34 protein-coding genes, 1 tRNA gene and 1 pseudogene (1 of these 36 running past the window's edge) are annotated in these 57,671 nt (G+C 33.2%); 11 read left to right on the top strand and 25 right to left on the bottom strand.

From position 1 onward, the window contains the following. Nucleotides 1–964, bottom strand: the 5' portion of a protein-coding gene (locus ABD935_RS01575; RefSeq protein WP_345189770.1) for a LacI family DNA-binding transcriptional regulator. Its footprint begins 74 nt before the window's first position; only the first 964 of its 1,038 coding nucleotides appear in the window; it begins with the start codon at nt 962–964; the stop codon falls past the left edge of the window. Between the two features lie 111 nt (nt 965–1,075). Between ABD935_RS01575 and kduI the strand changes: the two genes are divergently transcribed. From kduI to ABD935_RS01550, 5 genes are all read left to right on the top strand, one after another. Beyond that, a complete protein-coding gene (gene kduI / locus ABD935_RS01570; protein WP_345189768.1) occupies nt 1,076–1,918 on the top strand; it encodes a 5-dehydro-4-deoxy-D-glucuronate isomerase in 843 nt (280 codons plus the stop codon). A gap of 16 nt (nt 1,919–1,934) precedes the next feature. Then, nucleotides 1,935–2,729 (top strand): gluconate 5-dehydrogenase, encoded by a 795-nt coding sequence (locus ABD935_RS01565; protein WP_345189767.1) that lies wholly within the window; start codon nt 1,935–1,937, stop codon nt 2,727–2,729. Between the two features lie 7 nt (nt 2,730–2,736). Beyond that, the gene (locus tag ABD935_RS01560; protein ID WP_345189765.1) at nt 2,737–3,921 is read left to right on the top strand and encodes a DUF4861 family protein; all 1,185 of its coding nucleotides are present in this window, start codon (nt 2,737–2,739) and stop codon (nt 3,919–3,921) included. Between the two features lie 618 nt (nt 3,922–4,539). Then, a complete protein-coding gene (locus tag ABD935_RS01555) occupies nt 4,540–6,903 on the top strand; it encodes an agarase (RefSeq protein ID WP_345189764.1) in 2,364 nt (787 codons plus the stop codon). A gap of 5 nt (nt 6,904–6,908) precedes the next feature. Beyond that, nucleotides 6,909–8,750, top strand: a complete 1,842-nt coding sequence (locus tag ABD935_RS01550; protein ID WP_345189763.1) for an alkaline phosphatase D family protein — start codon at nt 6,909–6,911, stop codon at nt 8,748–8,750. Between the two features lie 317 nt (nt 8,751–9,067). Here ABD935_RS01550 and ABD935_RS01545 read toward each other — a convergent pair whose 3' ends face one another. The 3 genes from ABD935_RS01545 to ABD935_RS01535 are packed head-to-tail and all read right to left on the bottom strand — an operon-like array spanning nt 9,068 to nt 11,824. After that, nucleotides 9,068–9,718 carry a bifunctional 4-hydroxy-2-oxoglutarate aldolase/2-dehydro-3-deoxy-phosphogluconate aldolase gene (locus tag ABD935_RS01545; RefSeq protein WP_345189762.1) on the bottom strand — a complete coding sequence of 217 codons (651 nt, stop codon included), beginning with the start codon at nt 9,716–9,718 and terminating at the stop codon, nt 9,068–9,070. Beyond that, nucleotides 9,708–10,652 (bottom strand): 2-dehydro-3-deoxygalactonokinase, encoded by a 945-nt coding sequence (locus ABD935_RS01540; RefSeq protein ID WP_345189761.1) that lies wholly within the window; start codon nt 10,650–10,652, stop codon nt 9,708–9,710. The genes ABD935_RS01545 and ABD935_RS01540 overlap by 11 nt, the downstream gene beginning before the upstream one ends. Nucleotides 10,653–10,663: 11 nt before the next feature. Further along, nucleotides 10,664–11,824: a mandelate racemase/muconate lactonizing enzyme family protein gene (locus ABD935_RS01535; RefSeq protein ID WP_345189759.1), complete on the bottom strand. Its 1,161-nt coding sequence runs from the start codon at nt 11,822–11,824 to the stop codon at nt 10,664–10,666. Nucleotides 11,825–11,984: 160 nt separating this feature from the next. On the opposite strand from ABD935_RS01535, the gene ABD935_RS01530 reads away from it, so the two are divergent. Further along, the gene (locus ABD935_RS01530) at nt 11,985–13,259 is read left to right on the top strand and encodes an MFS transporter (RefSeq protein WP_345189758.1); all 1,275 of its coding nucleotides are present in this window, start codon (nt 11,985–11,987) and stop codon (nt 13,257–13,259) included. A 9-nt stretch (nt 13,260–13,268) separates the two neighbouring features. Beyond that, nucleotides 13,269–14,279 (top strand): SMP-30/gluconolactonase/LRE family protein, encoded by a 1,011-nt coding sequence (locus ABD935_RS01525; RefSeq protein WP_345189756.1) that lies wholly within the window; start codon nt 13,269–13,271, stop codon nt 14,277–14,279. 107 nt (nt 14,280–14,386) lie between these two features. On the opposite strand, the gene ABD935_RS01520 is transcribed toward ABD935_RS01525, so the two are convergent. The 20 genes and pseudogenes from ABD935_RS01520 to ABD935_RS01430 all read right to left on the bottom strand — a co-directional run bounded on the left by ABD935_RS01520 (nt 14,387) and on the right by ABD935_RS01430 (nt 48,507). After that, nucleotides 14,387–15,619, bottom strand: a complete 1,233-nt coding sequence (locus tag ABD935_RS01520; protein WP_345189755.1) for a T9SS type A sorting domain-containing protein — start codon at nt 15,617–15,619, stop codon at nt 14,387–14,389. A gap of 215 nt (nt 15,620–15,834) precedes the next feature. After that, the gene (locus ABD935_RS01515) at nt 15,835–17,127 is read right to left on the bottom strand and encodes an Ig-like domain-containing protein (protein ID WP_345189754.1); all 1,293 of its coding nucleotides are present in this window, start codon (nt 17,125–17,127) and stop codon (nt 15,835–15,837) included. 23 nt (nt 17,128–17,150) lie between these two features. Continuing rightward, nucleotides 17,151–19,280, bottom strand: a complete 2,130-nt coding sequence (locus tag ABD935_RS01510; protein WP_345189753.1) for a beta-galactosidase — start codon at nt 19,278–19,280, stop codon at nt 17,151–17,153. Nucleotides 19,281–19,307: 27 nt separating this feature from the next. After that, a complete protein-coding gene (locus ABD935_RS01505; RefSeq protein ID WP_345189752.1) occupies nt 19,308–20,867 on the bottom strand; it encodes a sugar porter family MFS transporter in 1,560 nt (519 codons plus the stop codon). A 33-nt stretch (nt 20,868–20,900) separates the two neighbouring features. Then, entirely contained in the window at nt 20,901–22,016 is a 1,116-nt protein-coding gene (locus ABD935_RS01500; protein ID WP_345189779.1) for a glycoside hydrolase family 117 protein, read from the bottom strand. A 165-nt stretch (nt 22,017–22,181) separates the two neighbouring features. Then, complete coding sequence (locus tag ABD935_RS01495) at nt 22,182–23,192, bottom strand: L-rhamnose/proton symporter RhaT (RefSeq protein WP_345189751.1); 1,011 nt, start codon at nt 23,190–23,192, stop codon at nt 22,182–22,184. A gap of 29 nt (nt 23,193–23,221) precedes the next feature. Next, nucleotides 23,222–24,268, bottom strand: coding sequence for an aldose epimerase family protein (locus tag ABD935_RS01490; RefSeq protein WP_345189750.1), 1,047 nt, complete (start codon nt 24,266–24,268; stop codon nt 23,222–23,224). 22 nt (nt 24,269–24,290) lie between these two features. Beyond that, complete coding sequence (locus tag ABD935_RS01485; protein WP_345189749.1) at nt 24,291–25,385, bottom strand: mandelate racemase/muconate lactonizing enzyme family protein; 1,095 nt, start codon at nt 25,383–25,385, stop codon at nt 24,291–24,293. A 3-nt stretch (nt 25,386–25,388) separates the two neighbouring features. Further along, the gene (gene aldA, locus ABD935_RS01480) at nt 25,389–26,843 is read right to left on the bottom strand and encodes an aldehyde dehydrogenase (protein ID WP_345189748.1); all 1,455 of its coding nucleotides are present in this window, start codon (nt 26,841–26,843) and stop codon (nt 25,389–25,391) included. Between the two features lie 112 nt (nt 26,844–26,955). After that, nucleotides 26,956–27,720, bottom strand: coding sequence for an SDR family NAD(P)-dependent oxidoreductase (locus ABD935_RS01475; RefSeq protein WP_345189778.1), 765 nt, complete (start codon nt 27,718–27,720; stop codon nt 26,956–26,958). 32 nt (nt 27,721–27,752) lie between these two features. Further along, a complete protein-coding gene (locus ABD935_RS01470; protein ID WP_345189747.1) occupies nt 27,753–28,769 on the bottom strand; it encodes a zinc-dependent alcohol dehydrogenase in 1,017 nt (338 codons plus the stop codon). Between the two features lie 295 nt (nt 28,770–29,064). Next, a complete protein-coding gene (locus tag ABD935_RS01465) occupies nt 29,065–30,693 on the bottom strand; it encodes a tetratricopeptide repeat protein (protein WP_345189745.1) in 1,629 nt (542 codons plus the stop codon). A 77-nt stretch (nt 30,694–30,770) separates the two neighbouring features. Next, the gene (locus tag ABD935_RS01460) at nt 30,771–34,154 is read right to left on the bottom strand and encodes a VCBS repeat-containing protein (protein WP_345189744.1); all 3,384 of its coding nucleotides are present in this window, start codon (nt 34,152–34,154) and stop codon (nt 30,771–30,773) included. A gap of 8 nt (nt 34,155–34,162) precedes the next feature. After that, nucleotides 34,163–37,468, bottom strand: coding sequence for a VCBS repeat-containing protein (locus ABD935_RS01455; protein WP_345189743.1), 3,306 nt, complete (start codon nt 37,466–37,468; stop codon nt 34,163–34,165). Between the two features lie 119 nt (nt 37,469–37,587). After that, the gene (locus ABD935_RS01450; RefSeq protein ID WP_345189742.1) at nt 37,588–39,072 is read right to left on the bottom strand and encodes a RagB/SusD family nutrient uptake outer membrane protein; all 1,485 of its coding nucleotides are present in this window, start codon (nt 39,070–39,072) and stop codon (nt 37,588–37,590) included. A gap of 18 nt (nt 39,073–39,090) precedes the next feature. Further along, entirely contained in the window at nt 39,091–42,129 is a 3,039-nt protein-coding gene (locus tag ABD935_RS01445) for a SusC/RagA family TonB-linked outer membrane protein (protein ID WP_345189740.1), read from the bottom strand. A 317-nt stretch (nt 42,130–42,446) separates the two neighbouring features. Next, nucleotides 42,447–42,821, bottom strand: a pseudogene (locus ABD935_RS16570) (transposase); the annotation flags it as partial. Between the two features lie 225 nt (nt 42,822–43,046). After that, complete coding sequence (locus tag ABD935_RS01440) at nt 43,047–44,711, bottom strand: tetratricopeptide repeat protein (protein WP_345189739.1); 1,665 nt, start codon at nt 44,709–44,711, stop codon at nt 43,047–43,049. Nucleotides 44,712–45,162: 451 nt separating this feature from the next. Next, nucleotides 45,163–45,900, bottom strand: coding sequence for a hypothetical protein (locus ABD935_RS01435; protein WP_345189737.1), 738 nt, complete (start codon nt 45,898–45,900; stop codon nt 45,163–45,165). A gap of 99 nt (nt 45,901–45,999) precedes the next feature. Beyond that, a complete protein-coding gene (locus ABD935_RS01430) occupies nt 46,000–48,507 on the bottom strand; it encodes a T9SS type A sorting domain-containing protein (RefSeq protein ID WP_345189736.1) in 2,508 nt (835 codons plus the stop codon). 480 nt (nt 48,508–48,987) lie between these two features. Here ABD935_RS01430 and ABD935_RS01425 point away from each other — a divergent pair, with 480 nt between their 5' ends. The 3 genes from ABD935_RS01425 to ABD935_RS01415 are packed head-to-tail and all read left to right on the top strand — an operon-like array spanning nt 48,988 to nt 55,414. After that, nucleotides 48,988–52,074 carry a SusC/RagA family TonB-linked outer membrane protein gene (locus ABD935_RS01425; protein WP_345189735.1) on the top strand — a complete coding sequence of 1,029 codons (3,087 nt, stop codon included), beginning with the start codon at nt 48,988–48,990 and terminating at the stop codon, nt 52,072–52,074. A gap of 17 nt (nt 52,075–52,091) precedes the next feature. Continuing rightward, nucleotides 52,092–53,813, top strand: a complete 1,722-nt coding sequence (locus tag ABD935_RS01420) for a RagB/SusD family nutrient uptake outer membrane protein (protein ID WP_345189734.1) — start codon at nt 52,092–52,094, stop codon at nt 53,811–53,813. Between the two features lie 11 nt (nt 53,814–53,824). After that, on the top strand, nt 53,825–55,414 hold the full coding sequence (locus ABD935_RS01415; RefSeq protein ID WP_345189733.1) for a hypothetical protein: 1,590 nt from the start codon (nt 53,825–53,827) through the stop codon (nt 55,412–55,414). A 689-nt stretch (nt 55,415–56,103) separates the two neighbouring features. Here ABD935_RS01415 and ABD935_RS01410 read toward each other — a convergent pair. Then, nucleotides 56,104–56,177 (bottom strand) — tRNA-Arg (locus tag ABD935_RS01410). A 178-nt stretch (nt 56,178–56,355) separates the two neighbouring features. On the opposite strand from ABD935_RS01410, the gene ABD935_RS01405 reads away from it, so the two are divergent. Further along, a complete protein-coding gene (locus ABD935_RS01405) occupies nt 56,356–57,360 on the top strand; it encodes a c-type heme family protein (protein ID WP_345189731.1) in 1,005 nt (334 codons plus the stop codon). Nucleotides 57,361–57,671: the final 311 nt, after the last annotated feature.

Genomic DNA, 57,671 nt, shown 5'->3' with positions numbered 1-57,671 from the left:
ATTTTTTAATCCCATTTTGGTTTTTTATATATTTCAATAACAAATCTGTTGCTGTTTTTCCCATTTCAAATCCTGGCTGGTCAATAGTTGTTAATGCAGGGTTAATGACTGTTGAAATTGGCTCGTTACTAAAACCAACAATAGCAACATCTTCAGGGATTTTAACATTATTATTTGTTAAATATTTTATAGCGCCTATTGCCGCAACATCATTCGCAGAAAAGATACCGTCAAAATCTAAATTATCAGTTACTATTTTTTTTACGTTTTCAATACCATCCTGCTCCATTAATCTGGAACTTATTACATATTCTTCCCTAAAAGGTAGGTTGTTTTCACTTAGAGCTGCTTTGTAACCTTCAAGTCTTTTTTTATATATCCCTAATGCTTGTGGCCCAGAAAAATGAACAATATTTTTACATCCACTAACAATTAAATGCTGTGTTGCGTCAAAACCACCTTTAAAATCATCAATAAGGACATTGTTGGTGTCAGGGATATTACAGTGTCTATCAAAGAAAACCAAGGGAACACCTCCGTTTTTCAAAGCTTCCATATGACTGTAATCCATCGTTTCCATTGATATGGAGATCAATACACCATCTACTCTATTTGCCATCAAGGTTTCAATTATTTTTTTTTCCCTTTCAAGTTGTTCCAAAGATTGACAAATTATAACATTATAACCAGCTTGATAAGCGGTTTCCTCAACACCCTGGATTACTGAAGAAAAGAAATGACGTGATATTCTTGGCACAACAACACCTATAGTATTGGTAATGTTCTTACGTAAGTTTGACGCTAAAAGATTGCGCTGATACCCCATTTCTTGAGCTTTATGGAGGATTCTATCTTTCGTTTTCTTTTTTACCCTCGGACTATCATTTAACGCTCTTGATATCGTAGAACTGTCTATACTTAAAGCTTTTGCTATGTCATGTATGGTAACTTTGTTTATTTCCATTAAATATGATTCTTTCCTTTTGGATATTCAGCAAATATAACAAAAAAATACAATCGATTGTATTTTAACATAAATTGTATATCTTTGTCAAAAATTAATACTATTTTTTTTATGAAAACACATTATACAACAAGATACGCAGCATCTCCAAAAGATGTTAAATCTTATGATACAACAGCGCTAAGAGACGAGTTTTTAATTGACAATTTAATGGAAACTGATAAAATAAACCTTGTGTATTCACATTATGACAGGTTTATAATAGGAAGCGCAGTACCCACTGAAGCACCTTTAAAACTAGATGCCATTGATGCATTAAAGGCTGAATATTTTTTAGAAAGAAGAGAATTAGGAATTATAAATGTTGGAGAAACAGGAACTGTAACAGTAGATGGTACGGATTATGAATTAGAACATAAAGAAGCATTATATGTAGGTCAAGGCAATAAAGAGGTAACCTTTTCCAGTAAATCTTCTAACAATCCTGCATTGTTTTATTTAAACTCTACCCCAGCCCATAAAGCATTTCCTATTAAAAAAATAGGTAAAAATGATGTTGAAGTCGTTGAATTAGGGGCTCCTGAAACTGCAAATGCAAGAACACTAAGAAAATATATAGTTAATAGCGTTGTAGATGTTTGTCAATTACAAATGGGAATGACTACCATAAAAACAGGAAGCTCATGGAATACCATGCCAGCACACGTGCATGACAGACGTATGGAAATCTACTTTTATTTTGAAGTGCCTTCTGATCAAGCAGTTTGTCATTTTATGGGTCAGCCTCAAGAAACAAGACATATTTGGATGGGTAACAACCAAGCCGTTATTTCACCACCATGGTCTATTCATTCTGGCTCAGGAACTAGCAGTTACTCTTTTGTTTGGGGTATGGCGGGTGAAAACCTAGACTACGGCGATATGGATCATTGTAAAATAAACGAATTAAAATAAATACTAATAAAAAAACATGTCAATTAAATTATTTGATTTAACAGGAAAAGTAGCACTGATAACTGGATCCACCCATGGTCTAGGAATGGCTATGGCTAAAGGAATTGGAAATGCAGGGGCTAAAATTATTGTAAATGGAAACTCATCTCAAGAAAAGTTAGATAACGCAGTAAAAGCATATAAAAAAGAAGGTATTGATGCTTATGGCTATCTATTTAATGTAGCAGATGAACACGCAGTAAAAACAAATATCGCAAAAATAGAGCAAGAAATTGGTCCGATTGATATATTAGTTAATAATGCAGGTATCATTAAAAGGACGCCTTTAGTTGACATGGAAGTTGCAGACTTTGAAGCTGTAATAGATATAGATTTAGTAGCACCATTTATTGTTTCAAAACACGTTGTAAAAGGCATGATTGAAAGGCAAAGTGGAAAAATAATAAATATTTGCTCTATGATGAGCGAGCTAGGCAGGAACTCTGTTGGTGCATATGCTGCTGCCAAAGGTGGATTAAAAATGCTAACCCAAAGTATGGCAACAGAATGGGCTAAGTTCAATATTCAGACTAATGGTATTGGGCCAGGGTATTTTGCAACTAGCCAAACGGCTCCTATTAGAATAGACGGGCATCCGTTTAACGAATTCATTATGGGACGAACTCCCGCTGGGCGTTGGGGAGACCCAGAAGACTTACAAGGTGCCGCAATATTTTTAAGTTCTAAAGCAAGTGATTTTGTTAACGGACATGTGGTTTATGTAGATGGCGGTATTCTTGCAACTATCGGTAAACCAGCAAACGAAAATTAAACTCATTATGAAACAACTTAAACGACTTAGTAAATCTATTCTGTTTTTTTTAACTATAGTTTTATTTTTTTCTTGTTCTGAAAAGGATAAAGTCACAATCATAAGCGTTAAAAACCCGCTTAATGTTGAAAGATCATTTGAAACCGTAGAATTAACAAAAAGTCTTTTAAAAGTTGAAGACCTTTCTACTATCGGCATACGTAATACGGAAACCAAAAAGTTGGAACTAACACAAACCGTAGATAATGACGGTGATGGTGTTTTGGATATTATTTTATTTCAGCCACAAATAAAAGCGAATTCAGAGGTTACTTTTAAAATAGTTACCGTTACTGAAGCAGAAAAACCTACTGCGCCAGAGTTATGCTATTCTCGTTTTGTACCAGAGCGTACCGATGATTATACTTGGGAAAATAATAAAGTAGCTTTTCGTGTTTACGGACCAACAGCACAAAAAATGATTGAAGATAATGTACGTGGTGGTACACTATCCAGCGGTGTTGATGCTTGGTTAAAAAGAGTTGAATATCCAGTAATTAATAAATGGTACAAAGAAACCACTGAAGGTACAGGAAGCTACCATAAAGATACAGGTGAAGGCTTAGATGATTTTCACGTAGGCGTAAGTCGTGGTGTTGGTGGTATTGCTGCAAAAGTAGATACAACGTATTACTACTCTAAAAACTATACTAAATGGCGCACCATAACTACAGGACCTTTAAGAACTAGTTTTTATTTAGAATATGAAAATTGGGATGCTGCAGGAAATACCATTAAGGAATCAAGAGTAATTAGTTTAGATTTGGGTCAGAATTTTTCAAAATTTAATATCTCGTTGGAAGGAGTTAAAAATATTTCAGCTGGGTTAACTTTACATGAAAAAGATGGAAAAGTTTTTGGTAACAAAGAAAAAGGATGGGTTAGCTATTGGCAACCTCATGCAGATTCAGAATTAGGAACTGCCATTATAGCCTCTAAAGATTATTTTGTTGATTTTGAAACGTATGACAGTAAGGGAAAGGACTTAAGTAATGCCTATGCACATCTTAATGTTACAAACAATCAAGTAGTGTATTACGCAGGTTTTGGTTGGAAAAAAAGTGGACAATTCAACACCAAACAAGACTGGGAAAATCATTTAAATGCATTTTCTGAGCGTATAAACAATCCTTTGGAAATTAGTTTGAAATAATTAGTGTTTATGATAAAATAGAATACAAAAAGCAAAATGGTCGTGTTTGAACAAATAGAATAAATTCTATTTTATCTTCAATCATTTTACTGTCATGTAATATATATAAAAAACAAAAAGCGGAGAATTGATTTAATAATCAATTCTCCGCTTTAGTAAACCACATAGACCTCACTTCAAATCTTATAATAAATCTTTTCAAAGATTTAAACACTAAATTATATTAAGATCTAAAAAAAAACATCAAAATATTTAGATTAAAAAAACTTTCCTTAGAGTTCTTTAAAGTTGATTCAATAGCCCAACAAATAAAATCAATTTCAGAAATATCATTATTGAATAAATTGACACAAATACTTCATAGCGTTCTAACCAGTAATCACCAAATCTATCGGCACAATTTCGCTCAAAAAAACATAATGCTCAACGTACAAAAACTAGACACACTAGAAAGGGCCTTAAATAAAATAATGGTTTGATTAAAAAGGTCTTGTTTGTACTTGACAAAAACTAAACAAGACAAAAAAACAATAATATAGAGAAGTGTAAATCCATTATTATTCATTTAATTGTATCTGATTTTCAACTAAAAACATCCAAAACATAAAACAAATAATTATGGTTTCTAATAGACATTACTTCTTATACAATAATAAAACCACATTGATAATTCTTATATTTTTTGCTTTTATTATTCTGTCTTGTAAAAATTCAGAAGACAAAAGACAAGAAACTTCAAAACTTTGGGACTATAATTCAGAATTAATTATTGATGATTTTGAAGCTGATTCAATCAATGCTGATATTGTAAATATTAATTCTGAAATTGAACATGAAACTTCAGAATATAATCAAGGTAAAAAATCTTTAAAAGTTCATTTTAAAAAAGATGAAAAGATTTCTGGAATTGAAATTGAACCTTCTACTCCGTGGTCTTTAGATCCTGATAAGAAATACTGTTTGGTATTTGATGCTAAGGCCATGAATAACCAATCGGCTTTTTTAACAGCTGAAATTTACAATGGTGAAGGCAAAAAAACCAGACGTATTGTTAGTGTACGCCCAAACACTTTCAAATCATACTATTTTGAAATTACTACACAAGAAGAAGATGTTAACAGCGGATTAAGAGACACGCCACCAGCATGGGAAACAGATGCAATTCACATGAAAATTAGCGGATTGCTTTACCTAATGGATTTTAGTCAAGTAAGCAAAATTAGTATTTCTAGAGCACAAGGTTTAAAGGATAAAACAGTATTAATCGATAATATTCGTATTGTAGAAAGTCCTGATCGTGATCCCAATTTCCTAAAAGGCATTGCAGATAAATTTGGTCAAAATGCTAAAAGAGACTTCCCTATCAAAATTCATTCAGATGAAGAGCTAAAGTCTAAAGCAGATGAGGAATTAAAATCATTAGCTGAATATACCCTAATGCTAGACAGATGCGAATATGGAGGATGGAAAGATGGTCCAAAATTAAAAGCTACAGGTTTTTTTAGAAAAGAAAAAGTAGATGGCAAATGGGGCTTAGTTTGTCCAGATGGGCATTTATACTTTTCAATTGGTCTTGCCAATGTGCGTATGGCAAATTCTACCACATATACAGGTATTGATTACACAGACGAAGCTATAAAACACAGAGACCCTGAAGATATAACCCCTGAAGATTCAAAAGGGATTATTGATGTGCCATTGGAAATAATGAAAACAGGTCATGTAGTAAATAAACTTAGAAATGATATGTTTTTAGAATTACCAAGTTTAGATGACCCTTTGGCAAACCACTACAGTTATAGAAAAGAATCCCATTTTGGACCTATTGAGCATGGACAAACATTTAGTTTTTATAGAGCTAATCTAGAGCGTAGATATGGTGAACAATCTAAAAATTCATTTTTTAAAAAATGGCTCGAGGTCACTGAAAACAGAATGCGCAACTGGGGATTCACCTCTTTTGGAAACTGGATAGATCCAGCATTTTATCATAGAAATAATCTCCCATATTTTGCCAACGGATGGATTATCGGAGATTTTCAAACCGTATACTCAGGTTCAGATTATTGGGGGCCAATGCCAGATCCTTTTGATCCTGAATTTGAAAAACGTGCTAAAAAATCTATAGATGCAGTTTCTGAAGAAGTAAAAAATAACCCATGGTGCATTGGAGTGTTTGTAGATAATGAAAGAAGTTGGGGTAATGAAAGTTCAATCAAATCCCATTACGGTTTGGTTTTAGATGGCTTATCTAAAGGGAAAGACAGCTATTTAAAGCAGCAATTCATGAAAATTCTAAAATCTAAACATAAAACCATAGCAAATTTAAATAAAGCTTGGAAAACTGATATTATTAGTTGGAAAGCACTAGAAAGTGGAGTGGATTATAAAAACCTAAAAGATTACAATGAAGGAATGGTAGTAGATTTCTCTACAATGTTGGAATCTTTTGCAACAAAATATTTCCAAGTTATTCATGATGCTTTAGAGAAAAAAATGCCTAATTACATGTACATGGGATGTCGTTTTGCTGTTTGGGGCATTACCAAAGAAGTGCGTAAATCCGCAGCTAAATTCGTAGATGTATTCAGTTATAATTATTACAAAGAAGGTATTGGTACAAAGTATTGGAAATTTTTAGAAGAAGTTGATATGCCAACACTTATAGGTGAATATCATATTGGGGCTCCAGATTCAGGACTGTTCCACTCAGGCTTGGTACACGCTGCAAACCAAGAAGACAGAGCCAATATGTGGGCAGATTACGCCCATTCAACAATAGACAATCCCTATCTGGTTGGTGCCCATTGGTTTCAATATTTAGATTCTCCTTTAACAGGAAGAGCTCATGATGGTGAAAATTACAATGTTGGCTTTGTTTCTAACACCGATATTCCCTACCCTCCAATGGTAAAAAAGGCGAAAGAAGTGAATTCAAATTTATATAACAGAAGATTTAATAACACCTCACAAAACAAATAATAACAATGAAAGTTTTAAAAAACATAATAGCATTAACCTTATTTTTTTTAAATTCTATTTGTATTGCGCAAGATCAAAGTATCATACGGTTACCTGATAATATTGAGCCAGAAGACCGTATTGCATTTGCAATGTATACAGTGCATGAGAATACGTTAAAATTAACAGCTCAATTTCATCCCATTAAAAATTTCACTCCTTTTGAAGCTTCATTAGAAATAGAAGAAAATGGGAAATGGGTAACAAAAGCTGAAGCAGATATTATTTATCCAGGGTATACGGCGCCTTTTAGAATTGAAAATTGGGACGATACCAAAGAGCAAAAATATCGTGTTGCTTATAATAATGAAGCGTATTACGAAGGTATTATCAAAAAAAATCCAATTGATAAAGATGAATTTGTTTTAGCTGCATTTACATGTAATTCTATGTACCCAGAACATGGAGGCGATTTACCAAAGGATGATATCGTAAAAAATATCCTAAAATTAAACCCTGACTTAATATTCTTTTCTGGAGACCAAGTATATGAGCATAGTGAGCATTATTTAGCTTGGTTAAAATTTGGTAGAGAATTTTCTGAAATTTTTAGAAATACGCCTGTTGTAATAACACCAGATGATCATGATATTGGGCAAGGAAATTATTGGGGAGAAAATGGAAAAAAAGCAGATTCTAGAAGAGGAATTTCTGGAGGCTATTATATGCCTTTAGAATATATTAAAGAAGTAGAAAGAGCACAAACTAGTCACCTTCCAGACCCTTATGACGCTACTCCTATTGAACGTGGCCTCGGAGTTTATTACACAGATTTAAAATGGGGAGGCATTAGTTTTGCTATTTTAGAAGATAGAAAATTTAAAACTGGCTTAACTAAACTTGCAAAAGCGCATCCAGATGTTTTTCCAGATGGGCCTTATGAGGCAATTTTCAATCCAAAAGTAGATACAAGGCGATTTGACATGGAAGAATCTAAATTGCTTGGAGACAGACAATTAAAATTTCTAGAAGAATGGACTACGGATTGGGAAAATGCAGAAATAAAAACGGTATTATCTCAAACAGCCTTGGCTATGGTAGATAATTATACAGGTAAGTATGATAAAGAACTTTATGCTGATTTTGACTCAAATGGATGGCCACAAGCAGGAAGAAACAGAGCTTTAAAAGTTATAAGAAAAAGTTTTTCACCTACTATTACTGGAGATACACATTTAGGGGCAGTTAGTATAATGGGAGTTGATAAATGGGGAGATGCTGGATATAATTTTACAACTCCAGCAATTGCAAATTATTGGTTACGTTGGTGGCAACCAAAAGCACCTGGTAAAAACAGAGATAAAAATTCACCAACCTACACAGGAGAATTCTTAGATGGTTTTCATAACAAAATAACTGTTAAAGCAGTTGCAAACCCAACATTACCAGAAATTAAAGAAGGTGGCTATTTATCTACTAGAGCTGCAGGTTTTGGAGTTATTCGCTATAATAAACCAAATAGAAAAATTACATTCGAAGCATGGGCAAGAAATGTAGACATTCACAGTCCAAACTCTAAACAATATCCTGGTTGGCCAATAACAATATCACAAGAAGATAATTTTACGATTGAAGGTGGTTTTCAATTACCAACTTTAAAAATATCTAAAGCAAATCAAGTGGTTACTGTAAGAGATAAATTCACTAAAGAAGTTATTTCATCTATCAGAATTAAAGGAAATACTTATCAACCAAAAGTAATTCACAATGGAAATTATCTTATTGAAATTGGTGAAGGAGCTCAAAAAACAGCTTTGGAATCCAATTCTAAAAAAAGAAACAAACAAACTATTGAAGTAAAAATATAAGTGGATGAAAAAGGTTTGGTCTTAATTTAAATTTCTACTAATTCCTCTTCAATGATACCGAAAATATTCTATAAATCCTGGTAAATTGACTTAGAAGAAACAATAAATCATATTCGTTCTAATTTTAAATAGCATGAAACACATTAGATTAGAAATTGAAAACAGAGCCGGCTACATTATTATCAACAAGCCTAAGGCTAATAGCTATAATTTAGAATTCATGCAAGACGAATATAAATATTGATCTCAAAACTACTGGTATAAAAGCCAGTAGTTTTAAATATTTGTGTTGCACTTATTACTTGAACTTAGAAGTTTTACAATTCGATAAATTCATCTATTTCATTTTTTATTTTAATAAGGTCAGATTTTATACGTTCAAAATCATGATTAAGGATATACCTTTTGTTTAATAAATTCCCTCCCATTCCTACACCAATAGCCCCAGCTTGAAAAAATGTTTTTATATTTTCTAAAGTAACACCGCCAGTTGGAATTAATTTAATATTATTTAGAGGAGCAAGAATATCTTTAATATATCCTGGTCCTAATTGTGTAGCAGGAAAAACTTTTACAGCATCAGCCCCTAATGACCACGCTTTATAAATTTCTGTTGGTGTAAATGCTCCTGGAAAAATTGGGGTTTTAGAACTAACTGCTTGTTTTATTACGTCTTCATTTACAATAGGAGTTACAATAAATTGAGCCCCACAATTTACTGCATTGGTATAGTCTTCTATAGTGCATACTGTTCCAGCTCCAACATTAAGTTCAGGAAATTCTGTGCGTAATGCTTCAATTAAATCTAAAACACCATCTGTGTTCATTGTAATTTCTAATGTATAAAAACCTACTGAAATATATGTTTCAACCACTTTCAGAAGTGTTGCTTTTTCAGACATACCCCTTATGATTCCCACTACTGGAGCTTTACAGAATTTTTCGTTGGAAAATATTTTAGAATTCATGAAGTTTTAATAGTTTTAATTGCCCTTTTGTAAGAGCTTGATTATATGTGTTTTGATCAAAAACAATTAATTGATTTTCTTTAAGAAGTAATTTTAAAGCTAACTCATAAAGATGATTTATTTCTGATGGTGCAGCCAAATAAACCGTTTTAAAAGCGGTCTTTAAATTGGAAATTTCATCTCCAAAAACTAATCCACTTAAAAAATAATAGTTGTAAGCTTTAGTTGTTTTTTTCATTAAGTCATTAACACGTAAAGAAAATAAACTATTTGTTAAATTACCAGAAAACCCAATTTTGGCACCTTTTCTAAAAGCTTCTTTGTTTTTTTCATTCCATTCCGTTAATTCAACATTTCCTGATAAAATACTTTTTTTAGAAAGCAACTCAAATAATTCTCCCGTGAGAAAGGTTTTAATTTTCGTAAACTTTCCATTAGTAAAAGTTATATGTTTACTATGAGTTCCTGGCAAAATCAATACACCATCATCATTAAGGCTTTCAACTAAACCCAAAGCTTGTACTTCTTCTCCTCTCATTACATCATCAATACCTTTAACTCCAGAAACAAGTAAGGCATTTTGATATTTCTTAAAAGAAAACTTCTCAACTACAAGCGTATTGCCATTATTTGAAATAGGTAAATCGGCATATTTCAAGGCTAACATTCCTATGTTTGAAGACGCCATACCAGAAATAACAATGGAATGATTTCTATTTTTATCTGAAAGCTTTAAAAGCTCCTTTTCTAAATAATTTATAAAAAACTGAAACTGATTTAGTTCTTTCTGCTTTATAAAATCGTCATAAACTTGTTTTACTCCGTTATTGGTTTTTATTTCTTCTTTAATTTGAAAAGTTTGCCTATTTACCAAACGTAATCTAAAGTTTGATGTCCCCCAATCTATACTTATAAAAAAGTCTGTCTTTGCCATTCTGAACAATTCTACCAATTGTTAAAAGACCCATCATTCCTTTTCAATCTGGGAACTTCTAAAATCTCAAATCTTTGCTGCATTGCTAATTCCTCATTAAACTCAACTCCCAAACCTGGAGTGTCCAACACCTTATATTTTGTACCTTCTAATTGAGGCTGAACTGGATAAAATTCTTTATCATTAGTTCCCATTTGTTCTGCATGTGTATTTACTTCTTCTAAACATGCAAAATTTGGGCAAGCTGCTGCTAAATGTATAGATGCTGCCGTACAAATTGGCCCTAATGGATTGTGAGGCATTAAATCTATATAATGTGCTTCTGCAATTGCAGCCACTTTTTTAGACTCTGTCAATCCGCCTACATTACAAACATCTACTCTTGCGTATTGCGTGATATTTTTTTCTAAAAAAGGTAAAAACTGCCATTTACTTGCAAATTCTTCACCAATTGCAAAAGGAATATTCACCATCTTTCTCAATGTTTCATAAGCTTCAGGAGATTCGTCCCTTATAGGTTCTTCAATAAAATCTAACGTTCCTACTGGTATTTTTTGAAGAAAATTTACCGTTTCAGGAATAGACAATCGTGTATGATAATCTAATCCAATCAATACATTTTTACCTGTTTCTTTCCTCAATTCAATTAACCAATCAGAAAGTTGATTTATGGATATTCTCGGTTCAAAAAGCGAGGTATCTTTCTGTGCCTCATATTCTGCTGGGGCTAATCTCAAAACTTCCCAACCATTATTTAAAAGAATTCTAGCTTTTGAGATCAGGTCATCAAATGTAGAGAATCGTAAAGAAGCAAAACAACCAACAAAGTCTCGTTGTTTCCCTCCCAAAAGTTCATATACGGGAACACCTAAATCTTTTCCTTTAATATCGTACAAGGCAATATCAATGGCTGAAATTGCGGCTGTTAAAACACGGCCACCTTCAAAATACTGCCCCCTATACATTTCTTGCCAAAGCGCTCCAATTCTTCTTGGGTCTTTTCCTATTAGAAAGCCTTTAAAATGCTCGATAGCACCGACTACAGCTAGCTCGCGAGTAGATAATCCAGAAGCACCATACCCATAAATACCTTTGTTCGTTTCTACTTTCACGACTAATTGCACGCCACCCCCTATTCTAATTGGATAAGTTTTTATGTTTGTAATTTTCATATAGTTTTAGATAAGACTCTAAAATTAGGAAAAAGGTTCTTAAACACTTGAAATTTAAAAAATTTCTAACTTGACAAAAACTCAACAACATCGTTTTTAGACAATTTTCAATCTATAAGCATTCATTAAGAATGTATATTGTGAATTCAATTATTAACATATGGCTAAACCAACTCGTAAACGTTACAGTATTCTTTTTCTAGTATTTGTAACCGTAGTAATTAATTATCTGGACAGAAGTAATATTTCTATTGCTGCTTTTGCAATGAGAGATGAATTAGGATTGTCTACAGTACAAATGGGTATTATTTTTTCTGCTTTTGCATGGACTTATTCAATACTTCAAATTCCTGGAGGAATCATGGTGGATAAAGTAAAGGCTCGAATATTGTATCCTGTCATTTTAGTTTTTTGGTCTATTGCCACTTTAATACAAGGGTTTATCAGTTCACTTTCAGCCTTTATTGGTTTAAGGGCTGCTATTGGCTTATTTGAAACCCCTTCATACCCATTAAACAACAAAATTGTTACAAGCTGGTTTCCTGAAAAGGAAAGAGCGAGTGCCATTGCTGTATATACCTCGGGACAATTTATTGGTTTAGCGTTTTTAACTCCTGTTTTAGTGTTAATTCAAGATGCATTAGGTTGGCGAGGTTTATTTATTGTTTCTGGGGCAATTGGAATTGTTTGGGCATTTATTTGGTACATATTTTACAGAGACCCTAAGAAACACAAAAAAGTAAATCAAGAAGAGTTAACATATATAAAAGAAGGTGGAGGTTTAGTAGAAGATCATTCTGAAGAAAAAGAACAGCAACAATTTACATTTGATGATTTAAAACATGCTTTTAAATACCGAAAATTATGGGGCGTTTATATTGGCCAATTTTGTACTGGTTCGTTATTCGTTTTCTTTTTAACGTGGTTCCCAACCTATTTAGTTGAATTTAGAGGATTGGATTTCATTAAATCTGGTTTTTTAGCTTCTCTCCCATTTTTGGCAGCATTTGTAGGTGTTTTGCTGTCTGGCTTTACATCAGATTTTTTAGTTAGAAAGGGTTACACTAATGAAATCTCTAGAAAAACCCCCGTATTAATCGGAATGATTCTATCTATGTCAATAATTGGTGCAAATTATACAGATAGCACATTCTTAATCATATTATTTCTATCTATTGCTTTTCTTGGAAATGGTTTATCATCAATAACTTGGGTATTTATATCACTTTTAGCACCTAAGCGGTTAATTGGCTTAATAGGAGGAACTTTTAATTTTATTGGTGGTTTATCTGCGGTAATTACTCCAGTTGTTATTGGCTTTTTGGTGGAAGATGGGGATTTTGAGCCCGCATTGTTTTATATTGGCGCTGTTACATTTATAGGATTTTGTAGCTATTTATTTTTGATAGGGAAAGTAGAACGTATAGAAATATAATAATATAAAATGAAGATTTTTTTAAAACTTTTAGTGATTGTTGCTCTTGTTCTTGGTTGTAAAGAAAAATCAACTAATAAGAAAAAAAATGATGAAATCAAAACATACAAAACTATTGGGTATCTTGAAAAATTGGATGATAATTTTGACGAATACGTTCCTCCATCAGCAAAAATAGAAGTAATTGCGGGGGGGTTTACCTGGACAGAAGGTCCTGTTTGGATTCCTAAAGTACAATGTTTATTATTCTCTGATGTACCTCAAAATATCAACTATAAATGGACAGAGAAAGAAGGTGTTTCAGAGTTTTTAAACCCTAGTGGATATACTGGTGCAACTAAAAAACGGCAAGGTTCTAATGGCATGTTCTTAGACCATCAAGAAAATCTGATTTTATGCCAAACAGGAGATAGAGTGGTTGCGCGTTATACTGGAAGTTATTCAAACCCTGTTTCAAAATTTGAAGTCATTGCAAATCAATTTGAAGGCAAACGATTTAATGCACCAAATGATTTAACCATTGACAAAAAAGGGAACATCTATTTTACTGACCCTAATTTTGGAATAGAAGAAGGCGCAAAGGAAATTCCGTATCAAGGTGTCTATAAAATCGATACTAAAGGTCAAGTGAAATTATTAACAAAAAAGTGGAAAACCCCAAATGGCATTGGTTTATCTCCAGATGAAAAAACATTATATATTGCAAATTCTGAGCCCGCTATGTTTGTTTCTTATGCTGTTTCAGAAGAAGGAATATTAACAAACGAAAAACTCATTTTAGATATGAAGGATATTTTGAAAAAAAGCATTTCTAAACAAAAACCAGATGGGATGGCCATTAAAAAAGACGGAACTGTTTTTTTAACAGGTCCAGACGGTATTTTTGTTTTTGATAAAAATGGTATCCATTTAGGAACCATTAAAACAAATAAATTAACCTCTAATTGTGCTTTTAATGAAGATGAATCTGTGTTATATGTTTCTTGCCATCAGTTAATTTTAAGAATAAAATTAAAATAAGAGAAATTAACACAAATAAACCTTAGCGCTAAGCTTATTCATAATTTAATATTCTTATAATTATTGCAGTTTAACTACTGAAAACGATGTAAATTTTACGACTATATTTAGTTTTTAACTAATTTTTTATGAGATGACATTCCGTTTTCAGAAGAAATTTTTAAAATATAAACACCTTTTCCTAACTTTTCAATATTAAAAGTTACCGATGCATCATTATAGTTTTCGGAAACCACTAGCTGTCCTTTTATATCATAACATTGAACATGCTTTATAAGATCATTGGAGTCTATTTTAACCATACTACTTGAAGGGTTAGGATACAATTCTACATTTAACCTTTTATTAAAATTTTTAACTGATAAGCTACTGTTTGGTTTGTAAGTTCTAATCCAATCAATTGTAAAAGTATGATTATTTGTATTTGCTAACTCTGTATCTGTAGGAATAACAGATTTTCCATTAGCTGTTCTCCACCCTTGTTCTTCAACAGAAAAAATAATATCCATAGCTTTGTTTAAGCCCGTTCTAGTATCATTATTTGTATCCCCAGGGTTTACCGCATTTGTAAAGAACAAAGGATCTATTTGAGCTTTCCCTTCTCTTTTAGTTACCTGCACCCCATCTATAAAATAATATAAATGCCATGGGTCTTTCCAATAAACACCATAGGTATGAAACGCATCTTTCCAAAGAATGTTTCCAGCTCCATCATTTCTTGTAATCCAAGTAGGGTTTGGTGCTGGGTTTCCGTTTCCAGACCCTAGTTCATTGGGTTGCCAATCTTGGAAAGGATTTCTTATAAAAACATGGTGACTCACATGCATCCGTTGAGCCCACCATGTAATATCTTCATTGGCACTACCTGAGAAATTTGCCCCATAGCCTTCCATAAAATCTATTTCTTGAGTATCATCAGGACTTAATAACCATGCGCCATTAGCTAAAACAGAGTTCATTATTTTAACTCTAGCTTCAATATAAACAGGATACTGAACGGTTTGATTTGAATGGATAATACCCGTATAAACTTTATTCGTTTGATATCTTGAAGCTGTCAATTTTAATTCTCCGCCGTCAACAGAAGAATGTGTTCTAGACCATTGTGTTGATCCAGGTCCATTCCACCCGTTATGGTACCAATCATCCCATTTATTCATAAAAGTACTGCCTTTACTGGCAGCAGGAGCACTATAATTAAAATCATCTGAGACATCTGTTTGTAATATCCAAGTGTCACTGCCTTCAAGTGTTGCAGGAACTGGAATACCAGACCAATCTTGACCTATTGCGTTTGATGCTGCAAATAAGCTAAATAATAAAATGTATAAATTTCTCATTCAATTCTTTTTTTTAGTTTTTTACTAAGTTACACTTTTATGAGAGAAACAGGTTGGTTTTTGAACTCCATAAAAACTTGACATTAACAAATCTTAACGTTTCCCCTACTCAAAACCTCTTGCTATTGGGTTTTTCATCAGCTTCTATTATACCTTCATTTCCACCTAACGCTAGGTTATATTATATCCTAATAAGCTTTTGCTAAAATAATTTACTATTTATCCTCTAGTTTCCATGTTCTAACCCAATCAATTTTCATAGTATTAATCGCATCATCATTCAAATCCGTTTTAGGAGGAAGTCCGCCTAACCAAGTTGCTTGATTTGTCCATAAATCAAAGATTATTTCTAAATCTCTTGTGAATTCTCTGTTGTAAGTTTGTCCATTTTCATGCTTACCAACCACAACCCTTCCAGCAGGCTCACCATCGAGATAAAACTGAATGTTTTTAGAATCTTTCCACCATACACCATAGGTATGATAATCTTCATTCCAACCAACATTTCTTAAAGGATTTACAGCAGATAAATTTGATCTTAAGAAATTACCTTTGTTTCGTATAGTTTTAGGTATTTCATTTTCATCAGCTTGAAAATATTGCGAATTCATTTGGTCTGGAAATTTATCTGCTTCACAATTAGCACATGAAGGTTTTGAATTATTTTCTATAATGTCAATTTCATCTCTATTATTTATATCTCCGTTATTCAACCAATAGGTATTATATGCAGAAATATGAGCCGTTTTTATTCTAGCCTCTGTGTACATCGGGTATTTGGTTTCTGCAATTGAATGAATTCTAGCTGTTTGAAACCATCTTGCCTCTGGATTGCTTTCATTTAGCGTTGCTTTTATCCAAAGTTTACCATCTGTAACCCCTGAATTTTGATTTGAATTGGACATAAAAACGGGAACACCGTAGTTCCAAGTTGACTTGAACCATTTGGTATTATCCCAGTTATCAAATTCATCAGACATAGATTCAAATTTAGTCCATTTTTTATCTTCTGGAGTTGTATCTTCTATGGATGTAAAGGAAGGAAAGTTTGGGTCTATATTATTGAAATCGTCCGCTGTTAGACCAACTTCATTTACAGTAATATTCACTGTTGCTGAATCTGTATCACCATCTACATCTGTTATTTTATAGGTAAAACTGTCTGCACCAAAAAAGTCTGGGTTGGGTATATACTCAAATATTCCATCACTTATTTCACTTACAGCACCATTATTAGCATTAGAGACCATACTGTAATTGTCGGTATCACCACCATCGTCTCCCAAGTCATCGTTTGTGGCAACATCTATTTGATTTGCATTTCCCGAAACACTATTTTCATTTACACTTAACGTATCATCAACAGCTACAGGTGTATCGTTTGTGTCTTGAGGTATATCATTATCATTAGGGCTTGATGAACAGTCAAAGTTTGTAAATAGTATTAGTATAGTAAATAGAAGTGCGAATAAATTTCGTTTTAGACTATCATTTTTTTTCTTAAACATATTTTTCATTTTTTTTTTGTTATTTACTTCTTAGAAGAATTATTAACCCTATAATCATACATAGAATAAGTTGTTTCCTTAACTTTATTGATTAATTCTTCATAGGGGTTATCACAGATATCGATAAAACCAACATTGTAGTTTTCCCCATCAAAACGGCCTGTATTTGGCTCGTCTAAATACTGAAACCAATGCGCTCCAACAATATTTGGATGGCGTAATGCACCTTGAATGTAGTCTTGGTACATTTGCCCTCTTTCAGCTTGATTTTTTGCGATTTTAACACCAGGATGTAAACTTCCTCTATCCAAAGACCCAAAGTGAAATTCTCCAATCATAACTGGTTTATCAACGCCTTCTGGCAATGAAAATTTCTCAACACTATATTCGTATTTATTGAAACTCATAATATCTAAATACTGACTTGCTGCAGTTAGTACAACATCATTATTTGCCCAGGCAAAGCGACATCCTAAATAGTTTTGATGAGGTGCTACGGCTTTAAGTTCTTCATTTATAATTCTAAAATAAGTGCCTGCAATTTTTTCATAAAATGCTAATAAATCTTCTTTAGCATTTTCTTCATTAGGAGTTTTAGTAGAGACCAATACGTCTTCCCATGAAGCATGATTTGTTTCCCACTTCTTGTTAAGGCTTTCTATTTCCTTGTATTTTGCCTTTAAATTGTTTACAAATTCAATTTTTGCAGGTTGTGTAGCTGGACTGTTTAAAGTGCCAATAGAAAGAGAACCTAGTAATCCCCAAGACAACTCGTTATCTACAAAATAGCCGATGCACCAAGGGTCGTTTGCGCCTTCTTTTTGAGTCATTACAGAATTGCGAACTGCATCTCTGAAGCGTGGATCAAAAACATCATGAAATTTGCCCCAAAACCCTTCAGACCCTTCAATTTTTGGAGTGTTGTTTATCCATATTGAACCTACATAAGGTGTTCTATGCTGCCGTGTTGCACCGAAATCTGACACAAATCCAATGGTGTTCATTCCCCAATCTTTGATACGTAAATGTGCCATGTCTTGGAACGTTTCTAACCAATCTTCCCCGTATTTTCTGTACAGATTACTTTGATAAAAATTATACGAATCGTAAGGTAATTTATCTTTATAAAAACCGTGTGAAGCATGTGTTCCTTTTCCATAAAAATCTCCTAAAACATCATCTTTTTTCGGTAGAAATTTAAAGTAATTTTCTCTATGTGAAATTCCAGTAAAAACGGCATCTGAAGCTACACAATTTAATCCGGCTGTCCAGAATAAATAGCCTTCTGGATCAACCATCCACCATTTACCATCTTTTTTCTCAGTTCTAAAAAACCCTGTTGCTTCTAGTTTAGGACCTGCTGCCCATCCACCATATTTACCAATACCTGGAGCACCTTTCCTGGATTTCAGATGAGCTAACTCATTTGTTGCAGCCTGTTTCAATTCTTCTTCAGAATGCATTTTATTTTTCCAGTCGTCATGAATGTATTGACCAAATTCATCTATAAAAGGGAAAAAATTATCTGGACTTCGCTCTTCATATTTACCAACTGCTCTTACATTATCTATTGTAAAATTGTTTGGTTGTGTTGCGTATCTAGAACAAAACGTAAGTTCTGTTACTTTAGTTAAATCTGCTTTAATTTTCCCTGGGACGCCTCTTAGCCCATTAACTTCTATTTGTGGTTGATGAATCCAAGGTGTCCAAGCTAAGTTAATCGTAATTGTTTTACTTTCTCCTGGGATAAGATCTACATAATCTGAGCAATACCATCGTAATAAACCATCTGGATCGTTACCAACAAAAAGTTCTACTTGCATGTCTTCATCTCCAACGTTAGAAACATCTGCTTTAACTTGATAAAATGTTGATAAATCCCAAGGTTGATTTTCTGGACTTAACAGTTTTACACCAGTTTCTCTAATTGTGAATCCGTTATTTATCTTAATATAATTGTTGTTTTCAGACTTAATTAATTCGAAGGTTGCATCTTGTGGTTTTACAAAATCTGTTTGAGAAGCTTCTTCAAAATCGAATAAAACCAACTTGTGTTCTTGCCCTTCTTTACAGCTAAAAAGAAAGACTAAAGCTAGTACAAAAAAAGATAGTTTTTCTATTTGAAATAAACTTATATCGTGCTTTCTGTTCATTTTTTTTATATAAAATTGTCTCCTTAATTATTTTACAAGTAGATCTTCAAGTTGCTCTAGGGATTTTCCTTTAGTTTCAGGTACTTTAATCCATATTAAAACCAAACCAATAACAGCGAAAACACCAAACAGCATAAAGGTCATGGTGTTTCCTATTTGTGATAATTGCCATGGAAATAATAACTGAACTAAAAAAGCAACTGCTAGATTTATTAATCCAACAAATGAAATGGCAATACCTCTAATTTTATTAGGGAATAATTCTGAAAACAATACCCACATTACCGGACCAATAGACATAGCAAACGCACCAACGAAACCTATAATTCCTATAAGGATTAAAAGTGTGTTCATTTTAGCAGATGCTGTAACCAATGTGGCCTCATGAATACTTGCAGCTTGCTCTCCTAGTGTGGAAACTAGAGCAGCTTTAAAATCAAGATCGTTCTCAAATACACGATCTTGAAGTTGAACAATTTTTGCTTTATCAATCTCTGCAGGTAAATTTGCTATAGCACTATCACTTAAAGTATAAGTGGCTTCGTTAAAGCCATAACTTAACAAGAACAGCGATATTGCTATCCCTATCATCCCAATTATCAATAACGGTCTTCTACCAAATTTATCTATAGTTAATATGGCAACCACGGTGAATCCTAAATTAGTTACACCAACTAGAGCAGCCTGAATAAATGAAGCATCTGTTCCTATTCCTGTCTGTTCAAATATCATTGGTGCATAAAATAATACGGCATTAATCCCTACGATTTGCTGAAAAACACCAACGATTATCCCAATAACAATTACCTTTCTCATGTTTTTCTTAAACAAATCACTAAGCTTAGATTTTTCTTTGTTTTTATCCTCTGCAATACTTTGCTCTACTTCATTCAATTGTGACTTTGCTTCGCTATCTGAAACTACTTTTTTCATGACAACAAGTGCTTCTTCTTTTCTGTTTTGAGTCATCAACCATCTTGGGCTTCTAGGAACTATAAATAACCCAAAATAATATAGAATTGCTGGTAAAGCTTCAAGCCCTAGCATCCAGCGCCAATTCCATTTACCAAATCCTAAAGATTTTGTCCACTCCGCATCAGAATTTCCCCATTTAAGAATAAGATAATTAGTAAAAAACGCTATGGAAATACCAATTACAATGTTTAATTGATTGAAGGACACTAATTGCCCTCGTTTCTCTGGTGGTGCCACTTCAGCAATATACATAGGCGCAATTATTAATGCTGCTCCAACTGCTAAACCTCCAATCATTCTAAATATAATCAAAACAACAAATGTACCTGCCAATGCAGAACCTATTGCAGAAATGGTGAATAAAATGGCTGCGTATTTTAATAACTTTCTTCTTCCATGTTTATCACTCATTGGACCCGCAATCATCATTCCTAATGCCGCCGTAAGCGTGATGGAACTTACTGCCCAACCTAATTCGATTTTGGTAAGATTAAATTCAGGTTCTATAAATTTTACAACTCCAGAAATAACCGAAGCGTCAAAACCTAATAAAAATCCTCCTAATGCTACAATAGCTGCAATACGGATAACGTAAAGTTGTTTTTTTGACATAATTAATGTGGTGGTTTTAGTTTAGTTTAATTTTTATTCTTCTCCGCGCTCTCCTTTGGCGGTATGATGTACCATTTTCCAAGTTGTAAATCTTCGTATATATTGATAATCATCATTCATGTATTCGTGCGTTAATCCCCAACGTAAAATATGTGTTGGATGTTTGTCTGGATCAGCATATCTATTTAAGCCAATAGCATGTGGAGCTCCCTTAACAACACTTTTAATCTCAAAATTAATTCCGTCTGGAGACCATTGAAGCGTGTTTTTTTCTGGTCCATCCGTAGTAATTAGTGATGATATACCACCTTTATATGGCCAAACACAAATTTCATGACCGCTATTTGAAATGGGGTTGTATTCCGATTTTATATAAGGGCCTTTGGGGTTATCTGCAATGGCAACTCCATGTCTGATTTGTCTTCCACCAAAGGTGATAGCTTCTCCCATTTGTTCCCCTTTATAGTACAAATAAAATTTATTTTTATAAGGTATAATGCATGGATCGTGAACTTTATGACTATCAAAATCACCTTTCTTTTCAACCGCAAACCTACTTTGAGTTTCGCCTTTCCAAACACCATTATCAGCAGGTTTTAAAATAGGTTCTTCACTTTTAGTCCAAGGACCATAAGGAGAGTCAGACCACGCTAATGCAATTTCTTCCTTAACTCTTACAGTGTATGGAGATTTTACAGTCTGATAGCACAAGTAAAATTTACCATCGTGTTGCATTATTTCTGGAGTAAAGACAGATCTATCATCATAACTTCCTTTTTCACCTCTTTTTACAGCTAATCCTTCTTCCTTCCATGTAATTCCATCGTAAGAAGTAGCATACCAGAGATCACATCTGTCCCAAGGAAAAACTTTATCTTCTTCTATATTTCCGGCAAACCCATCAGTTGGACCAACAGATCTTGTATACCAAACAAAATATTTTCCATCAACTTTTATAATAGCACTTGGGTCTCGGCGCACAACGCCTTCTTCGTAAGCTAAATCTCCCTTTAAATCTTCTACTTGATATTCAAAAAACCAATCATTGCTCAAATCTGTAGGCCATTTTAAGGCTCTTTTACTTGCTGCACTTAATTTGTCTTTATTGGTAATTCCTAGAAAATCTTGTTGTTCGTTTGTAATTTCCATTTTATGTTTTTTTATTTCTTCTTTTTTAGTTTCTCTATTGGAGGAGGTGCAACCTAAAACTATGCAGGTTAACAGTATATAGGCAAGTTTATTCATGTTTTTTAATGTCTATATTATTAATTATGGTGTTAGTCAATTGCTTTAAGGAACCCATGTATTCAATTATTATAGGCTATTACTATACGAAACAATAAGAATTCCTAAAACCATGCACCCTAGTCCGAAGTACAAGAAACCTTTAGCCTTTCCAGATGCTTTAATCCATTCTTTAGTTATAATACCACTCAATATAGCAGTAACAACACAGGATGTGTTAAATATAGCATAGCCAATTGTGTTACCGCTTTCACCTAATTTAAAAGCAGCAAATGCAAATAGGGCAGAAGCGGCGTAATGAAAAACAGCCATTATTAAAATTAATACGAAGTTTTTGCTAAATGCGGGTGTTTTAAACCCTGCCCATGCTTTTTTCTTAGAGAGTTCCCATAAAAAATAGGCCGTCATAACAATACCACCACTTAAGAAAATAGGAAACATCACAGCAATTGCGGTTACCCATTCAGCATTACCTTGAGCCTGAGATGCTTCATGTAAATAAGGTCTTCCAGCTGCATTAGCATAACTAAATCCAGTAGCAAGTAAACCGCCAATTATTGCAATTAAGATTCCCGTAACCATGGAGCCTTTTCCGTCTTTTTTATCGTCTAAATTGGCTTCATCTTTTTCTCTTAGTAAACCTGCTTTCCCATTGGCAAAAACCCCAATTAAAACTACAGCTAAACCAATTAATATGGTTGTTAAAATATTAGAAGCTGGCAAATCCTCTTCTAGATAGGGTAATAAAGATCCAACTAAGATTATGGTACCAATAAACAATGAGAATCCCAAAGACAAACCTATATGGTTAATAGCTTTGCTCCACATCATAACTCCAATTCCCCAAAGGAAACTTGTTAAGCCCATTTTTATCCAAATCTCTGAAGGCATATTACCAAATATTTCACCAAATCCATTTATTAAAGTGGTGGAGGCAATAATTGGAACAATAAACATGGTCAACAAAAAGAATAAACTCCAAGTGTTTTCATATTTAAAATCTTTCGTGAATTTTTCGGGAAGTGCATAGAGCCCTAACATTAACCCAGCAAAAATTGCTAGCAATACTCCTTCAATCATAGTGTTTTAGTTTTAGTTTGCTATTAATGTTACCAGTCAAATTTAAACTGTGTAGTACTTTTAAAAGTTTCTCCTGCCTTGGTTATTGACTTAGGAGAATTTTCAATATTTGGCCCATTTGGGTAGCGATGCGTTTCACAGCAAAACCCTCTATACTTGCCATACTGTTCTCCATTTTCACGTTTAATGGCATCTGAAGTATATTTTCCAGTATACAATAACATGCATGGTTCAGTAGTTTTAACGGTTAAAGATCGTCCTGAATCTGGACAGGTAATTTTTGCTGCTTCAACAAAATTTGCATTTTCATTATCAAGGATGTAAAAATTTTCGAAGCCATCACTCATTTCGTTGTGTGCATCACCAATTTTTTTTGGTTGACGCATATCATCGGCCGCTCCTTCAACATTTACCACGCGTCCTGTTGCTGCACCAGTATCATCACATTCTAATCGCTTATTCGCATTAACTTGTGCGTTATGGCATTCTACATCTGAATGAAATGCATTCAGATTAAAATACGTATGATTTGTTAACGATAAAGGTGTGTCTTGATCTGGTGTCGCCACATAATCAATAGTTAATGCATTATCATCTGCTAAAGTGAGTGTCACTTCAACATCAACATTACCAGGAAAACCTTCTTCTAAATGGTTACTCTTGAGTTTCATTTTTACTCCAGAACCATTTGAGCTTTCAAAGGTTTCAGCAGTCCATATTTTTTTATCAAATCCTACTCTACCTCCGTGTAAATTATTTGGTCCGCAGTTATTTGCTAATTGATATTCTTTTCCATTTAATGAAAATTTAGCATCTTTAATTTGAGAACAATACCGACCAATAGTCCCTCCGAAATAAGGTGCGTTTTCAACATAATCTTTTCCAAAATAACCCTCAAGGGTATCAAATCCACAAGCAATGTTTTCTATAACACCTTTGCTATTAGGCACTTTTATAGTGGTAATTGTTGCTCCATAATTAGTAATATTAACCTCAACACCATTGGCGTTTTTTAAAGTATATTCTTTAATTACTTCACCTGATAATGTTCCAAAATCTGAAATATGTAAACTCATTTAAATAGTGTTAAGGTTAATTTTATTTTTCTTCGTATGGCGTTAGTTTTTCCCAATTGAATATGACTCCAACACCTGGGTAATCTGGTGCTACCGCTCTATAGTTTTCAACGACTAAAGGTCTTGTTGTATATTCATCTATTGGAAAACTGTGAACTTCTAACCATCCAGAATTAGGTTGTGAGGACACCAAACTTACATGAAGCTCTTGCATACCGTGTGAACATGCAGGAATACCATGTTTATCTGCTAATCTTGCCGCTGCTAACCAGCCTGTAACCCCTCCACAATTGGAAGCATCTGGTTGAGCAAATGATAATTTAGCTTGATCAAAAGCATATTCAAATTCATGAATAGTATGTAAATTTTCTCCCATGGCTAATGGAAAGCCTGTAGCATCTACAATCTCACCAAAACCTTTATAGTTATCTGGAATAATAGGCTCTTCAAACCAAGTAATATCATATTGTTTGAAACCTTCAATAGCTTTGATGGCTTTTTCAACCGTCATAGAGTAATTTGCATCTACCATAAAAGTAACATCGGGACCAATATATTCTCTTACCGCTTTGATACGCTCTAAATCTTCTTGAAGATTTTCTCTTCCAATTTTAATTTTTACAGCGTTGAAACCACGTTCAAGATAGCTTTTCATATTTCCTAAAAGCTTTTCTACAGGGAACATTAAATCGATACCACCACAATATGCTTTACAGGTATTTCCTTGACCTCCAGCCATTTTCCATAAAGGTTGACCCGCTTTTTTACAACGGATGTCCCACAATGCAATATCAACTGCCGAAATCGCAAAAGATGCTATACCTCCACGACCCACATAGTGAATATGCCATTCTAAGAAATCATAAATCCCTTCGATATCGGTACCGTCTTTACCTATTAAAACATTAGTGAAATCATGTTCTACCATGGCTTTTATGGCAAAACCTCCTTTACCTCCGGTATAAGTATAACCCGTACCTTCTGTACCATCTTCTAACGTAATTGTAACAGTAACTAATTCAAAGTGATAATGGTCGCCATGTTTGGCATCGGACATGACCTCTGGTAGAGGTACCGTAAATAAGCGTGTTTTTATGTTTGAAATTTTTGTGCTCATTATTTATACCTTATGTCTTACGTAAAAAGTTTTCTTTTCCATGTATTGTTCGAATCCATATTTACCGTCTTCACCACCTGAACCTGATAATTTGTATCCATTATGGAAACCTTGGTGCTGTTCTCCATGACCACGATTTACATAGATCTCTCCATACTCCAATTCATCATTACATTTCATGATTGTGTTCATGTCATTAGTAAACACCATTGCTGCTAAACCATATTCACAGTCGTTAGCATAACCAATAACTTCATCAAAAGTTTTGAATTTTAAAACTGGTAATATTGGTCCAAATGATTCTTCGTGAACAATAGTCATATCTTGAGTAACATCTGTAAGAACTGTTGGTTCAAACCAATACCCTTTTTCAAATTGAGCACCTTCTGGACGTTTACCTCCTGTTGCCAAAGTTGCACCTTCTTTTAAACTAACTTCTACAAGGTGTTCCATGTGCTTCAATTCTGCTGCATTTACTTTTGGTCCCATATCGATATCATCTAACATGGGGTCACCAACTTTTAATGCTTTTGTTTTTGTAATGAATTTTTCCATGAAAACGTCATATATATTTTCATGAACATACATACGCTCGTTACAAGTACAAACTTGACCGCAATTATCAAAACGTGAATGTAAAGCCGCATCTACCGCATCGTCAATATCTGCATCTTCAAATACTATAAACGGTGCTTTTCCACCTAACTCCAATTGTACATGTGTTAGGTTTTGAGCTGCATTTCTAGCAATTTGCTGACCTACAGGAGTTGAGCCTGTCATGGTTACCATTTTACAAAGCGGACTCTCAACTAAAGCATTTCCCATAGCCCTACCTGGACCTGTTAGAATATTAATAACCCCAGCAGGAATACCTACTTTATTAGCTAAATTTCCTAACTCTAAAGTTGCTAATGGTGTTTCAGACGTTGGTTTAATTACTATAGTATTTCCTGCCACTAAAGCTGGTCCTAATTTACGACCTGCCAATGCCAATGGAAAATTCCAAGCAGTAATCGCTACAACCACACCTCTTGGCACTTTTTGAATCCAGATTTGTTCATTTGGATTATCAGAAGGAATAATATCGCCTTCAATCCTTCTCGCTCCTTCTGCCGCATATCGAATAAAAGAACCTGTAACAGCAACTTCCATTCGTGCAACTTTCAAAAGCTTACCTTGTTCTTTTACTAAGAGTTTTGCCAAGTAATCTGCATTAGCATCAATTTCATCTGCTAATTTGTATAGATATTCACCCCTTGTTCTTGCAGGTAATTTTTTCCATTCTTTTTGGGCTTTATCGGCAGCTTCCAAAGCCTCTAATGCTTCTTCTGCCGTTCCATTTTGAATTCTAGCAACTATTTCTTCAGTAGAAGGACTAACAATATCAATTGTTTCTCCAGATGTAGAAGTTCTCCATTCACCATTTATAAATAATTTATATTCTTTAATTTCTGCCATTTTTTCCTATTTATTTTATACCTACAAGTCCCGATAACTATTGGGATTTAAACCTTGCAAGAAATTTATTCACAAACTTGCTAATTTCTTCTTTGGGGATTAAGGGCCTTTTCTATCTACCCATCCATCCACCATCAACAAGAACAGTAGTACCATTCATGTATGATGCTGCTTCTGATGCTAAAAACACTGTTGGCCCAGCAAAATCCGTAGCTTTTCCCCAACGTCCAGCTGGAATACGCTCTAATATTGACTTATTTCTTTCTGGGTTGTTTCTTAATGCTTCTGTATTATCTGTTGCTATATAACCTGGAGCAATGGCATTTACATTTACACCTTTGCCAGCCCACTCATTAGCAAACGCCATAGTCATTTGTCCTATGGCACCTTTACTTGCTGCATAACCTGGAACTGTAATTCCGCCTTGGAACGTTAACAACGATGCCGTAAAGATGACTTTTCCTGATTCTCTTGCTACCATATCCTTACCAAATTCTCTTGTCAGAATAAACTGAGCATTTTGGTTTACCTCGATTACTTTGTCCCAAAGTTCGTCTGAATGTTCAACTGCTGGAGCTCTTAATATGGTTCCTGCGTTGTTTACCAAAATATCTATCTGTGGATGATTTGCCTTTGCTTCTGCAATAAATGCATATACTGCTTTTCTATCTGAAAAATCACATTGATATGCTGTAAATTCTTTTCCTACAGCTTCAACGTCTTTTGCTACTGCACTTCCTTCTTTTTCTAATGATGCTGAAACGCCTATAATATTGGCTCCTGCTTCTGCTAACCCAATAGCCATGGCTTTTCCAATACCTCTTTTACATCCTGTAACTAAGGCTGTTTTGCCTTCTAAACTAAATTTATTTAAAATACTCATTTGTATGTTTTATGTTGTTTTAATAATTATAATGCACAATCCATTAGCACTTTCATGCCATCAGGGTTATTGTCTATGTTTTCAAAAACTTTTTGGATGTTGCTCAATGGTTGAACATCTGTAATCATGTCTTCAAATGGCAATTCATTCGCAGTAATTAGATTGATAGATTTTTCATAATCTTCTTTCTCATATACACGAGCACCAATCAGTTTTAATTCTTTCCAGAAAAATTTAAATAAGTTGACTGGTTTTGGTTGACCGTGAATAGCCACCATTACAATTCGCCCTCTTATTCCTGCAACTTCAGTCATGACATCCAAAGCAGGTTGTACTCCCGCCACTTCAAAAACAACATCTGCTAAACGCCCTTCTGTTTGTTCTCTCACATATTGGACCAAATCTACTTTTAATGGACTTACAGCATTTAACCCCATTTCTTTAGCCTTTGCAATACGAATTTCATTCACCTCAGAAATAATCACATTTGCTCCTACTTCTTTAGCAACCATAGCTACTAATAATCCTATTGGTCCTCCACCTAGTACAACAGCTGTTTCTCCTGCAACCAATCCGCTTAAACGCACATCATGTGTTGCTACTGATAATGGCTCAATTAAAGCTGCTAATTTTAAATCGGTATCTGGTTTTAATTTGTGTAATGTAAATGCTGGAACATTCCAATACTCTTGCATAGCTCCAGGACTATCAATACCTATAAATTTTAATTCTTCACAAATGTGATTAAACCCTTTGTCAGATGGTTTTACCTTTCTGTCATCCAATGGACGAACTACTACTTTTTCTCCTACTGAGAAACCAGAAACACCTTCACCCACGGCATCGATAACACCCGACATTTCATGGCCTATTGTTTCTGGAATATTTACACGTTTATCCATCATACCATGATAAATATGTACATCTGTACCACAAACACCAACATAAGCTACTTTTATTCGTACTTCACCTTGTTTTGGTTGTTCAATGTCTTTTTCTATAACACTGAAAGTTTGATTTCCTTTGTATTGCGTTGCTTTCATTATATATTGTAATTAATAATTGTTTTTTCACTGTATGAATTACAAAAGAAACACATTTCTGTATAATTTAGAGAAAGGATTATCCATTAATACGCTTCAAATGTTCAGAATTTCTATGTCTGTTCAGAATTTATGTATTTAATTAAATATGGGATTAACCTAGATTCAATAAAAAAACAGAAACTGAATATGCTTGCTAAATTACTAGAAAGCACAATAGTTATAGTCAAAAACCAACTTGACTAAAACTATACAAAGTCTTTAAATTTGTTATTTGGAATAGACAAAAACTTTATTATAATGTGTTTATGTATTCAACTAAATTTATTGCTCTTGCAAGCTTCATTTTTTTTCTTAATCTATAACGTACCGTATGCACAGATTCTATAGATATTCCTAAAAGTCTAGACATTTCTTTACTCGAGAAATTTAATTTTATTAACGCACATATTTTATGATCTCCTTGGCTTAGGTTTGGGAATTTTTTTGTGAGATTTTCATAAAAACTTTCGTTAACAGAAATAAATCTTAATTTAAATTCTTCCCAACTTTGGTCGTTATTAATAGAAATAGATTTAACAACTTTGTTAACTTCTGCCTTAGAATTGAAATTTATCTCTTTTGATTTTAATTTTTCTTTAATACTCTTTAGATATTCATCTTTTTCAACTAATTTTAATGCTGTAGTAGCTAACTCTTTGTTTTTTACATCTAATAACTCTTGTGCTTTTTTAATTTCTAATTCTTTATTTCTTTTAATGATTTCTTTTTCAGCTCCATGTTTTGATTTTAAATATTTAAAATAAATGATTCCGATAATAGAAATAAAAAATATAGTCCCTAATAATATAATGTTTCTTAAACTTGATATTTTGTTTTCTTGTTCTTGCTTTTGTTTTTGTGTTATTTTTTCTTTTCGCTCTTTTTCTATTCTGTATGAGTCTTTAATCTCAAATATAGGTTGATTATTTTCACTTCTGCTATCAAAAAATTGAGCGTCTAAATCTTTTGATTTTTTTATCGACTCAAAAGCCTTATCGTATTTATTATTGTTTAAATATACTTCGGATAACTTTTCGTAAATTAAAGGTGTAAAATCTATATGGCTATGGTATTTTTCAGAAGTACTTAATGCAAGCTTATAATAGACCTCACTTTTATTATAATCAAATATTTTTTTATACATGTCCCCCCAATATGTATAAACAAGTACTAAATAAACGGGTTCGTTTTCTAAGAACCAAGGCTCTATGCTCTCCATGCTTTTTAGAGCTTCTACAGGGTTATTTTCCTGAGATAACATGTTCGCTTTTTCAAACAGTAATCTTTGAAGGGGTATTTCCTGAGATTTTGAAAAATAAATGAAGCAACTATCAAGATAAGTTTTTACTAGCTCAGGGTTATTCATTTCTCGATAAGTAGCAGTTAAAAAGTAATAGTTAGATACAAGAACAGATTCATCAATTATCTTTTTTTTAATCAACTTTTTATTTAATCTCAATGATTTTTTTAAGTAGGTTATAGCTATATCTTTTCTTTTAAAAAAACTATAAAGACGACCAATTTTAATATAAATAGATGCCTTTAACTTATCGTTTTTAATTTGATCAGCAAGTAGCAAAGCCTCCCAATAAGCATCATAAGAGTCTTCATACTTGGCATTGGAGCCATAGATATACCCTATTTCCATTAAACTTTCGGCGGCTTTTGTACTGTCTCCATATTTTAAAAAACCTTTATAGCTAGTGTTTAGCAAATAAAATGCACTATCTAGCTTTTTGAATTCTAATTTTTTAGCTTTTTTATAAGCTTTATTGGCTGCTATCAACAAAGAATCCTGTTCTAAGCTAATAGCTGTAGCGCTGTGACTTAGAAAAATTAAGGCTATAATTATTAAAAAAAGTTTTATATATTTTGAATCCATAAAAACTTATAACAATAGGGTTTGTTCCAATGTTATTTAAAAGAACAACCCCTAGAATAAAAATTAATTTCAAGTAACTATCTGAATTGTAAATTACAATTTACTTCAAGCATATCATGTTCACTATTGTTGTTTGTTACAAACACTATTTTTCCTTTTTTTGTTTTAATCACGGTCATATCCCGTACGTCTTTATCAATAAACAATCCAAGATCCTTATTAGATATAAATTCAAATTTATTCTGAGAATCCCCTTTAAGAAACGCTCCTATTCCTGCATCGGCACGAGTTGTTTCAACCTCGGATACATAGTTGTTTCCAGCCAACAATAAATCTTTAATACCATCACCGTCAATATCATCATAAACCATACTATTTATAGGTGAAATTTGAATTCTATTTTCAAAAGGTTCAAATGTAAAACCATCAGAACCGTTATTAATGAAAATACCTGACCTAAACTCAGTAGCTTTGTAATTTAAAGCTGTATTTAACGCGTTACCTAAAATGCCTTCAAGGTTTTTATTTGCAAAATCATTATAACTGGGTATTTTTTTTGCCAAATCAGGTATTTGCTGAGTCATACATGTTTTCCCCCTAACTGGCACTTCTTCACCTTTATATTCTTTTGCTAAAATTATGTCTTGTGTCCCATTAAAATCAAAATCGGTTGTGTAAACCTTAAATGGTTTTTCATTTGAAGCATGAAACTTATAATTTAAACCAAGATTCCCTGCAATAATGTCCATATCTCCATCATTATCAATATCTTCTACCAAAATTTTATTCCACCAACCAACAGCATTGTTTAAAGTATTATAATTGGTACTCTTTTCTAACACACCGCCTTTGTTTAAAAAGACATGAATACCCATCCATTCTCCAGTAACCAATAAATCTTGACTGTTATCATTGTTTAAATCTATCCAAACGGCACTGGTAACCAATCCTATTTTTTCTAATTCGGGAGCAACCATTGGGGTTTCTATGCTAAATGAACCATTATTGTTTTTAAGTATATAACTTACTGCAGGAAGTGGATAATTACCTGGAATAACACGTCCGCCAACAAACAAATCCAGATCTCCATCACTATCAAAATCGGAAGGCGCAACCACAGAACCAGATGACGTTAATTTTGGTAACACACCTTTGGATCTTGTAAATTGCCCGTTGCCATTATTAATATACAACCTGTCTTGCAACAGCTTTTGGTTATTATGAAGCTCGTAGCTTCCGCTCACCACATACAAGTCTTTATCCCCATCATTATCGGCGTCAAAAAAGGTTGCTCCCTGATCTTCGAACATTTTATCTTGATTGAAAACTGGTATATTCTTATCTTTTAATGTACCATTTGTATTTCCTAAAAGTAATTGTCCAGCTTGACCTAAACCGCCCCCTAAATAAATATCATCAAAACCATCATTATTAACATCTGCTTTGGCTAAAGCTGGTCCTGTTTGCGATAATTTGTGTGGTAACAGTACCTGAAGTGAATAATCGTTAAAATATAGGTCTTGGTGTATGTATTTTGGTTTTAGTTTGGTAAACAATGTTTCATCATCCTTTTTTTGTTGAATAATAGGCACTTTCGTTGCATTGCTATATGAAATATTTAAAAGTGAGTTTGGTTGAACATTTTGTATTTCTTGGTACTTTCCATCTAACCAATGTATTTCAATTTTTTCGATAGCTTCATCAGTAGGAACACCAAAATGAATCACATTTGAAACCGATGATAAAAACCCTCTTGTATTAACCAATTGTCTTGTTTGTAAAGCACCCCCTTTTTGGAAGAGTTTAATAGTAGCACCCAAACCATTATTGTTTTTTTGAGGTCCTTTAAGTTTTATTTTTAAATATTGTCCAAGTTTTGTGTCAATAGCATTATTTTTTAAAACTGATGCCTCTTCGTTAATATTATTAACTACAATGTCTAAATCCCCATCATTATCCAAATCTGCATAAACCGCACCATTTGAAAATGTTGGTGTTGCGTTTACCCATGTTTCACTGGTATTCTCAAAGGTTAAATCGCCATTGTTTTTATAAAAAAAATTGTTAATTTTTTGCTGCGGCATCATTTTAGTGAACTTTAAAAAATCATCATCTGTTGGCTTTCTTCTGTTGGCTCTTAAAGTTTTCAATGTTTCATTATGAGCGTCCCTATCCATAACATCTCTATAAACACCATTGGTAATATAAATATCATTATAACCATCTAAATCAAAATCTGCAGAAAGCAATGCCCAACTCCAATCGGTATCGGCCATACCAGAGAGTTTGCTGATTTCGCTAAAAGTGCCGTTTCCATTATTTAACTGAAGCATATTGTGCATATACTGGTAATGGTAACCAGAATTGACCATCTGTTCAAACCGACTTATGGATGTCATTGCCATGGTAGTTTTAGAACGTATATAATCTTCAGGGTTCATATCTAAAGTCATTAAATCTAAAAGCCCATCATTATTAATGTCTGTAAAATCACTGCCCATACTATTGAATGACATATGCTTAAACATCTGTTCCCTACTTTCTGTAAATGTTCCGTTGCCGTTGTTTATATAAGTAAAATCTGGAATATTAAAATCGTTACAAACGTAAATATCCAACCAACCATCATTGTTTAAATCACAGACCTGTGGATTTAGCCCAAACCCTAAATCGTAAGTGATACCAGCTTTTTTTGAGACATCATTAAAATAGCCATTACCATCGTTTTCATAAAGCCTATCACTGCCTTTTTGCTCATATGTATCTGGGTTTTCAGCAACTTCATCGAGGTTTAGTACTTTAGATTTTCCAATAACATCTGGAGCGTTAGATATATATACATCTAAATCGTTATCATTATCATAATCAAAAAATGTTGCCTGTATGGTGCGGTTAGCATCTGCAAGCCCATAGTTTTTTGCTTTTTCGGTAAACGTTAAATCACCATTATTTATGTATAACAGATTAGCAAACTTATTGTTGTCTTGTTGGTAGCCACCTCGACATAAATAAATATCTAAATAGCCATCTTGATTAATATCTACAACTGTTACACCAGTATTAAATCCAGAAGGCGGATTTATTCCAGCTTTAGAAGTGATATCATCAAACTTGAAATTGCCTTTATTTAAATAAAGCTTATTTTCTTTGCTATTTGAAGTAAAAAAAAGGTCTTGAAGCCCATCATTATTAAAATCGGCTGTAGCAACGCCACCTCCTATATAAGAATAGTTGTATTTAAAGTAATTATAGCTTTTGGTTTCTACAAGTTCATTAACAAAAGTAATTCCTGATAAAGAAGATGAAACTGACTCAAATAATTTTGAGGGTAATATATTTGTTGTTTTTTCAAGCGCATAATTTTCATTATCTTTTTTACAAGATGTAACGTTTATAGAAAATACGATTCCAATAATAAGTAAGATAAATACATTATTGGTTTTTGCTCTATATATGCTCATAAATATTTTTAGAAATTAATGTTGAAAATTTTCAAATAACCGTCGTTAGCAACCGATAAAATTCGATTACTTCCTGTAGCAGATTTTATTATTGTGGTTTTTTTAACATCGCCATCAATGTAGAGTCCGCTTTCGCTGGCATCAATAGGCTCAAATTCTCCGCTACCGTTACCTACGAGGTAAAGCCCTAAATTAGCATCATTTCTAGGCGTTTCAACTTCTGAAGTATATAAATTTCCAGATAAGATGATGTCTAGGTTGTCATCATTATTAAAATCATTAATAATGATACTATTTACAGATGAAAGTTGAGCCAATGAGGGTAAAGGTGACATAGCCCAAGTTTTATCATTATTATTCAATATTACACAACTAGCAAAATTAGTTGCGCTTAAGTGCAATGATTCTTCTAAACTTTCTTTACCATAAATATCGACTAAATTAGCATTTGCATAAGAGCTGTAATCTTTAAATTTTAAACTAATATTAGGTATTTGTTCAGAAGAACATTGTCTGCCTCTAACGGGGTATTCATTCCCATCTTGGTGATATCCTAAAACAATATCCAGTCGTTTGTTTTTATCAAAGTCACCCGAATATAATTCAAAAGGTTCTTTAGGAGACGCTTGGTATTTATAGTTTTCTCCTAAGTTTCCTGCTATATAATCTGTGTCGCCATCATTATCTATATCGCCTTCAGCTAAACTATACCACCAACCCACTTGATTTTGCAAACCAAACAACTCTGTTATATCTTTGAAAATACCATCTTGGTTTTCAAAAAATAAAACAGGCATCCATTCTCCGGTAACCACCAAATCTAGATTACCATCATTATTAAAATCGGACCAAAGTGCATCGGTTATAAGTCCAGGAGCAACCAACTGAGGTGCAATTTGTTGGGTTACGTCTGTAAAAACAGGTTCATTATCATGGTTGCCATCATTTCTTAAAATATAACTTCTAGGCGCAAGTGGATATTTTCCGGGAATAAGCCTCCCTCCTATAAACAGATCTAAGTCACCATCGTTGTCGTAATCTGCTGCTTTTACACAACTACCACTCGTTATCATTGAAGGTAAACTATTTTCGGCCTTTATAAAATCACCATTACCTATATTTAAATACAATCGGTCTTGTAACAAGTCTTGGTTTCTTAAAAACTCGTTACCACCGCTTACCACATACAAATCCATATCTTTATCACCGTCGGCATCAAAAAACAGGGCATTCATGTCTTCATTTTCATTATCGTTTAGCCATGGTCCTTCTTTTTCAGAGTAAGACCCATCTCTATTTTGCAAGTATAATGAACCTTTGGATTTATGGGCATTACCAACATAAAAATCATCCAATCCATCGTTATTAACATCGGCAACTGCTAAACCAGGACCCTGTTTAGAATTTTGGTGTGGTAGTAATGGTTCGAAAAGGTAATCGTTATGTTGATTTTCCTGGTGTTTAAAATTGAGGTTTATTTCTTGAGTAATATCACTAAATTGATGCTTTTCAGCTAAGTTTTCATTTACTACTCTTACAGAATTTGAATGTTGTATATTTAATGTTTGGTTGGTATTTACATCTTTTAAAAGTTCCTTTTTTCCGTCTGGCCAAGCAATAGCCATACTATCAATTTTTTGAATGTTACCAACACCAAAGTGCATTATAGGTTCCACTGATGATTGATAACCTCTCGTAAGCGTTAATTCTTGATGTTGCATGGTTCCATTATGAAAGATCTTTACTTTTGTGCCAAGTCCAAAAGTATTATTAGAAGTGCCAGTAAACTTTAATCTTAAATAACGTTTGTCTTTAACATTTGATTGGTTTTTATATAAACTTGCTATTTGATCCATGTTGTTTACTACCAAATCTAGATCGCCATCATTATCAAAATCTGCATAGGCACAACCATGAGAAAAACCTTTTAGGTTAAGTCCCCAATTCTCGCTTAAATTGTCAAAAGTTAAATCTCCATTATTTTTAAACACACGATTCTCGATGGGTTCTGAAGGTATCTCCTTGTATGCAGAACCATCAATTACACCAGTAAAGTTTGCCTTTATACTTTTAGCTTTAAAAAAATCTTTATTATTCACATCGCGTTTAATGCCATTGGTAATAAAAATATCTTTCCAGCCATCATTATCAAAATCGGCGAAAAGTGGTGCCCAACTCCAATCTGTGGTTGGTATTCCAGCAATTCTAGCTACATTACTAAATTGTACACCTTTTATTGGATTAAGACCTCTGTTTAGCTGTAAACTATTAAACATATATTGGTAATGAAACCCGCTTTCAACAGTATTCCAAAATAGCGAAGCATTCATACTTGCCATGTTTTCTTTGGCTCGTCGGTTATCCCTTGGTGTCATATCAACTTGAACTAAATCCAGCAGACCATCATTATTAAAATCGGCTACATCGCTTCCCATACCAAACCAAGACGTTTGATAGGTAGATTCTTTTAGCTTATCGTTAAAAGTACCATCACCATTATTTATAAAAAATTTATCAGGTGTATTAAAATCGTTTGATATATAAAGGTCTTCAAATCCATCATTATTGTAATCGCCAACACTAACACCTAGGGACAAACCATAGTTTGCAATACCAGATTCCACAGAAACATCCTTAAATACACCATATCCGTTATTTTGATATAAATGATCACTGTCCTCATTTATTAAATTCTTCATTTTATGTAAATAATAAGAATTTGGGCTACCAAAGGGTGCTATTGGATAATTTGCAACATATAAATCAAGATCACCATCTTTATCATAATCGAAAAAAACAGATTGAATAGAAGATCCATTGTCATCCACTCCATATTTTTCTGCAGATTCTGTAAAGGTCAAATCCCCATTGTTTATATACAAATTATTTCGCTTATCATTGCCATCTTTTCCCGATGCACATACGTAAATATCTAACCAACCATCGTTATTTATATCTACCATAGTTACCCCAGTAAACCACTTTGAACCTCCTTCTAAATGTGCTTTATCTGTAAGGTCTTCAAATTTCATATCCCCTTTATTCAGGTAGAGCTTGTTTTCTACCAAGTTTCCTACAAAGAAAATATCACTTAACCCATCATTGTTTATATCTCCAGTAGCTACACCTCCACCTAAATAGAGGTATGGATAAATGAAATAATTTAAAGAATCGGTTTCTGTTAGAATATTATTGAAAGTGATTCTTGAGTCTGTTTCTAAAACTGGTTTAAATAATTGGCTACTTTGTTTAGATTTTCCACATGAAAAAAAAGCAGTTAAAAGAAGAAAAAAAATAAGCTTATTAATTGGCATTTAATGTATTTTATAATGGTAAAGTAAAAATTTAATTTAGAAGAAGTGTTTAAGAAAAAACCTCATCAATTTATAACATAAAGATGAGGTTTTTTAATAAAATAAACTAACTCAAATAATCAATTACAACATGGGTTTTGATCCCAATCAGGTCTTAATAGCATTTCATTCAATGGTATTGGTGCATAATAGAATTTTTGGAATGCACTTTCTGGACTTCCTGCAGAAGCCCCTATAAGTGGCAATTCTCTATCATCCGTTATCCTTTTACCTGTAGCCTCTGCAACCATTTCATTTCTAACTAAGTTGTACCATCTATGCCACTCTCCAGCAAATTCCCATCCAGCTTCTGCTATTACAGCTTTATGGAATTCGTCACTATTTAAACCTGTTAAGTCAACACTGTTATCGGTAACTCCTGCAGCTCTTCTTCGAACTTTGTTTAAGGCATCATAAGCATCCCCATTTGGGTTACCATCTGCTTTGTTTTGTGCCTCGGCATACATTAATAAAACATCTGCAAACCTTAACACATAAGGATTCAAACTATTTTGCCAATTTTGAGGTAAGCTATATCCCGTAAGTTTTGAGTAATATGGATTACCTTGAATAGTTTCCTCCCAAGCTAAAGAACCACCTGCAAAAGATGTTCTAAACGTATCATCTTTTCTTGGTCCTTCAGGAAACTCATTAAAGAAAGCTATTTCAGCAAAATAATCATCCCAACCATTTCCAGGACTATCATCTGGCGCACCAATAGAAAGAGGCATTCTATTGCTTAAGCCCCAATCTCCACCATTATCAGCTTGCACTGCTAATACACTTTCTACGTTATTATCGTTTGCAACTAACCAAAGATCTCTAAAAACAGGCATTAAATCATGACCAGAATTATCTATAACATCTTTAGCTAAACCCGCAGCTTTAGCATAGTTAGCTGTATTTTTTAAAGGCCAACCAGCAGTCGTTAAATATACTTTTGCCAACATAAATTTAGCAGCCCAAACAGTAGGTCTCCCTGGTTCCCCAGGCCAAATATCTGGCAAGTTTTCTGTAGCAAAGTCTAAATCTTTAATAACTTGATCATATACATCACTTTCTGGAGATCTAGGCTCTTCCCCTGAAGCTACATCTGTTGTTACTAAAGGTACAGGTCCAAATGTTCTTACCAATTGAAAATAAGCCCATCCTCTTAAGAAAAATGCCTGAGCTACAGCTTGTTCTCTTTCAAGGCCTTCAGGTGCATTTGTATAATTTGAAATTACAGCATTTGCATAAAAAATAGTCCTAAATAAATGATTCCATCCATGTTCCTGTAACCAGCCATTTCCTGCAGTGTACTGAAATTGGTCAAACTCGCGATAATCCCCTTTATTAGATCCTAATCTTGTGGTAACATCATCTCCTGCTAATGTAGGTATTGAACCTTGAGCATTAAGGAAAAATTCCATATATGGGCGATATATTGCTGAAACTCCAGCATCAAGATCTGTTTGTGTTTTGTAGTATGTAGAAGGCGTAAGTAAGCCTTTTGGTTCTTCTTCTAATGTTGTACAGCTAAACGCAAAGGTTAGCATAACAATAATTAATAAATATTTTTTCATAATAACAGTTTTTAATTTTTAAAATTTAACATTAAGACCAAATGTTACGCTTTTTGGGTTTGGATAAACACCAGTATCATATCCTAAAAATACATTAGAACCTCCTCCAGCATTAACCTCAGGATCGTATCCTTCGTAGTCTGTAATTGTTAATAAATTTTGCCCACTTAATGATAATCTTACAGAATCAATAAATGTAGATTCTAAAATACTTTTAGGTAAGTTATAAGCTAAACTTATATTTTTAAGTCTAATAAAAGTTCCATCTTCAACATATCGAGAATCCTCAGGTTGTTGTTGGTAGGTAGATGTTAACGCTGGTATAGTTGTATTTTGATTATCTGTAGTCCAAGCATTTAATTGATCTATACTTGTACGTGAACTGTCTCCACCAGTACCATTGGTCAATGCTCTATTAATATTAAGTATATCATGCCCTACCATAGATTGAACAAATAAGTTTAAAGTAAAGTTTTTGTAAGAAACCGTATTATTAAAACCCCAAATAAAATCTGGAGCACCATTTCCAATAGTTGTAATATCATCAGACGTAATAGCCCCATCAGGCACACCACTTGGTCCACTTACATCTCTATATTTTGAATCGCCCGGCACTGCACCAAACACAGAGGCTTCAGCAGTCTCATCTGTACCCCAAACACCATCACTAATATAGCCTAGAATGTTACCTATTTCTCCACCAACTTCTATTTTAGTTCCGATCCCATTAGAACCGCTAAAATTACCTCCAGCTGGGAATATAAATTCATCTTTACCAAGGCTTATAGCTGTTGCTTTATTAGTTGAGAAATTAAATGCTGCATCCCATTGAAAATCTTCATTATCAATAATGGTGCCTTCTAACATCGCTTCAAAACCTTTGTTTTCAATTTCTCCTGCATTAAGAAGCTCTGTTATACCTCCAATATAAGTTGGCGGTGTAACTGTAAGCAACACGTCTGTTGTATTCTTTTTATAATAGTCAAAACTAGCTGTAAATCTATTATTGAAAAAACCAATATCAAATCCAAGATCTAACTGAGCAGTGGTTTCCCATTTCAAATCATTATTAGTTAAACCACCTGGGCCAACACCAAAAATAATAGTTGAACCATCTACAATAGAACCAATACCTGTTACTAATGAAGGGAACGAACTATAAGCTCCAACACCTTCATTACCTGTTTCACCCCAACTAGCTCTTAGCTTTAAATTGTTAATAACATTAGAATCACTCAAGAAAGATTCTTCCGAAACTCTCCAACCTATAGCAACAGAAGGGAATGTTGCATTGCTAAATTTGTTTTGGAATTTTGACGATTGATCCTGTCTTACGGTACTGGTTAATAAATATTTATCTTTAAATGCATACTCTACTCTAGCCACATAAGATCTTATACCAGACTCGCTTTCGCCAGAAGAAATGGTATAAGTATCTGCTAAAGCTAAATTAAAATAACTACGATCTAAGTTTGTTAACCCTGTACCTGTGGCTCTAGAACTGAAGCTTTCAGCCCAAGTTTCTTCAAATACCCCTTTTAATGATAATCTATGATCTTCGTTAAACGTGTTTTTGTATTCAACAATATGAGTATGTTGGTATTGTTGAAATTCATTTTCATTAACAAAAGCTTGAGGAGCTTGCAAATCTGCTAAATCATCTTTAAAAAACCTATTTGAACTGTGCTGAATACGTCTTGCTCCAGTAAACGTATATGAAACGTTTTCAACGATATCCCAATTTAAGTTAAAGTTAAAAGTCGTATTGTCTGTATATATATTATCATTTCTACCAAATGCGATTGCTGTAGGTGATGTTGCAATACCAGAAAATCTACCTGTATGGGTTGGTCGTCCGTCATCACCATAGGCAGGAACAGTAGGGCTGTAAAGGATAGCAGCAGCTGTTGGATTAAATAGCGAACTGGTATTACCAATATTCTTTGCAAGTTCATCAGAATAATTGATATAAAAGCCCATTCTTAATTTATCTGAAGCTTCAAAATTAATATTAGCTCTTACGGCTTCTCTTTCATAATTTGAATTTTCTAAGATTCCCAAATTGTTCACCTTATTTCCTGAGATATAATAATCTATTTTTTCAGACCTGCCTGAAATAGATAAATTATGATTTTGTAAAAGCGCATCAGAGCCTTCTCTATAAATTTCATCTTCCCAATCAGTACCACCATTTGTTCTAAAGGCTTCTATTTCAGCTGGAGAAAACTCTGTAGTCCCAGAACTTGAATTTACGATTTCTGCATGTTGTGCAGCAGATAACTTACCTATAGAGTTTGGTAAATATTGCGTAGTCAGCAAGGAGTTAAACTCTATAACCGGTGTATCAGACTTTCCTCTTTTAGTAGTTACAATTATAACCCCATTAGACCCTCTCGCACCGTAAAGACCGGAAGCAGAGGCGTCTTTTAAAATCTCTATAGACTGAATATCTGCTGGATTTAAAGCCGTAAAAGAGGCTCCTAAAACTCCATCTATAACATATAACGGGCTAGAATTATTAGTAATTGAATTAGCTCCTCTAATTCTTACAACAGCTACACTACCTGGAGCTCCACTTGAATTACTTACTTGAACACCTGGACTACGACCCTGAAGGGCATCAGAAGCTATAGCAATAGGCTGCTCTGCAAAGTCTTTTGGTGACACTGAAGAAATTGCTCCCGTAATATCACTCCTTTTTTGAGTTCCATAACCTACTACCACCACTTCGTCAAGTTGTGCGGCATCTTCAGCCAATGCAATTTTAATGTTTGTTTGATTACCTACTGATACTTTTTGCGTTACATAACCAACATAAGATATAATCAATACATCTGTTGGTGAGGTTGAAATAGTAAAATTACCATCAAAATCTGAAACTGATCCTGTAGACGTTCCTTCAACAAGAACATTAGCCCCTGGAATAGGTATACCAGCCTCATCTACGACGGTACCACTAATCATTTGTTGTGCGTTTACTTCTTGAAAGCCTACTAATGAGAAAGCTAAAACAAAAACAGTAAAGCAACCCAATAGTTGAGTAAATTGTTTTTTCATAAGTTTAATTTAGTTGTTAGTAAAATAGTTGTAAATATTGTGTTTACCTTAAATTACAGTATCTGCAATTTGACCGTAAACATTTTAATGAATTTGTAATAATCATATGAAGATATTGAAAATTACTCAGCAAATATGAATTAAATTTCCATAAATCCCCAAAAAAAAAACTAGACAATAACTGAACATCTATTAAAAAAAAGCGACTTAGACCTATGTAATCGCCTATAAAACCTATAAAACCTATAAAAAAAAACAATACTTAGAATAACAAATATTTTTAAGCTAAGAACCTGAATTCGACGTAAGGATGTAGTAAAAAGAGCTAATCGCGTTGTATTTTCTGTTTCAAATTTAATAATTGGTTTCTTTTCTTGAAACGAATACGCAATAAGGCTGGCGGCTAAATCGGTTATGAAATTGCCAAAGCTCCTATGTCAGGAATGTTCAGCCTGGGCAATGTTTTTTAGTTGGTCATTTACAGTTTCAATGACCGATTGTTTGCGTTGCGGTATTTTACTCTTTCAGTGTCATTAATACGTTTTATTGTTTCTAATGCCCGTTGCCATATGAAGTCCTTGGTCAAACAATAAGATGGAAAGTTCTTTGAATATGTACCTTTTATCGGCATATAGGCTACCTAATATTTTCTTCAAAAAGCGGTCTTCTTTCAAAGGCGTTCTGCCATCTACAATCTAGCTTTATAATTTTAACCACTGACATTTTTAGACACTAATAACCTAATGTATAATGAAAAATACTTCTGAAAAAAGACTTTTAATGACTCAATTAAAATGAAATTTCTTTTAATCCACGCTTATTTACAACTACAAAGAGTTTGAATTCAAGTTAAAACCAACTTGACTAAAACTATACAAAATCTTTAAAAACGATACTTGAAGTTGACAAAAACTATATTATAAGGAATTTATGTAGTCTTCTAAATTTATAGTTCTTGGAAGATTCATTTTTTTTCTGATTCGGTGACGTGATGTATGAACTGACTCAACGGATATACCTAATAGCCTAGACATTTCTTTACTAGACATATTTAATTTGATTAAAGCGCAAATTTTTTGATCACCTTGGCTAAGGTTAGGGAATTTTTTAAATATTTTATCATAGAATTCTTTATTAACCTCAATAAACCGATGTCTAAATTCGTCCCATGTATTATCACTATTTACAGATACTGATCTTAATATTTTATTTAAATCACTCTTTTTAATAATGGGATCCCCCTCTCTTACTTTAGTTTTTAAATTTTTCAAAAACTCATCTTTTTCAATAAGTTGCAACGCAGAAGCCGCCAATTCTTTATTCTTCAGCTCCAAAAGCTCTTTTGCTTTTTGATTTTCTAACTCCTGATTCCGCCTTATTAACTGCTTTTCTACCTTATGCTTATCTCTTAGGTTTTTAATATAGAAATAACCTATTACTAAAATAAAAATCACGGAAGCAAATAGAATTATTCTTTGCAAATTTTTAATTTCGGCTTCTTGCTCTAATTGCTTCAAATGCTGAGCTTGTATTAATTTTTCTTGCCTCTCTTTTTCTAATCTATAGTCATCTTTAATTTCTAACAATGATTTATTTTCTGGGCTTCTACTGTCAAAAAATTGCCTGTCTAGTTCTTTGGCTTTATTAATGTTTTCATAAGCTTTTTTATAGTCATTCTTATGGAGGTAAACTTCAGACAATTTTTCATAGACTAATGGCGTAAAGTCAATATGGCTTTTATAATCTGATGATGCTTTTAAGGATTTTAAATAATATGCTTCACTTTTATTAAGATTATTCAATGCTAAATAAATATCACCCCAATATTTATAGTAAAGCACCATATAAGAAGGTATATTGTTTTCAAACCATGGATGAATACGTTCCATAATATTTATCGCTTCAAGCCCTTTATTTTTTTTTGAAAGATAAATAGCCTTTTCAAAATCCAAATAGGCTTTAGGTGTTGGAGATTCCTTCTCATCATAATATGTATAACTGGAATCCAAATAAATTTTAGCCAAATCAGGCTTATTAAGTTCACGATAGGTAGCTGCTATTGAATAATAATATGAGGATAATAGTGCTGTACCCCGATTGTTTTCTGATAAGAATTTTTTTTGTGTTTGTAAAGCCTTATTTAAAAATTCGATGGATTTATCCTCTCTTTTATAATAACTATAAATTCTTCCTAACCTTTGATAGATTACTGATTTCACTTCGTCATTTTCTATGTTATCCATCAACAAAAGCGCCTTCCAAAGCGCATCATAAGATTTTGCGTATTTAGCAGAGGTTTCATAAATAAAAGCTTTTTCAAGTAAATTTTTTGTAGCATTTAGCGTGTCTTTTGATTGAATGTACTTTTCGTAACTATAATTAAACAAAACAACCGCACTATCTGGATTTTGAAATCTTATTTCTAGAGCTTTATTGTAGGCTTCTTCAGCATTTAAACTAATACCATTCTGTTTGTTTTCTTGTGAAAACCCATCAGTTATTCCAAAATAAATTAGACTTAAAATAATATAACCAAGGCTAAAGTTACTTGAATTTAAAAGTTTTTTAAATATATAGGTCATTAAGTATAGATTGGATTACAATTTTAATCAGAAATAAAAGTAACCAATTTATCCATATAGTATGATAGAATCCTAAATAAATTAGAATTTGATTTATGATATTTAAAAATTTATTTTCAATACATAAAAAATAAATTATTTAAACCTTTTAGTATAATTGGCTTATTAACCACAATTTCAACATATTGTAAAGGAGCTGAACTTAACTGAAGAAAAGGTTATAAAAAGCTTAATACAATTGAAGTAAATGTAGCAATTGAGCTAATTGATATGTTCTCAACCTTAAAAAGTACAACTTAATTATATAAAACTACTTTTGATTTTTCTATTTTGAGATATAGAACTCTAAATTTTAAAATGAAATAGAAAATCAAAATATAGCAAAAAAGCAAATCGCCTAAAAATTGCTTTTTAGACGACCGCTTTTAAAAATATTTAAATTGTTGTGCTGTTATTTCACAAATTTCAACACACCACTCTCTGTTGATAAAATATACATAGCCCCGCCTTTTAAAGAAGCCGTACTAATTTCATTAGAAATAGCACCTTTAGAAATTACTCTTCCAGTTAAATCATAAATTGAATAATCTCCACTTATCTTACTATCAAAAACAATAGCATCAAGGTTTGCATTATAAAAAGCTGCTAATTTACTTTTATTGAAATCATTTGTGCTTAAAATTTCTTCCTCAATGGTTGATACGAAATTAATATATGTTTGATCACCGGAAGGATTAGCACCTACAACTTGAAGTATATATAGGTAACCTGCTACATAATCAGCAGTCAACTCTACAGGTAAATAACCTGCTGGTATATCAACCACAACAGTAGCCTCACCAGCTGTAAAATCTGAAGGCGTTAAGGTGGCAAGAGTTGTGGCATTATCATTGCCCCAGTTAAGAGGAGCATTTCCAAAACCAACTCTAGAGAAATTAATAAATAATTCAGGACCAACCGAAGGATTAGTTTCATCGTAATTTGTAATATGAAGGCTTATTCCACTACTATTAGAGTTATTAAAAGAATAGTTAGGAACACCACCCCAAGGATAACCAGCAAAGCTACCCGGATTAGAAGCATAAACGGTACCTCCATTCATAGCAACAGAATAGTAAGTCTGTGCAGTTAAACATGTTGTGCTGGCCATTAAGCCGAACATCATAAAGAATAAAGTAATTTTTTTCATAATATTAGTTTTAAGTTTAAAATTTAGCTTAAAATTAATTATTTACCACGTGCATTGCTTTATTTAAGACTTGACAAAAACTTGACAACTTATGAAAAGTTATTTTTTTAACACTTTAAAATTCAACCCACTATCTGTTTGTAAGAAATAAAGCCCATTAACAAGATTAGAAATATCAATAACATCATTTACTTTTAATGATGCTACTTTTATTCCAGTAATACTATAAATAGTAATCTCTTTATAGTTTATAGAACCTTTAAAATTTATTATTCCAGAAGTGGGATTAGGATAAACCTTTATCGAGGATGCTAATTGGAAATCGTTAACACTTAAAGTTAGGTTTCTTAAATCACTACTAAAATTAAATATTTGTAATGTTAAGGTACTTATATGCCCTCCGGAATCACCAAACGCTACTGAAATAGTATTATTTGCTTGTATCAAATCAAATGGAACTGGAATTTCTAAAACGCCAAAAAACCGTTCACGTTGTAATTGATTATCACCTCTCCAATTGTTTGGAACAGGAACTGAAGTGCCATTAACTTCTATTATAGGATGTAACGACAAACCATGTTGTCTGCCAATACCAACCCTCAAGACGGCTTCACCAAAAGTGTTTTTAGAAACACTATTTACTTGAAAATTCACGGCTTGATTTGCAACAATTGGCTGCAAGTAAGTTGTAGCATAATATTTAGTTTCGGTATTAGATTCATCAATTAAAATAGAATTATTAAAAGTATATTCCAGAATCATCGTGCTTTCAGAATTCAGTGTAACAGCTGGAGTATCTGTAGCTAATGATTCTTCTAATAATACTGGTAAATTACCACCATCCAGATATAAATGTTTTTTAGTGAGTGTAGAAATGGTTTCGCCTTCAGTTTCCAATAAAGTTAAATCAATAACCTCATCGTTGAAATTAAGATTGTTAAGTATGATGTATGCCTTGTTGCCATCTACATAACCATCAACTTGAATGTCTAAATTATCTGAAAACGTATCGATTCGAGTTCCATTTACATTGCTCCATAACTGATAAAACTTAACCATGTCTGTGTAAATCCATTGGCCTGTATAACTTGTAGGCTCATTTTCTTTACGCATTAAACGATGGTTGTATGGGATGCCATTATTATACCCCCATTCTGCTTTTACTATTAAGAAATTCATAGCAGAAGCAATGTTGTTTGGTCTATCAAGAAAAGACATTAACTGGGCATTTTGTGCTTTTAAATGAAGCCAGTCTCTATATGGGCTCCATTGTTGTTGCGAATAATCATGCATTTGTGCACCATATTCAGATATTACAAAAGGTTTTACTTGACCAAAAGACATATAACTATACTGTTCCATCATGTCAAAAGTTGCTTCAACATTACTTCCAGAGCGTAATTTTTTCTGCCCTCCTCCAATTGAAGGGAAATCATATAAATGAATAGACCAAAAGTCCATATTATTACCAGCAACATCCATGAATAACTTCCATCTGTTGTTCCAACGTTGAAAATTACCTTTTTCAAAGTTTGGAAATGCCGTTGTATAACCACCAACTAAAGCGGTTGGTACTTGAGCTTTTATAGCTAAAGCAACCTCATTATGAAAATCTGCAATTTCTTGTAATGAATTAGAATAATCTTCTGGACCTCCAAGATGCTCATAAGCAGGTTCATTTATAATTTCTATATAAGATGGAATGGGTTGACCATTGTTGCCATGAAACTCATTTATATACCTTCCCATGTATTCTCCCGTCGCCGTTCCATTGGCAAAACTCCAGCCTTGATTTGTTGCTTCTTGTCCAGTCCCTGTCCAAAAAGGATATTTTTGAGCACCTACAATTAAATTGTTTCTTACTTCATAGGAATGTAAATTTGTTTGTGAAGCATACCAATTACGCCTATTTAAACCAAGTGACGCCATATGAGCAGGGTTAGCATATCCTGTTCTAGTAGGATCTTCTTGAACTTGATTTGAATTCCATGTAATTCCACCAGTATCTCTACCCATGTAAACATCATAACCATTTAAAAAATGGTCTTTTAAATCAGCCGTAAAATTAGTTCCATTCCATTCATTCTCTGTTTGATTTGCATGAATAGTAATAAATTTTGAACGGTCAAATGTTTCAGTACTTCCTACAATGTGTTTGGCATTTAGATTTGCCGTTACTTGCGAATTACTAACAGCTGAAGATACTGCAATATTTACACTACCATTAGCTGACCCTCCACCATCATCAACCAAAAAAATTATTAGCTTATAAAAATGTCCAGCAACTAAAGTGTTACTTTCTGGTACATTAGCAGGAATTGTATAATTATAACTTATAACATCATTATTAGGATGCGTATCAGACGGTGACCCAGAAAGAGGACAAGTCATAAAGGCTCCATATTCAGCAATAGTTTGTTCGGCTGCATCAACTTCCCTAACCCAAACACAGATATAATCTAAATCTGGAGTGCTGTACGTTATCTCCATTCCAATTTCTTGCCCAGGCGAAAAAGTAAGATTGGTTGGTGCATTTGTCCAAGTAACCATGCTTTGAGCAAATGAAAATCCAGATGCCAACAAAAATATAAGAGTAATTTTTTTCATAATGTTAATGCAGTTAAAGCTAATAAATACTAAATATATATATATAAAATCAACGATTAGTTTGAAGCCACTTGATATAAACTTGACAAAAATTATTATTTATAGGTAAAATGACATTGGGCTTTTAATTCATAAAACTAATTTGGTTAGTGTGATAATAGGTTGAAAAACTCATGTTTTTTTATTAATTTAGACATAAGGATAACATAGAAATTATTTGATTTAAAAGATCTATTTGTAATGTACTAGATGATGATTAATTTTAAGGAAACCATGTATTAGCTTAAATCTTTTAAAAACTCAATTCCAGTTAATATTTAAGCAGTAAACCCGAAAGAGAATCTATTTTATAATCAAGTTATAGTCAAGTTAAGGGAATATCAAAAAAGAGCTTGTTCAGTTTTTGTCAAGTCACATATTAAAGAGTTTGTTAATATTTTCACAATATTTGGCAAAAGTTTAATTTAAATTAATAAAAATATGAGCTTAAAATTACGAATATGCAGTATCAAACGATTTAGTTTATCTGCATTGATGTTGATTAGTTTTTCTTTAATTCAAGCACAAACCAAGCAAGTAAGCGGAAATGTTTCTTCAGATGGGCAACCACTTCCTGGAGTTAATATTCTGGTTAAGGGCACTAATAACGGCGTCGTGACAGATTTTGATGGAAACTATCAAATCAACGCTAGCACTAATGATGTTTTAGTTTTTAGTTATGTTGGGTTTATAACCAAGCAAGTAACTGTTCAAAACAACAGTACCATTAATATGACCCTAGAAGAAGACATGTCTGAATTAGATGAGGTTATTGTAGTTGGTTATGGTACCCAGAAAAAGAAAGAAGTTACAGGTGCCGTTACCCAAGTAAAAGCAGAAGATATTGTAAGTTCTCCTGTTTCAGATTTAGGTGCTGCTATTCAAGGTAAGGTAGCTGGTGTTAATATTCAGGCTGCAAGTGGTCGTCCAGGTGAAGCTTCAAACGTTCAAATTAGAGGTATTGTTTCAATTAATGGTGGAGGTCCCCTTTATGTTGTAGATAATATTCCGCAAGAAGGAAACCCTAACATAGCTCCTGAGCAAATAGAATCTATCGATATATTAAAGGATGGTGCATCCGCCTCTATTTATGGTGTTAGAGCATCTGGTGGTGTAATTTTAATTACAACTAAAAAAGGTAAAGCTGGTAAAATGAAGGTTGACTTCAACACCTATACTGGTATCCAGAATATTACTTCTGGAACACCTTTGATGAATACAACAGAGCAACTTTACAACTTAGAAGTTACTACAGAACAATTAGGAACAGAACCATTAACATTTTTCTTCAACCCTAATGCATTAGATTTTGATTCAGACTTTGTTGGAGATGTGCAAGAAGATAACGCTCTAGTGCAGAATGTGGATTTAAATATTTCTGGAGGCGCAGAAAACCTAACTTTTAACTTTAACACGAATTACTTTAAACAAGATGGTGTTTTACTTAATTCTGGTTTTGATAGGTTAACAAACCGTATTACAGGACAGTTCATTAAAGGTAAATTTAAAGCTTTTGCAACAATGGGCTTTACCACAGAAAACCGTAGTCAAGAACCATTTGCTTTATATGAATATGGTATTGGACAAAGCCCATGGGCTAGACCATTATCTGAAATCCCAAGTATTGGAGAAAACAGTGTTGAGCTGGATGTTGGAAACGAAATTTTCTATAGCTTCTTATCAAGACAGCTTGACAATGTTGATGAGAGAGAGATAAAAAGTAACAACATTGCTGTTAACTTAGAATACGAAGTTTTAAAAGGTTTAAAGTACAAATTAAACATAGGTAGAAATGAGTGGAACTTCTTTAGAAAATTCTTTAGACCACAATATTTGGCATTTTCAAGGACGGGAACTTATAACCCAACCGCTTCTATCCCTAATGCTATATTACAAGAGAGCTACATTTTCAATAAGAGAGAAACTATAGAGCATATTTTAAACTACTCTAAAAGCTTTGGTAAGCACAATTTAAACTTACTAGCTGTAGCATCTTACGAGAGACAACAATCAAGAAGTATTGGTGTTGGTGTACAATTTGGAGATGATGCTAGTAATGACGTACAAGTTTTATCTGCTGGAGCAGAAGGTATTAGACCTACTGGAACTGAAAATGCTCAAACCCTATCAGGTAAACTTGCAAGAATTCAATATAATTACGATGGTAAGTATTTATTATCTGCTAGTTACAGGCGAGATGGATCATCTAACTTTCCTGAAGAAAATAGATATGGTGGTTTTCCAGCAGTCTCTGTAGGTTGGAATGTAGATCAAGAAAACTGGTTTAATGTAGATGCCATTAGCTCTCTTAAATTTAGAGCAAGTTGGGCAGAATTAGGGTTCCAAGGTATTTCTCCATATTCTTTCATTCCAATTATAGAATCGGGTGCTAATTACCCTTTTGGAGCAGATGAAGAATTAAGTTTCGGGTTTACCCAAAGAAGATATACAAACACAGACATACAATGGGAAACTCAAGTTTCTAAAAATATTGGTATAGATTTATCTATGTTAAATAATAGATTAAATATTACTGCTGATATTTACGAAAACAGTAAATCTTTAATGCTTTTAAGTCAGCCTCTACCTCCTTCAACAGGAACGTCTCAACCTAGAGCTGCTTCTCAATACAATTCTGTAATAGTTAATGCAGGAGATATGACTAATAAAGGTATTGAAATAGCAATAAGTTATAGAGATAAAATTGGAGAGGATTTTGATTTTGATATTTCTGGAACGTTTACTAAAAATGTCAATGAAGTAACAGATTTAAATGGCATTGAAAGAGGCTTTGCTAATGGTAGGCCAGTTAACTCTAGAGGACCAAATACAGAGTTTACAACATTCCTTGCTGAAGGCCACGAAGCTGGTGCTTTCTTCTTATTTCAAAATGATGGTGTGATAAAAACCCAAGCAGAATTGGATGAATACAAACTACTAAATTTGGCTAGCGTAAGTTCTCCTCAACTTGGAGACATGAGGTATAAAGACGTTAATGATGACGGAAAAATCAACGATAATGATAGAGCGTATTCAGGTTCTGGTCAACCAGAATTTGAAGCAGGATTGAATATAAATGTTCAATACAAAGGATTTGATTTAGCTGTACAAAGCTACTTAGCTTATGGTGCTGAAGTATATAATGGTGCTAAATTATATGCGTATAGTGGTGGAAGACACAGAGATTTAGTTAATATGTGGAGCCCGCAAAACCCGACTTCAGATGTTCCAACTTTTAGACAAAATGCATTTCACAGTAATGTGAGAGCTGCATCTGATTATTTCTTAGAAGATGGTACATATTTAAGAATCAGAACGCTTTCAATTGGTTATTCTATTCCAGGAACTGAAAACGTTGGTATTGAAAAAGCTAGAGTTTACTTATCTTCATTAAATCCATTTACATTTACTAACTATACAGGTTATGATCCTGAAGTTGGTGGAGATGGATTATTCACTAGAGGCGTTGATGCTGGCAGTTACCCTGTAACACGTCAATTCATGCTAGGTGTACAAATAAGTCTTTAAAAATAAAAAATATAACTATGAAGTCAATTAACAACAATATTTTAAATCTATTCTTGCTTGCTGCTCTGGTGTTTACTGGATGTAGCGAAGCAACATTTTTAGATGAACAAAATCCTAATGCTATCACACCTGATACATTTTGGAAGACTGAGAAACAATTTACTAGTGCACTTTCAGCTGCATATAGCGCGTTGCAATTCCAAAGCGTAAGTGGTGGAGAATTACAATACGAATTTGTATTGGGAGATATTGCTGGCACAGAATCTTGGTACCGTCCAAATGCGTTTAGAAACTTAACTTTTAATGATGGTATTTATCATGTCACCGATAAATGGAATGAATTATACATCGGTATTTTTAGAGCGAATCAGGTTATCGAGTATATCCAAACTGCCGAGGATAGTGAATTCTCTGATAATTCAAAAGCCGAAATAGAAGCACAAGCACGTTTTTTAAGAGCATTTTTCTATTTTCAATTAGCCCACACCTATGGAGGTGGTATGATCCATGACAAAGTTGCTTCAACTGATGCAGAGTTCTCAAAACCTTTTTCAAGCATTGATGATATAAATTCAACTATAATTATTCCAGATTTAAAGTTTGCAAAAGATAATTTACCACAAACATGGAATGCTAAAAACCAAGGAAGAGCAACTTGGGGAGCTGCAACTAGCTTATTAGGTAAAGTATATTTATACGACGAAAACTGGGGTGAAGCTGCTAGTCTTTTTAAAACAGTGATAGACTCTCAAGTTTACGAATTAACTAGAAATATTGAGGATAACTTTCAGCACGAAAATGAATTCAATAAAGAATCTATTTTTGAAGTAAACTATTCTTTTGATATTGCACCAGGTGTTAATGGTGCTGTTGTTGATGATAGCGCATTCGAATCTGGAGCTGAATCTTCTGCAATGGCAACTGCTGTAGGGCAACTAAACTTTGGTGCATTTAATACTGTGCTTCCTTCTTATAACCTTCATGAAATGTTAGTTTATGATGAAGTAGATACTGAGAATCCTATTAACGATGATAATATAGAATCAAGAAGAATGAATTCAACTATTGCTCCTAGTAATGGAGAAGGCTTATATTATCAAATCCCTTATACTGAAGCTAGAGGCTGGGGTTTTGGACAAAGTGCTTATGTTAAAAAACATTCTAACTGGTATCATTTAGAAGCAGAACCTGCTCAAAACAGATCAGGTATTAACTTTAGACATATTAGATATGCTGATGTGCTATTAATGTATGCAGAAGCTGTTCTTAAAGACAGTAACGATTATACTACTGCTATTGCATATATAGATATGGTTAGAAGTCGTGCTGGAGTAATTACGCTACAAAAATACATGGATGATAATGGAGGTTCGTTTCCTCAATTACACGTAAGTAAGCAGGTACATGGAGATCACCCATTGGTTGCAGCTAACCCACAAACAGTTTTAACCCATTTACAACGTGTTGAAAGAGCAATTGAGTTATGCTTTGAAGGCCATAGATGGAAAGATTTAGTACGTTGGGGTATTGCTAAAGAAGTATTTGATGAATTACATGCAGATGAAGTATGGAGACAAACCAATTTTAGTACACTTGTAGTCGGTGAAGCTCCTTTGTTTATTGCAGAAAGAATAAGACCCGATTTTGTTAAAGCTGCTGAAAATTATAGTCCAACACAGCACAACTACTTTCCAATACCTAGTGGAGAGGTACAAACAAACGATAATTTAAATAATTAAAAAAAGCAATTATGAAAAATATAAAGATTTTACAATTTATGTTCATAGCTTCATTATTACTTTTTAGCTGTAATGAAGATGAATCAGTTACTTTAGTTGAGCCTAACCACAGAGTTATAGTAACCTCTGAAATGAATTTTGAAAACACTATTAATATTGGTGGTCATATAGATTTCGGTGATTTATCTCGTGGCGTAAAATCACGCGTTTGGACGTTTCCAACAAACGCAACAAACATTTCTGGTGAAGATGGAAACACATCAGCTAGAGATGTAATAAAAGGTTTCTTTTATGAGCCTGGGGTGTATGATGTAGTTTTAAGTCAAGTTTTCAGTGGCAATGTTTATCCTAATGAAGATAGCACAGAGCCTATCCAAGGCAGAGAATTAGACACTACAATTGTAGTGACAGTTCGGGGTAATGTAGCTGCCAACATTCAAATTAATTATGTAAATGATGATGGAAGTACCGGAGCCCCTTTAAATTTGTCAAATAATGCTGAAAATGAAATTATCGCTAGTAAGTATGTACGTTTAACTCAAGGTAGCACAGGTGAACCAACTGATTTTAATTGGAGCTTAAATGGTGCTAAACCAGAACAAGTTCTTATAGCAGATGATCCAGATGCAGAAACAGATGTGCGTTACAGTAAATTAGGTACTTGGGACTTGCAATTTATTGCATCAAGAACAAGACCAACGGATGCTGACACTATTTATATCAAAAATTTCATCAAAGTTAATCCATCTACCGAGCCTGTAGTACTTGATAGAGTTTTTGAAAAAGAAGCTCAAACAAAAATTGGATTAGAGTTTAGTAGAGAAATGGATCCAGCAACGGTAAATAAAAACAATTTTACTGTTTCTATTGATACTGCTGGAGGTGCTACGTTAAATCCTGAAATAGCTAGTGTTACAGTTGATGCTAATGAAGGTAATATTCTTGTTGTTGAGTTAGCAAACGAAGTGATGTACAATGACGATATCGTCAAAATATCTTATACACCAGGTGTATTAAGTACACTTGATGCTGTACAGGCTACTACTATTACAGATGCTATACTCACTGATTTTATAAAGACAAATATTCTAGAAAGCCTTAATGTAGATCATTCAATTGAAACTTCTGACGATAGTAATTGGCCTTACCTATGGTGGGGAGGACAATGGGGTGAATATGACTTAAGCGTGTCTTTTGATCGAGCCCACACTGGAGACAAAAGTTTATACATAGAGTTTAGACCTAATGGAGGAATGATTATTGGGCACAAAGATGCAGGTGGTGCAGATATCACTTTTACTGTAGAAAGTGGTTTTAAGTATGAGATGGGTGCTTGGATATATATAGAGGATTTAGGAAATATAACAGGAGAAGCAAATGTTAGGATGTATTGGACTCCTGGTACCAACTGGGGTATTGGAGACAATGTAACTTTTGCGCCTACCACAACTACAGGAGAATGGTTCTATAGCTCTTCTGTTGTCCAATTCGCCGCAGCAGGTGAAGTAGGTTATATGATAAGAGGAATCAACACCAATACGGAGAGGCTTAAGTTTTATATGGATGATTTAACTCTGTATAAGCTTACTAGCAGACCTTAATATTATATTATAATTTGTTTTTAAAAAAGAAGAGATTACCTTCTCTGGTTTACTAGTAACAGCCTATTTTTTCTTAAGGATAAACAAGTTAGTTTAAGACTTTAAAACAATGAGTTTATTTAGTTAGTTTAGTTACAAAAAGGGGAAAGTCATTTAAAGCTTTCCCCTTTTTATGTTATATAAGTCAATCAAGTACCTATATCCATATTTTAAACTTGCTTTCCCTTAGTTAGAAATGAGAAGCGATTGAATAAAACAAACTAAATATTATGCTTTTTTCAAAAAACCATCAAGTAGTTCATCCTATTAACCTGAGTTTGACGTAAGAAAGTCAAATTTTGAGCATAGAAAAAGCAGAATATTTAGTATATTAAAGTACTGAAATTTAATTTTTTTAATAGAGAATTGAATAATCATACTGTCTAAAAGACTCGTGACGTACCCCCTTTCTCTGAAAGCGAATATTTGCTATTTTTTGCATATCCCCGTTCTTTTTTAAAAAATCTTTTCATTCAGAGATATCTTTCCTAAAAGTTTTCATTTATTGAAAGTTATTTAGCAATAATATAGAACGAACCATTTTAAGGGTATTTCTTAAGCTTACTAACCTATCCATCAAAAGGTGACACATTGGCTAAAACGAAAAAACCCAATCAACTTTATATCAGTTAATTGGATTTAATTTGAAGTGACCTCGACTGGATTCAAACCAGTAACCTCTTGAGCCGTAATCAAGTGCGCTATTCAGTTGCGCCACGAGGCCTTTTTGATGGGTGCAAATATACATTTTTTATTAAAACCCTACCAAATCTTATTTCAATTTAATCAAATTTTTAATTATTCATCTTTTCTAAATATAATACCTATTAGGTAACTAATGTTACAAGACATGATAATAGTATGGACTAATTTTATGCTGTATTATTAAAATGTAATAGTTCATGAAAAATTTTGTGTTACTTATTTTCTTTTCAGTCTTAATTCTTAGTTGTAACAATTCTAAAAACAAAGAATATTCTGCTTCCATAAAACAATTAAAAACCAATAACCATCCAGGAAAAAAGTTAATGGAAACCAATTGTTATGTTTGCCATAGTCCTTCTGCAAGCCATAATGATAGAATTGCACCACCAATGATAGCCATAAAAAAGCATTATATAAATGATGATACAACAAAAGAACAATTTATTGCAGCAATGCAAGCTTGGATAAAAAATCCAAATAAAGACAATGCAAAAATGTTTGGTGCTATAAATCGCTTTGGCGTAATGCCAAAAACACCTTATCCTGAAGAGACCATAAAGCAAATTGCCGACTATCTGTTTGATTTTGATATTGAGCAACCAGAATGGTTTGAAGACCACTTCAATGAAGAAAAAGGCAAAGGTCAAGGAATGAGAAACGGCAAAGGAAAAGTAAGCGGTATGCAAAAAAAACAATCCCAAACTAAATCCCAAGATTTACCTTATAACGAACGTGGATTAAAATATGCATTAACTATAAAAGCCGTATTGGGTAAAAATTTAATGGAAACCATTCAAAAAAAAGGGACTCTTGAAGCTTTAGCATTTTGCAATGAAAGAGCATACCCCATAACAGATAGTATGGCTTTGGTGCATAATGCCATAATTAAACGTGTTTCAGACAAGCCTAGAAACGAAAATAACCAAGCTAATAAAGAAGAGTTAAAACACATAAAAACATTTAAACAGATTATTGCAAATGGAGAAGAACCAAATCCAAAAGTAAAAGAACGGAATGATAAAGTACAGGTATTTTATCCAATAACCACTAATGCAATGTGTTTACAGTGTCATGGCAAACCTAATAAAACCATAGAAAAAGCAACATATAAAAAAATAACAGCTTTATATCCAAAAGACAAAGCTTTTGGATATGATTTAAATGAAGTTAGAGGTATTTGGAGCATTACTTTTAATAAATAAAGCAAGTCCGGTATGAACACATTTTTAAGAATTAATAAAACACCTCGGAGAAAGTCCATGAGGTATTATAATTCCAAAAAATCAAATACTAAATTGAAAACCTAAAAACGCAACCTTTACGTTATATTTAAGGCTATATATCCTGCATATTGTAGTTGGAAGACATGGAAGCAATAGAAAAGCAAACTGATGTGGTAGTCAGTTTTTTGGTTGGTTAATAGAAGATATTAATTGGTTTTAATAGGCACTTTCAGATACACACAAATACTTGTAAATCAGCGATATAATTCGTAAATTAGAATAAACAAACC

Origin of the sequence: Algibacter agarivorans, assembly GCF_039543245.1 — a bacterium.
In the GTDB taxonomy this organism is placed as follows: Bacteria; Bacteroidota; Bacteroidia; order Flavobacteriales; family Flavobacteriaceae; genus Algibacter_G; species Algibacter_G agarivorans.
Note: the sequence above shows the minus strand (reverse complement) of the source record. Positions and strands in the feature narration are given on the sequence as shown.

Bases quoted from the DNA above. Each gene is read 5' to 3' on its own strand.
- kduI (WP_345189768.1), top strand. From the start codon at position 1,076: ATGAAAACACATTATACAACAAGATACGCAGCATCTCCAAAAGATGTT.
- ABD935_RS01565 (WP_345189767.1), top strand. From the start codon at position 1,935: ATGTCAATTAAATTATTTGATTTAACAGGAAAAGTAGCACTGATAACT.
- ABD935_RS01560 (WP_345189765.1), top strand. From the start codon at position 2,737: ATGAAACAACTTAAACGACTTAGTAAATCTATTCTGTTTTTTTTAACT.
- ABD935_RS01555 (WP_345189764.1), top strand. From the start codon at position 4,540: ATGGTTTCTAATAGACATTACTTCTTATACAATAATAAAACCACATTG.
- ABD935_RS01550 (WP_345189763.1), top strand. From the start codon at position 6,909: ATGAAAGTTTTAAAAAACATAATAGCATTAACCTTATTTTTTTTAAAT.
- ABD935_RS01545 (WP_345189762.1), bottom strand. From the start codon at position 9,718: ATGAATTCTAAAATATTTTCCAACGAAAAATTCTGTAAAGCTCCAGTA.
- ABD935_RS01540 (WP_345189761.1), bottom strand. From the start codon at position 10,652: ATGGCAAAGACAGACTTTTTTATAAGTATAGATTGGGGGACATCAAAC.
- ABD935_RS01535 (WP_345189759.1), bottom strand. From the start codon at position 11,824: ATGAAAATTACAAACATAAAAACTTATCCAATTAGAATAGGGGGTGGC.
- ABD935_RS01530 (WP_345189758.1), top strand. From the start codon at position 11,985: ATGGCTAAACCAACTCGTAAACGTTACAGTATTCTTTTTCTAGTATTT.
- ABD935_RS01525 (WP_345189756.1), top strand. From the start codon at position 13,269: ATGAAGATTTTTTTAAAACTTTTAGTGATTGTTGCTCTTGTTCTTGGT.
- ABD935_RS01520 (WP_345189755.1), bottom strand. From the start codon at position 15,619: ATGAGAAATTTATACATTTTATTATTTAGCTTATTTGCAGCATCAAAC.
- ABD935_RS01515 (WP_345189754.1), bottom strand. From the start codon at position 17,127: ATGTTTAAGAAAAAAAATGATAGTCTAAAACGAAATTTATTCGCACTT.
- ABD935_RS01510 (WP_345189753.1), bottom strand. From the start codon at position 19,280: ATGAACAGAAAGCACGATATAAGTTTATTTCAAATAGAAAAACTATCT.
- ABD935_RS01505 (WP_345189752.1), bottom strand. From the start codon at position 20,867: ATGTCAAAAAAACAACTTTACGTTATCCGTATTGCAGCTATTGTAGCA.
- ABD935_RS01500 (WP_345189779.1), bottom strand. From the start codon at position 22,016: ATGGAAATTACAAACGAACAACAAGATTTTCTAGGAATTACCAATAAA.
- ABD935_RS01495 (WP_345189751.1), bottom strand. From the start codon at position 23,192: ATGATTGAAGGAGTATTGCTAGCAATTTTTGCTGGGTTAATGTTAGGG.
- ABD935_RS01490 (WP_345189750.1), bottom strand. From the start codon at position 24,268: ATGAGTTTACATATTTCAGATTTTGGAACATTATCAGGTGAAGTAATT.
- ABD935_RS01485 (WP_345189749.1), bottom strand. From the start codon at position 25,385: ATGAGCACAAAAATTTCAAACATAAAAACACGCTTATTTACGGTACCT.
- aldA (WP_345189748.1), bottom strand. From the start codon at position 26,843: ATGGCAGAAATTAAAGAATATAAATTATTTATAAATGGTGAATGGAGA.
- ABD935_RS01470 (WP_345189747.1), bottom strand. From the start codon at position 28,769: ATGAAAGCAACGCAATACAAAGGAAATCAAACTTTCAGTGTTATAGAA.
- ABD935_RS01465 (WP_345189745.1), bottom strand. From the start codon at position 30,693: ATGGATTCAAAATATATAAAACTTTTTTTAATAATTATAGCCTTAATT.
- ABD935_RS01460 (WP_345189744.1), bottom strand. From the start codon at position 34,154: ATGAGCATATATAGAGCAAAAACCAATAATGTATTTATCTTACTTATT.
- ABD935_RS01455 (WP_345189743.1), bottom strand. From the start codon at position 37,468: ATGCCAATTAATAAGCTTATTTTTTTTCTTCTTTTAACTGCTTTTTTT.
- ABD935_RS01450 (WP_345189742.1), bottom strand. From the start codon at position 39,072: ATGAAAAAATATTTATTAATTATTGTTATGCTAACCTTTGCGTTTAGC.
- ABD935_RS01445 (WP_345189740.1), bottom strand. From the start codon at position 42,129: ATGAAAAAACAATTTACTCAACTATTGGGTTGCTTTACTGTTTTTGTT.
- ABD935_RS01440 (WP_345189739.1), bottom strand. From the start codon at position 44,711: ATGACCTATATATTTAAAAAACTTTTAAATTCAAGTAACTTTAGCCTT.
- ABD935_RS01435 (WP_345189737.1), bottom strand. From the start codon at position 45,900: ATGAAAAAAATTACTTTATTCTTTATGATGTTCGGCTTAATGGCCAGC.
- ABD935_RS01430 (WP_345189736.1), bottom strand. From the start codon at position 48,507: ATGAAAAAAATTACTCTTATATTTTTGTTGGCATCTGGATTTTCATTT.
- ABD935_RS01425 (WP_345189735.1), top strand. From the start codon at position 48,988: ATGAGCTTAAAATTACGAATATGCAGTATCAAACGATTTAGTTTATCT.
- ABD935_RS01420 (WP_345189734.1), top strand. From the start codon at position 52,092: ATGAAGTCAATTAACAACAATATTTTAAATCTATTCTTGCTTGCTGCT.
- ABD935_RS01415 (WP_345189733.1), top strand. From the start codon at position 53,825: ATGAAAAATATAAAGATTTTACAATTTATGTTCATAGCTTCATTATTA.
- ABD935_RS01405 (WP_345189731.1), top strand. From the start codon at position 56,356: ATGAAAAATTTTGTGTTACTTATTTTCTTTTCAGTCTTAATTCTTAGT.